The sequence below is a fragment of the Streptomyces sp. NPDC052079 genome, assembly GCF_040680275.1.
GTDB lineage: Bacteria > Actinomycetota > Actinomycetes > Streptomycetales > Streptomycetaceae > Streptomyces.
Genome location: NZ_JBFAWL010000022.1, coordinates 1 through 56,025, shown reverse-complemented (window position 1 = coordinate 56,025; position 56,025 = coordinate 1). Strand labels below are relative to the sequence as shown.

Genomic DNA, 56,025 nt, shown 5'->3' with positions numbered 1-56,025 from the left:
GCACATGTTCCAGCGCCCGCCCCCGCAGCACCGCCCCCTCCCCATCCCCCGTATCGACCAGAATCTCGCCCAACCGCCGCCGACGCAGCACCGCCACCACCCACCACAGACACAGCAGAACCAGCACGGCAAGCGCCGCAATCACCACCGGCCACCACCAGCCCTCGTCCCGCCACCGGGTCCGCTCGGCGTCGGAGAGCAGCACGTCATCCCGTCCGTCATGCAGCCACCAGGACGGCGCAGGCGCCCCGAGCCCGATCGCGAGCACGGACCCCCCGAGGGCGATCAACACCAGCCCCACGATCGCGAGCAACACACGGTTGACAGTCCCCAGCACCGCTATCGCCCCTTTCGGCCGGGCCGCCGCACCTGCAACGACAGCGCGGGCGGCCGGGCCAGCCCCAGCCGCCCGACGGCTTCGTCGAGCACCGCGGTCACGTCCGCCCGTACATCGTCCAGTTCACGAAAGTGCGACACTGCGCGGACATCAGCACGGGTGCGCTTCACCCTGACCCGCGCGGACTGCACGCCGGGCACCTCCATGACCCGGTCCCGCAACACCGTCTCGGCGGCGGCGCGGTGCAGTCCCGCGCGGACGTCTGGATGGGTGCGGCGCATCGGGAGCAGGGCACGCAGGCCGGGCGTCACCGCGAGCACGAGCAGCCAGAGTCCGAGCGCGGCGGCGACACCGGCGCCGGTCAGCACCCAGACGTCGTCCAGGGGCCGCTGGGCCAGTTGCCCGGCGAGCTCACGGCGCCAGCTCATCCCGGCCCGGCCAGCCCGCACCGCGACGATGTCGTACAGGAACATCCCCGCGATCACCAGGAGGACCAGCGCGACGATGCCCGCGGGGACCCGGCGAGCGGACCAGAAACGCCGGTTCCCTTCATCGCTCCCGCCGGCCACGTCCCCCGCGCCGTCGGCGGACGGCGGGTGCTTTTCCAGAACCGTGCCGTGGGGTTCGCTCATGGCGTCCTCCCGTGTTCCGCGCCGGGCGCGGCCGTCAGATGCAGCCGTTCCACATAAACAACAACCTCCGGCACGGCCATGTCCGCCAGGTCGCGCACCCGGTCGACCACTCGGCGCCGTACCTGTGCGCACCGGCCCCCGATGTCGCCGGGGTAGTCGAGTTCGATGTGCACGCGGACGCGGGCGGCGTCGTGGCGTACGACCACGTTCGCGTGCGGCGGTGCGGCCCCCGGGGGCAGGTCGCCGATCGCCTCCCGGGCCGCCTGCGAGGCGATCTTCGCGACCACCCGGTCGGCGATCCTGGTCTCCCCGCGCTCGCCGGGCGCGACGGCGGCCGGGCTCCCGCCGAGTTCGGCGGTCCCCGTGCTCACGGTCGTCACCGCCGCCGTTCGTCACGGGACCGGAAGAAGTCGCCGAGTTCCAGGTCCCCCTCGAGGAACCGGCCGACGACGAACCCGACGGCGCCCAGGGCCGCCACCAGCAGGAAGGCCCCGAAGCCGCCGAAGTATCCGGCGAAGCCCAGCGCCATGCCGGCGATCATGCCGACCACGGCCATGTTCATGGTGCGCTCCTCCGCTCACCGAGCCTCACTGGAGGCGGCTTTCCGGTTCCTCGTCCTCCTCGTCGGGCAGCTTCACGTCGCTCACCGCGATGTTGACCTCGACCACCTCGAGGCCGGTCATCCGCTCGACCGCCGCGATGACGTTCTCCCGCACGGCCCTGGCGACATCGGCGATGGACACGCCGTAGTCGACGACGATCTCCAGGTCGAGCGCGGTCTGCACCTCGCCGACCTCGGCCTTCACCCCGCGCGTCACGGACCTGGAGCCGCCGGGCACACGGTCGCGTACGGCTCCGAACGTCCGCGACAGCCCGCTGCCCATGGCGTGGACGCCGAGCACGTCCCGGGCGGCCAGTCCGGCGATCTTCTCCACGACGCCATCGGCGACGGTGGTACGGCCGCGCGTGGCGGGGTCACCGCCGCCACGCCGGGTTCCCTGGCCCTTGCGCTGGGTGGATTCGGCGAGGTTCTTCTCGGAGTCGGGGGCTCGTACCGAGCCTCCCTCGGTCATGTCGGTCATCGCCGTACGTCCCTTCGGTCGTCCTCCTTTGACAACCGTATGCACGGTTGCCCGGCATCGCGCCAGGAATGGGGCAGGCTGGAGGAGTGACGGCGGACGGATGGGCGCAAGCGGTACGGCAGCAACTGCGGCTGGGCAGGATCGTGCCCCTGGGAGAGGCGCGCGACGGCGCGTGGATGGCGGAGCGGGCGGCGGCCGTGCTGTTGCGGCGGGCGGCGGCGCGGGGTGCGCCCGGCGTGCGCCTGGACGGACTACGGATCGAGCTCGCCGATCCGCAGCATGCGGGTGAGCCGGTCGTGCCGCCTCCGCCGAGCGCACTGCCGCCGGGCCCATTGCGGCTGACGGCCCGGTTCGCGGCCACGGCGGCGCAGCCGCTGCCGGTGACGGCGGCGCTGCTCCGTACGGTGCTGGCCGAGGCGGCGACGGAACGGATCGGACTGGCGGTCACCGAGGTGGATCTGCAGGTGACGGACCTGCTCGACACGGAGCCACCGGTGCCGCCCGACGACGCGAAGCAGGAGCCCACGCCCGAGCCGCCGCGCCCGGGTGACGCGGACGCCGACCGAGTTGCGGCCGCCGCGCTCGCCGTTCCGGGGGTGAGCCGACTGACGGGCACGCTGGGCCGCCCGGTCCACCTGTCCACGTCCGGGGATCCCGGCGGGGCGGCCCTGCCCCGCCGCCACGCGCGCGTGGACCTCGCGGTCCTGATGGACCACCGCCCGCTGGAGGTAGCCAGGGCCGTCCGCGCGGCCGTAACCGCCTCCCTGCCGGACCGGCCCACGGCCGCCGTCCTGGTGACCGCACTCGACTGACGGCCCGCAGCCGGCGCATCATCAGCCGGGCGGCCGGGGGACGCCGGGCGGCGCATGGTCAGCCGGACGGCCGGGCGGCCCCCGGCGGCGGTGGCGGCGGTGGTGGTGCCGCTACTCGCCGAGCCCGGCCAGGTCGCGCAGGCGGCGCGCCCGAGCGGTGCGCTGCTCCTCGTGGGTGCGGGCCTGGGCGCCGCGCAGAGGTGCCGCTACTCGCCGAGCCCCGCCAGGTCGCGTAGGCGGCGGGCCTGGGCGGCTCGTTCGGCGGTGCGCTGCTGCTCGTAGGTGCGGTCCTGGGCGCCGCGGAGCAGGGCCTTCGTCTCGATCACGGCATCTCGGGGAGCCGCGAGGAGCGCCGCGGCGAGGTCCTGGACGGCCGCGTCCAGGTCGGCGGCGGGCACGGCGAGGTTGGCCAGTCCGGTGTTCACGGACTCCTCGGCCGTGACGAAGCGCCCGGTCGCGCAGATCTCCAGCGCGCGGGCGTAACCGACGAGTCCGACCAAGGGGTGCGTGCCGGTCAGATCGGGGACGAGACCGAGGCTGGTCTCGCGCATGGCGAACTGCACATCGTCCGCGACGACGCGCAGATCACAGGCGAGGGCCAGCTGGAAGCCGGCCCCGATGGCGTGTCCCTGCACGGCGGCGATGGAGACGATGTCACTGCGCCGCCACCAGGTGAACGCCTCCTGGAAGACGGCGATGGTGGCGTCCAGTTCGGCGTCGTCACCGCGTGCGAGGTCGATGAACGACGGCTCGCCCTCGATCCCCTCGGGCGTGAACATCTGCCGGTCGAGCCCGGCGGAGAAGGACTTGCCCTCCCCGCGCAGCACCACGACCCGGACGGAGCCGGGCAGCAGCCGACCCGCCTCGGTCAGCGCCCGCCAGAGAGCGGGGCTCTGCGCGTTGCGCTTGGCCGGGTTCGTCAGCGTCACCGTGGCGATCGCATCGTCGACGGTGAGCCGTACGCCGTCCTTGTCGAGTACCGGATCGAGGTCCTGGGCGGACGAAGCCATGGGGCGCCTCCGATGGGTGCGGTCACTAAGTGACTGCACAGTAACCACCCGGCCTGCCGGTGGGCCGACCGGGTGGCCACCATCGGGTCCTGTGGCGCCGGGGGTCAGTCCGAAGGAGCCTTTTTGCCCCGTGTCGCCCCGCCACGCCCTCGGAGCGTGACGCCCGACTCGCTGAGCATGCGGTGCACAAAGCCATACGAGCGGCCGGTCTCCTCGGCCAACGCCCGGATGCTCGCACCGGCGTCGTATTTCTTCTTCAGGTCTGCCGCGAGCTTGTCGCGCGCGGCGCCGGTCACCCGGCTGCCCTTCTTCAGAGTCTCGGCCACCCGTGCCTCCTCATGGGAAGTGCGCTCTGGTCTCCTCATGATCACCCCTCCCGGCGCTCATGGCCACCCATTCGGCAAGGTCGATGAGACAAGGTTGTGACGACAGGAGCGCGTCCGCACATCCGGAAGCAATGATTCCGTCAGGCGCCATCGGTACCCCCAATCGGGTTCTTCCGCGAAGTACCAGGTCAGGAAGACGCGACGACCGAGCCCCGCTCGTCCAGGGGCTCGACCGCGAAATCGGTGTAGGACACACCTCGGGATGAGGAGATCTCACACGAATGATGGATCACCGATGGGCCGAATGATCCATACCCAGTGGATCACGCCTTCGATCAACCGTGGCTGACCGATCCGGCCGGTCAGGCGAGGGCGACCAGGTCCGCGTAGTCGGAGCCCCAGAGATCCTCGACACCGTCCGGCAGCAGGATGATCCGCTCCGGCTGGAGCGCCTCGACGGCGCCCTCGTCGTGGGTGACGAGGACGACCGCGCCCTTGTATGTGCGCAGGGCGCCGAGGATCTCCTCGCGGCTGGCCGGATCGAGGTTGTTGGTCGGCTCGTCGAGGAGCAGCACGTTCGCCGACGACACGACGAGGGTCGCGAGCGCGAGACGGGTCTTCTCGCCGCCGGAGAGGACACCGGCCGGCTTGTCGACGTCGTCGCCGGAGAACAGAAACGAGCCGAGCACCTTGCGGACCTCGACGAGGTCCATGTCGGGCGCGGCGGAGCGCATGTTCTCCAGCACCGTGCGGTCGGGGTCGAGGGTCTCGTGCTCCTGGGCGTAGTAGCCGAGCTTGAGGCCGTGGCCGGGGACGACGGCGCCGGTGTCCGGCTGCTCCACCCCGCCCAGGAGCCTCAGCAGGGTCGTCTTGCCGGCGCCGTTGAGGCCCAGGATGACGACCCGGGAGCCCTTGTCGATGGCCAGGCTGACGTCGGTGAAGATCTCCAGGGAGCCGTAGGACTTCGACAGGCCCTCGGCCATCAGCGGGGTCTTGCCGCAGGGCGAGGGCTCGGGGAAGCGCAGCTTGGCGACCTTGTCGGACTGGCGGACCTCCTCCAGGCCGGACAGCAGGCGCTCCGCGCGGCGGGCCATGTTCTGCGCGGCGACCGTCTTGGTGGCCTTGGCACGCATCTTGTCGGCCTGCGCGTTGAGCGCGGCGGCCTTCTTCTCGGCGTTCTGGCGCTCGCGCCGGCGGCGCTTCTCGTCGGCCTCGCGCTGCTGCTGGTAGAGCTTCCAGCCCATGTTGTAGATGTCGATGGTGGCGCGGTTGGCGTCCAGGTAGAACACCTTGTTGACGACCGTCTCGACCAGGTCCACGTCGTGGGAGATGACGATGAAGCCGCCGCGGTAGGTCTTGAGGTAGTCGCGCAGCCAGACGATCGAGTCGGCGTCGAGGTGGTTGGTCGGCTCGTCGAGCAGCAGGGTGTCCGCGTCGGAGAACAGGATCCGGGCGAGCTCGACGCGCCGGCGCTGACCGCCGGAGAGGGTGTGCAGGGGCTGGCCCAGCACCCGGTCGGGCAGGTTGAGCGCGGCGGCGATGGTGGCGGCCTCGGCCTCGGCGGCGTATCCGCCCTTGGTGAGGAACTCGGTCTCCTGGCGCTCGTACTGCTTGAGCGCCTTCTCCCTGGTGGCGCCCTGGCCGCCTGCGATGCGCTGCTCGTTCTCGCGCATCTTGCGGATCAGTACGTCGAGGCCGCGGGCGGAGAGGATGCGGTCGCGGGCGAGGACGTCGAGGTCGCCGGTGCGGGGGTCCTGGGGCAGGTAGCCGACCTCGCCGGAGCGGGTGACGTTGCCGGCGGCGGGGATGCCCTGGCCGGCGAGGACCTTGGTGAGGGTGGTCTTGCCCGCACCGTTGCGGCCGACGAGGCCGATGCGGTCGCCCTTGGCGATGCGGAAGGTGGCGCTTTCGATGAGGACGCGGGCACCGGCGCGCAGCTCGATGCCGGAGGCGGAGATCACGGACAGACTCCAGGGCAGGTGGGGTGGCGGTGGGCGGCTGAGGACGTTCCCGCCGTCTAATGCGCGAGGAGAATGGCCATGCGAACCATTCTAACGGGGCCGTGCAAGCGCTTTTTCTCCGTGCGGGCGTCCCGGCCGTTGTCGGTGCCCGGTGCCAGACTGGGCGGCGAGTGGACATTCCGGTGTGCGTGAGACACGAGGAAGTGATCGTCATGGCAGGCACGGGCGGCGGGCGTCCGAGCATCGTTCCCACGCTGCTGTACGGGGACGCGAAGGCGGCGATCCGGCAGCTGACGGAGGCCTTCGGCTTCACGGAGCTGTCGGTGTACGAGGGCGAGGACGGCATGGTGATGCACGCCGAGCTGGCGCAGGGCAACGGCGTGGTGATGCTGGGTTCCAAGGGCCGGGGCGGGGTGTTCGACACGGCGATGAAGGGCGCGGGCCCGGCCGGGGTGTACGTCGTGGTGGACGACGTCGACGCACACCATCGGCGCGCGGTGGAGCAGGGCGCGGAGATCCTGATGCCCCCGACGGACCAGGACTACGGCTCGCGGGACTACATGGCCCGGGACCTCGAGGGCAATGTCTGGAGCTTCGGCACCTACGCGCCCGAGACCGGCACCTGAGCCGGGCCCCCTCGGACCGGCACCCGACCGGTCCGGGGGCAGGCGGACGACGGGCCGGCTCAGCCGCCCGTGTGGACCTGGAAGGCGGCGCGGCGGACCGCCTTCGCCAGGGCGGGATCGGGGTGTACGGCGGCGAGGGCCACCAGGACCTGGACGGTGCGCGGGTGACCGACGGCGCGCACCTCGGCGAGCAGGGCGGGGACGGTCGGCTGGACCGCGGACTCCAGATGGCGGACCAGCAGCGGGGCCTCGCCGTGGTCGGCGACGGCGGCGGCGGTGTCCACCCAGAGCCAGGTGGCCTCCTGGCGGGTGAGGACCGCGTGGGCGTCCTCGGGGTCGGCGCCGTCGTGCTCGGCGAGCCACAGCAGGGCGTACGGCCGCAGCGTCGGCTCGTCGAGCACGGTGCGGACCTCGGGTTCGGCGGGGGCTCCGACCACGCGCAGCGCCTCGAAGGCGAGGCCGCGCAGCAGGGCGTCCTCGCCCCGGGCGGCGCCGATCAGCTCGGTGACGGCGCTGCCGACCGGCCGCGCGGCGAGCCAGGCGCGGTATTCGGCGCGGGCCGCGTTGGGGCGCAGCTGGGCGCAGCCGCGCAGCATGTCCTCGGCGCTCTGCTCGATGTTCCCGGCGGGGCTCTGGGCGGCGACGCAGATCTGCTCGAGCTTGACCCATACCGCCCAGCTGCCCAGCGGGGTGAGGGTGGCCTGTCCGGCGCCGTAGGTGAGGGCGCCGACGGAGGCGAGGGCGCGCAGCGCCCAGTCGAGCAGCGGTTCGAGCGGGGCGTCGGCGGCCGGCTCGGCGAGCGCGGGCCGGGGCCGCTGGAGACCGTGCCCGGGCCCGGTTCCGGCCTGGTTCCCGGCAGGTTCGGGCGCCTCGTCGGCCTGCGGCACGTAGTCGATCTCGCAGCGCTCCGTGCGGAGCTCGGTGACGCGCTGCTGCAGGAGGTCGAGGAGCTGCGGCACGGGGACGGGGCCGGCGGACAGCTGGAGGAAGGAGAGCACCTGCGGCATGGCCGTGACGACCTCGGCGACGGCGGCGGGCTCGTACTCCATGGGCTCGGGGTACGCGAGCGACCAGGCGTCGCAGAGGGCGACCCAGCCGCGCAGTACGGCGCTGTCGTCGCGGTCCCAGGCGCGCAGCCGCCAGCCGGGGCGGGCCGTGTCGCCGTGCACCTCGATCAGGCCGGCCAGGCGGGCGGTGTCCCAGTCGGCACGGACCTGAGCGGCGGTCAGGCCCAGGTCGTGGGCCGCGCGTTCGGCGGTCGCGTCGGAGAGGGTGGCCTTGCCGTCGGCGGTGGCACCGTCCCGGCCGGGGCCCAGGGCGGCGTCGGCCCAGCGGGCGACGCGGGCCGCCGCGGCCAGAGAGGAGCGCGCCATTCTGGCCAGTTCCGCAGGTGCGGGGGTGCCCTCCGGGGGGCGCGGCGCGGGGCGGCGCGTGCGCCGCCGGTTGATCGCTGTGGGGGCGGCGGCCAGGGGTCGCGGGCGGACGAGTCGAAGCCTGGAGTCGCGCGGGATACGGGACGTCACAGGTGCAGTCTTGCGGTTGACGGTCCGAAAACCCAAACGGAATGCCGACGGGGCCCGGGGAGGGCCCCCGCGCCGGGCCCGGATGCGGCAGCGGGGATGGAATCAGGCCACTGGTGCGGCGCTAAACGGAATCCCCGGAACCGGCCTCACATCAAGGGGGTGAGGAAGCGTCGCAGGGTCTCCTCGTACGCCTCCTGGTCGGCGTTCCACATGGCAGCGTGGGGGGCGCCCCTGACGGTGTGCAAGGTGATGAAGTTCGGCTGGGCGGCGGCGAGCTCGCGGGAGAACCGCCAGGGCGCCACCGCGTCGTCGGGGCCGTGGATGATCTGCGTGGGGACGCCGACGCGGTCCAGGTGGACGGCGCCGGGCCTGCGGTCGCCGTACAGCCCGGTGCGGCCCTGTGCGGCGCGGACGGCCAGCGGCAGCAGCGGGCGCGGGGTGTGGTGGGCCGCGGCGAGGGCGCGCAGGGTCGCCTCCCAGTTGAGCACCGGGGAGTCGAGGACGAGGCCGGCGACGCGTTCGCGCATCTCGGAGCGGGCGGCGGCGCGCAGGGCCATGGTCGCGCCGGTGGACCAGCCGTAGAGGACCACCTGCCGGGCGCCGGAATCCACCGCGTGCCGGAGCACGGCGTCCAGATCGCGCCACTCGGTCTCCCCGAGGTGGTTGAGGCGGTCCGGTGAGCGCGGTGCGCCGGGGTCGCCCCGGTAGGCGGGGATGAGCACCGGGAAGCGGTGGCGGTGCAGGAGCTCCAGGACGTTCAGCGCGTGTTCCCGGGTGGTTCCCAGGCCGTGGACGGCGATCACCCAGGTGTCCCGGGCGCCCGGCACGAACCAGACGGGCAGGGGCCCCAGTTCGCCGGGGACGTCGAGGCCGGTGTGGTCCAGGCCGAGAGCGGTCCCCGGGTCGCCGACGTGCAGGGCCGGGGTGAACCAGGCGCGGTCGCCGGGTTCGAGGGTGCCGTGCGTGACGCGTTCCAGCCGGCGGACGACGGTGTCGGCGGGGTTCGACGTGCCGGACAGCACGGGGCCGACCACCGCGTGGAAGCCGTCACCGGTGAGACCGTGGCGGCCGGGGCGCAGGGCGGCGAGGTCCCGGGTGAGGGTGACCTGGCCGGCGGCGGTGGCGTGGACGGTGAGTCCGGGTTCGGTGGGCAGGGGTCCGCCCGGCGGGATCCTGAGGGCGGCATTGCTCGCGAGGCGGCCGGCGGCCACTGCGGCGGCGCCGGCGCCTATCACGGCGGTGACGGCAGCGGCCGTCACACTGACAGTGCGCACGCTTTCCAGTGTCATGTCGGGACGGGTACCCGGCCAGTGGGCCGATGCGCGGGGTGGCGGGCGGGGCGGGTTTTCGCCCCCGCCGCCCCTTCCCGTCCCGTCCCCGGGGGCAAGCCCCCGGACCCCCGTCGGCCCTTCGGGCCTCGTCCTCAAACGCCGGACGGGCTGGGTGCCTCCGCCTCAGACGCCGGTGCTTCGTTGGCCGTAGCCGGTCAGGCGTTCGGCCGCCTCCGCCAGTTGCTCAGGGGTCAGGAGGTGTGGGGACAGGCCCGGGAGCGAGGACGCGGTCAGCCAGACGCGGCACATCCACTCCAGCTGGGCCGTGCGGTCGTAGGCCTGGGCGAGGGTCGTGCCGTAGGTGATCGCGCCGTGGTTCTGCAGCAGGCATCCGGTGCGGCCCTCGAGGGCGCGGAGCATGTTCTCGGCCAGCCGGCCGGTGCCGTACGTGGCGTAGCCGGCGACCCGGACGGGGCCGCCCAGGGCCGCTGCCATGTAATGGATCGGCGGAAGTTCGTCGACGAGGGTGGAGACGGCCGTGGCGTGCACGGCGTGCGTGTGCACGACGGCACGCGCGCCGGTGGTGCGGTACACCGCGAGATGCATGGGAAGCTCACTGGTCGGGACCAGCGAGCCGAGCACCTGCCGCCCGGCCAGGTCGACACCGGTCACGTCGTCCGGTGTCAGCCGGTCGTACGGCACCCCCGACGGGGTGACCAGGACCGTCTCGCCGATCCGCACCGACACATTGCCGGAGGTGCCGACGACAAGTCCGTCGGCGACGCTCCGGCGCGCGGTCTCCACGAGCTCCGCCCAGGCACGGGTCTCCTCCTCCTCGGCCGCACGCCTGCGGCTGTCCCCTCGCTGCTGAGTCATGACGCGATCCTGCCAGGCGGGGGCGCCGGAGGGGCGGGACCGCCCATCCGGCGGAGCGGGCGCCCCCTCTTACGGTCACCACGATGCCGATTCGAGTTCATCTTCCGTTCACTCTGGTTACCTACGTTCGATCAGCCAATGACCTCGAACGATTGCCTGGGTAAATGGAAAGCTTCTCGCTGATCCTCGCGATTGTGGTGGTAACCGCACTCGCGTTCGATTTCACGAACGGTTTCCACGACACCGCGAACGCGATGGCAACGACCATTTCGACCGGTGCACTCAAGCCCAAGGTCGCGGTGGCCATGTCCGCCGTGCTGAACCTTGTCGGCGCATTCCTCTCGGTGGAGGTCGCCAACACGATCTCCAAAGGCCTCGTCGACGAGGCCGGCATCCGTCCCGAGGTCATCTTCGCCGCGTTGGTCGGCGCGATCCTCTGGAATCTCCTGACCTGGCTGGTCGGCCTGCCGTCCAGCTCCTCGCACGCCCTCATGGGCGGCCTGATCGGCGCCACTGTCGCCTCCGCCGGCTTCGGCGCGGTGCACGGTGACGTCCTTGTCACCAAGGTCCTGATCCCCGCGATCGCCGCTCCGCTGGTGGCCGGTCTCGCCGCGATGTTGGCGACCCGGCTCACCTACCGCATGGGCAGGAAGGCCGACGGCAAGGCCTCCGAGAAGGGCTACCGCGCCGGGCAGATCGCCTCCGCCGGCCTGGTCTCCCTGGCCCACGGCACCAACGACGCCCAGAAGACGATGGGCATCATCACCCTGGCCCTGGTGGCCGGCGGCACCCTCGCTCCCGACTCCGACCCGCCGCTGTGGGTCATCCTCTCGGCGGGCATCGCCATCGCGCTCGGCACCTACCTCGGCGGCTGGCGCATCATCCGCACCATGGGCAAGGGCCTGACCGACCTCCAGCCGCAGCAGGGCTTCGCCGCCCAGACCAGCGCCGCGACGGTCATCCTGGCCTCCTCGCACCTCGGCTTCTCCCTCTCCACCACGCATTCCGTGTCCGGTTCCGTGATGGGCGCGGGCCTGGGCCGCAAGGGCGGTGTCGTCCGCTGGTCGACCGCCACCCGGATGTTCGTCGCCTGGGGTCTGACGCTGCCGGCGGCGGCCCTCGTCGCCGCGCTCGCCGAGTGGGTCTGTGGCTTCGGCGACTGGGGCACCGCCCTCGTGGCCGTCTTCCTGGTCGGTTCCAGCGCCGCGATCTGGAAGATCTCCCGGCGCGAGGTCATCGACCACACCAACGTCAACGACCACGACGTACCGGGCGAGGAGCCGTCCGGCGTGGTCACGCAGGCGATGGCCGCGGTCACCCCGCCCCCGGCGGGCACCGTGTCCGACGACCTCTCATCCACGATCCCGGCTCCGGCGTCCACCGACCCGGCGGCGCCATCGGCCACGACCACCGTCTGACCGCGACCCGGTACGAAGGAAGTAGAGCACCATGAAGATCGACTGGGCGGCCCTCGGTTCCGTCTTCGGCGTCAGCCTCGTGGTCACCGTGGCCCTGGTGGGCCTGTTCACCCTCGGCATCTCCGGTCTGTCCCGCCGCGAGCGGGCCGCCGCACAGGGCCAGTCCGCGGCCCTGGCGGTCACCGGTGCCTACGCCTGCTTCGCGGCGTGCGCGGCGGCGGTGGGGTACGGGATCTACCTGATCATGGCCTGACCGCTGAGCGCGTCCGTCCGGCGGGCGGTGCGGGAGCCGGGGCTCCCGCACCGCCCGCCGTCGCGTGCGCGCCCGGCCGCGGTTCACCCACGGGCGCCCCTCTGTGGGGCTCAGCACACTTCAGCCCCGCAGGTCAACGGCAAGTTGACGGCCCTTCGGGGGGCGTGGTGGACTGCCTCAGCCAATACGGCGGCAGGAGAGGAAGCCGGTGCGATTCCGGCGCGGTCCCGCCACTGTCACCGGGGTGCACACCCCGGGAGCCAGGAACTCTCACCGCCGGTCTCGTCGAACCAGGGCGTGGACACCCTGAGTGAGGACATATCGCCATGCGCGGCTGCCTGTTGAGGTCGACCAGCGACGTACCACCCCGCTTCGGGGCCGCTCCCTCCGGATCCGTCACCGGCTGAACCATGGGTGCCGACCGCGTGTTCGCGTACGGCGCCGCCGCCGGCCTCCTCGGCGACCTGCTGCTCGGCGATCCCCGCCGAGGGCATCCGGTCGCCGCTTTCGGGCGGGCCGCGGCTGCCGTGGAACGGGTGCTGTGGCGGGACGACCGGGGCCGGGGCGCCGTGCACACCACCGTGTGCGTCGGCGGGACCGTCGCCCTGGGCGCCCTCGCCGCCCGCTGCGTACGCTCCTCCCCCGCCGCCTCCACCGCCCTGACGGCCGCCGCCACCTGGGCCGTCGTCGGCGGCACGTCGCTGGCCCGTGAGGCCCGCGCCATCGGGCGGGCCCTTAAAGCCGGGGACGTCGAGGCGGCCCGGGCCCGGCTGCCCCACCTGTGCGGCAGGGATCCGCAGGCGCTGGACGCCGAGGGGATCGCCCGCGCGGTGGTGGAGTCCGTCGCGGAGAACACCTCCGACGCCGTGGTGGGCGCGCTGGTGTGGGGTGCCGTCGCCGGGGTGCCGGGGCTGCTCGGGTTCCGTGCGGTCAACACACTGGACGCGATGGTCGGCCACAAGTCCCTTCGCCACCGCCGCTACGGCTGGGCCTCCGCCCGCCTCGACGACGTCGCCGGGTGGCCGGGGGCGCGACTGACCGCCGTACTCGCCGCGCTCGCCGGGCCGGATCCGCGCGGGGCCGTACGGGCGTGGCGCGCGGACGCGGCGAAGCACCCGAGCCCCAACGCCGGACCCGTCGAGGCGTCCTTCGCGGGCGCGCTCGGCGTGCGGCTCGGCGGGACCCTGTCCTACGGCGGGCGGGTCGAGCACCGGCCCGTCCTGGGCGGCGGCGGGCGTGCCGTGGCCGTGTCCGACATCGACCGGGCGGTACGGCTCTCGCGGCGGGTCGGCTGGCTCGCGCTGGGGGCCAGTGTCCTCGCACGGAGCGTCATGAAGGGACGTGCATCGTGAGCGCTGGGGGGCTGCTGGTCGCCGGGACCACCTCGGACGCCGGCAAGAGCGTGGTGACCGCCGGGATCTGCCGGTGGCTGGTGCGACAGGGCGTCAAGGTCGCGCCGTTCAAGGCGCAGAACATGTCACTGAACTCGTTCGTGACGCGCGAGGGCGCGGAAATCGGACGGGCGCAGGCCATGCAGGCCCAGGCCTGCCGCGTCGAGCCGACCGCGCTGATGAACCCGGTGCTGCTCAAGCCGGGCGGCGAGCGGTCCAGCCAGGTGGTGCTGCTGGGCAAGCCGGTCGGCGAGATGAGCGCCCGCGGGTACCACGGCGGGCGGCAACAGCGGTTGCTGGGCACGGTGCTGGACTGTCTGGAGCAGTTGCGGAACACGTATGACGCGGTGATCTGCGAGGGGGCCGGCAGCCCGGCCGAGATCAATCTGCGGCGCACCGACATCGTGAACATGGGGATCGCCCGGGGCGCCGGGCTGCCGGTCCTGGTGGTCGGCGACATCGACCGGGGCGGCGTCTTCGCGTCGTTCTTCGGCACCGTCGCGCTGCTCTCCCCTGAGGACCAGGAGCTGGTCGCAGGCTTCTTGGTGAACAAGTTCCGGGGCGATGTGTCGCTCCTGGAACCCGGTCTGGACATGCTGCACGGCCTGACCGGACGGCGGACGTACGGTGTGCTGCCCTTCCGGCACGGGCTCGGCATCGACGAGGAGGACGGGCTCAGGGTGTCGCTGCGCGGCACCGTGCGCGAGTCGGTGGTGGCGGCGCCGGTCGGCGAGGACGTGCTGCGGGTCGCGGTGTGCGCGGTCCCGCTGATGTCCAACTTCACCGACGTGGACGCGCTGGCCGCCGAACCGGGTGTCGTGGTGCGCTTCGTGGACCGGCCCGAGGAACTGGCCGACGCCGACCTGGTGGTGGTGCCGGGGACGCGCGGCACCGTGCGGGCGCTTCAGTGGCTGCGGGAGCGGGGGCTGGCGGACGCGCTGGCACGGCGGGCGGCCGAGGGGCGGCCCGTGCTGGGGATCTGCGGGGGCTTCCAGGTGCTCGGGGAGCACATCGACGACGACGTGGAGAGCCGGCGGGGACGGGTCGACGGGCTCGGCGTGCTGCCGGTGCGGGTACGGTTCGCGCGCGAGAAGACGCTCACCCGGCCGGTCGGCCAAGCCCTCGGGGAGCGGGTCGAGGGGTACGAGATCCATCACGGGGTCGCCGAGGTCCTGGACGGGGAGGCGTTCATCTCCGATGACCATGGACACAGCCTGGACGGCTGCCGGGTCGGACAGACCTGGGGCACGCACTGGCACGGCTCGCTGGAGTCGGACGGTTTCCGGCGGGCCTTCCTGCGCGAGGTGGCGCGGGCCTCGGGACGCCGCTTCGTACCGGCCCCCGGCACCTCCTTCGCCGCGCTGCGCGAGGAGCAGCTCGACCGGCTCGGCGACCTGATCGAACAGCACGCGGACACGGACGCGCTGTGGCGGCTCATCGAGTCCGGCGCGCCACAAGGACTGCCTTTCCTTCCACCGGGAGCGCCCGCATGAGCACTGTGTTGTTGTTGTCGACCGCCGACACGGACCTGCTGGCGGCCAGGGCCGCGACCGGCGTCTCCTACCGGATCGGCAACCCGACCCGCGTGGACGTGGCGGAGGAGCTGCCCGCGCTGCTGGAGGGGGCGCACCTCGCCGTCGTACGGCTGCTGGGCGGCAAGCGGGCCTGGGAGGACGGGCTCGCCGCGCTGAAGGCGTCCGGCATCCCGGCCGTACTGCTCGGCGGGGAGACCGTGCCGGACGCGGAACTCATGGCCGAGTCGACCGTGCCGGCCGGCGTGGTCGCGGAGGCGCTGCGGTACCTCGTCGAGGGCGGCCCGGAGAACCTGACCGAGCTGGCCCGGTTCCTGTCGGACACCGTGCTGCTGACCGGCGAGGGGTTCGAAGAGCCGCGGGTGATGCCGGAGTTCGGGCTGCACGGGGAGCGGGCTCTGGTCGAGGGCCGTCCCACCGTCGGCGTGCTCTTCTACCGCGCGCACGAACTCAGCGGCAACACCGCGTTCGTGGACACGCTGTGCGACGCGATCGAGGCACGAGGCGCCAACGCCCTTCCCGTCTACTGCGGTTCGCTGCGCGGCGCCGACCCGGAGCTGTACGGGCTGCTGGCGCGGGCCGACGCCCTGGTCACCACCGTCCTCGCGGCGGGCGGCACGCACGCCTCGCAGGCGTCGGCGGGCGGAGACGAGGAGGCCTGGGACATCGGGGCGCTCGCCGACCTGAACGTGCCGGTGCTGCAAGGACTGTGCCTGACGTCGTCGCGCGCCGCGTGGGACGAGTCCGACGCGGCCCTGTCCCCCATGGACGCGGCGATGCAGGTCGCCATCCCGGAGTTCGACGGGCGGCTGATCACGGTCCCGTTCTCCTTCAAGGAGCAGGGCCCCGACGACGTCCCGGTGTACGTCGCCGACCCGGAGCGGGCCGCGCGGGTCGCCGGTATCGCCGTACGGCACGCGGCGCTCGGGCACAAGCCGAACGCCGAGAAGAAGCTGGCGCTCGTGTTCACCGCGTACCCGACGAAGCACTCGCGGGTCGGCAACGCGGTGGGGCTCGACACCCCGGCCTCGGCGGTGCGGGTGCTGGACGCGCTCCGGGATGCGGGCTACGCCCTGACCGACTACCCCGACAACGGCGACGAGTTGATCCACCGGCTGATCGAGGCCGGCGGGCACGACGTCGAGTGGCTGACCGAGGAGCAGCTGGCCGCCGCTCCCGCGCGGGTGCCGCCGGCGGACTACCGGGCGTGGTTCGACACGCTCGACGAGGGCCTGCGCGGCGCCATGCTGGAGGCGTGGGGCGAGCCGCCGGGCTCGCTGTACGTGGACGGCGACGACATCGTGCTCGCCTCCCTCCGGTTCGGCAATGTGGTCGTGATGATCCAGCCGCCGCGCGGCTTCGGCGAGAACCCGATCGCGATCTACCACGACCCCGAGATGCCGCCGTCGCACCACTACCTGGCGGCCTACCGCTGGCTGGAGAACAGCTTCGGCGCCGACGCCATCGTGCACATGGGCAAGCACGGCACGCTGGAGTGGCTGCCGGGCAAGGGGCTGGGCCTGGGCGCTGGATGCCCGCCGGATGCGGTGCTCGGCGACCTGCCACTGATCTACCCGTTCATCGTCAACGACCCCGGCGAGGGCACACAGGCCAAGCGGCGCGGGCACGCCACGGTCGTCGATCACCTGGTGCCGCCGATGGCACGGGCCGACACCTACGGCGACCTGGCCAAGTTGGAGCAGCTACTCGACGAGTATGCGCTGGTCTCCGACCTGGACCCGGCGAAGGCACCGGCGGTTCGGGCGCAGATCTGGACGCTGGTCAAGGCCGCCGAACTCCACCACGACCTGCATGTGGACGACCAGCCGGACGACGACGACTTCGACGAGTTCGTCATGCACATCGACGGCTATCTGTGCGAGATCAAGGACGTGCAGATCAGGGACGGTCTGCATATTCTCGGCGGCGGACCGGTAGGCGAATCGCGCGTGAACCTCGTCCTGGCGGTGCTGCGCGCCTCGCAGGTATGGGGCGGGCAGGCGAACGCGCTGCCGGGCTTGCGGGCCGCGCTGGCCGCGCACTTCGGGCTGGTGGAGAAGGAGCTGCTGGCCGAGCCGGGGGCGCCGGTGAAGGTGCCGGTGGAACTGACGGACTTGGTTGACGGCCCTGCGCGCACCGGCGCCGACGCGATCGACCTGCTGGAGCAGCTCTGCCGGCGGATCGCGGAGGGCATGGAGGAGCGGGAGTGGCGGGCCACCGAGGTGCCGGGGCTGGTCCGGGACGTGATCGGCGTTGAACTTCCGGACGCGGTGGCGGTGTTGGAGTTCGCCTGCACCGAGGTCGTACCGCGGCTGGCCCGTACGACGGACGAAATCGGGCACATCCTGCGGGCCCTGGACGGCGGTTACGTGCCGGCCGGACCGTCCGGTTCGCCGACGCGCGGTCTGGTCAACGTGCTGCCGACCGGCCGGAACTTCTACTCCGTCGACCCCAAGGCGATTCCATCGCGGCTGAGTTGGGAGGTCGGGCAGTCGCTGGCGGACTCGCTGGTGCAGCGGTACCTGAACGACACCGGCGAGTACCCGAAGTCCGTGGGCCTCACGGTCTGGGGCACGTCCGCGATGCGCACCCAGGGCGACGACATCGCCGAGATCCTGGCGCTGCTGGGGTGCCGTCCGGTGTGGGACGACGCCTCCCGCCGGGTGACCGGGTTCGAGGTCGTGCCCCCGGAGGAGCTGGGCCGGCCGCGCATCGACGTCACCGTCCGCATCTCCGGCTTCTTCCGGGACGCGTTCCCGCATGTCGTGGGGCTCATCGATGACGCGGTGCGGGCGGTGGCAGAGCTGGACGAACCGGCCGTATCCAACTACGTACGGGCGCATGTGGAGGAGGACACCGCCGAGCACGGCGACTGGCGGCGGGCCACGGCCCGCGTCTTCGGCTCGAAGCCGGGAGCCTATGGGGCGGGGCTGCTGCCGCTGATCGACGCGCGCAACTGGCGGTCGGACGCGGACCTCGCCGAGGTGTACGCGGTGTGGGGCGGCTACGCCTACGGGCGCGGGCTCGATGGACGGGCGGCGCGCGGCGACATGGAGACGGCGTTCCGGCGGATCGTGGTGGCGGCGAAAAATGTCGACACGCGTGAGCATGACATCGCTGATGCGGACGACTACTTCCAGTATCACGGCGGCATGGTCGCCATGGTGCGGCATCTGACGGGCGCGAGCCCGGAGGCGTACGTGGGCGACTCGGCGACTCCTGAGCAGGTGAAGACAAGGACTCTCGGCGAGGAGACCCACCGGGTCTTCCGGGCCCGCGTGGTCAACCCGCGCTGGATGAGCGCGATGAGGCGGCACGGTTACAAGGGTGCTTTCGAAATGGCCGCGACCGTGGACTACCTGTTCGGATACGACGCCACGGCCGGGGTCGTGGACGACTGGATGTACGAGCGGCTCGCGTCTGAGTACGTCTTCGACGCGGAGAACCGGGACTTCATGAAGCAGTCCAACCCATGGGCGCTGCGCGGCATCACCGAACGGCTGCTGGAGGCCGCCGACCGCGGGCTGTGGGCGGAGCCGGACGCGGACACCCTGGAGCGGCTGCGCGCCACCTATCTGGAACTCGAAGGCGATCTGGAGGGCGACGACCAGTGACCACTCCCTATCCGTTCACCGCCGTCGTCGGACAGGACGACCTTCGGTTGGCGCTGATGCTCAACGCGGTGAGCCCGTCAGTCGGCGGCGTTCTCATTCGAGGTGAGAAAGGCACTGCGAAGAGCACGGCCGTACGTGCGCTGTCCGGCTTGCTGCCGCCCGTGGCGGTCGTCTCGGGATGCCGCTTCTCCTGCGATCCAGGCGCGCCCGACCCTGCATGTCCGGACGGGCCTCATGAGCCCGAGGTGTCGGAAACGCGCCCCGCGCGGATCGTTGAGCTACCCGTCGGAGCGTCTGAGGACCGGCTGGTGGGGGCCCTCGACATCGAACGAGCCCTCTCCGAAGGGGTCAAGGCTTTCGAGCCGGGTCTGCTCGCCACGGCGAACCGGGGCATCCTCTACGTCGACGAGGTCAATTTGCTGCATGACCACTTGATCGACGTCCTGCTGGACGCCGCCGCGATGGGCGCTTCGTATGTCGAGCGTGAGGGTGTCTCCGTACGGCACGCGGCGCGGTTCCTGCTCGTCGGGACCATGAATCCCGAAGAAGGCGAATTGCGCCCCCAATTGTTGGACCGCTTTGGATTGACCGTCGAGGTGGCTGCCTCGCGCGAGCCCGACCAGCGGGTGGAGGTGGTGCGGCGACGGCTCGCGTACGACGACGACCCGGGCGCCTTCGCCGCCCGGTGGGCCGAGGAGGAGGCCGCCGTACGGGCGCGGATCGTGGCGGCGCGGGAGCTGTTGCCGTCGGTGCGGCTCGGGGACGGGGCGTTGCGGCAGATTGCGGCGACCTGTGCCGCGTTCGAGGTGGACGGCATGCGGGCCGACATCGTGATGGCGCGTACGGCGACCGCGCTGGCGGCCTGGGCCGGGCGGACGGATGTGCTGGCCGAGGACGTGCGGCAGGCCGCGTTGCTCGCTCTGCCGCATCGACGGCGGCGCAATCCGTTCGATGCGCCGGGCCTGGACGAGGACAAGCTCGATCAGACGCTGGAGGAGTTCTCCGGCGACGACGATCCCGACCCCGGTCCGGACGGCCCGGACGGGGGCGGCGGGCAGCCGCCCGCGGAGGGGCCGGAGGGCGGTGGTGACGCGGGGGCGCCGGCCGAGGCCGAGGAGTCCGGGGAGCCGCGGCCCGCCGGGGCCGGTTCCGGTGAGCGGTCACCCGTGGGGGCCGCCGAGCCGTTCCGCACGAAGGTGCTGAGCGTGCCCGGCATCGGTGAGGGTGCCGCCGGGCGGCGGTCGCGGGCGCGGACCGAGCACGGGCGGACGACGAGCGCGCGGAGGCCCACCGGTGCGCTGACCAAGTTGCATCTGGCCGCCACTGTCGAGGCTGCGGCGCCGCATCAGCGGATGCGGGGGCGCAGTGGGCCTGGGTTGGTGATCCGACGGGACGACCTCAGGCAAGCAGTGCGAGAGGGGCACGAAGCCAATCTCGTGCTGTTCGTCGTGGACGCCTCCGGGTCCATGGCCGCGCGGCAGCGGATGAGTGCCGTGAAGGGTGCCGTGGTGTCGCTGCTGCTCGACGCCTATCAGCGGCGGGACAAGGTGGGTCTGGTGACCTTCCGGGGGTCGTCGGCCGAGGTGGCGCTGCCACCCACGTCGTCGGTGGACGCCGCGGCGGCGCGGCTGGAGTCGCTGCCGACCGGCGGACGGACCCCGCTGGCGGCGGGGCTGCTCAGGGCGCACGACGTGCTGCGGGTGGAGCGGCTGCGGGATCCGGCACGCCGGGCGCTGGTCGTGGTGGTGACCGACGGGCGGGCGACGGGTGGGCCGGAGCCGGTCGCGCTGGCCTCGCGGGCGGCACGGTTGTTCGCCGCCGACGGGGTCGCCTCCGTGGTCGTGGACTGCGAGTCGGGGCCGGTGCGGCTGGGGCTCGCCGGGCGGCTGGCCGGTGAGCTGGGCGGCAGTGCCGTGACGCTGGACGAGCTGCGGGCGGACAGCATCGCCGGGCTGGTGAGGGACGTACAGAGGAGGGCCGCGTAATGCCGAAGGGACAGCCGAGTGTCGTACCGGACGACGGGCTGACGACGCGGCAGCGGCGCAACCGGCCACTGGTCGTCGTGCACACAGGCGTGGGGAAGGGCAAGTCCACCGCCGCCTTCGGGCTGGCGCTGCGGGGCTGGAACCAGGGGTGGCCGATCGGGGTGTTCCAGTTCGTCAAGTCGGCGAAGTGGAAGGTCGGCGAGGAGCGGGCGCTGCGGGTGCTCGGGGACTCCGGTGAGGGCGGGTCCGTCGACTGGCACAAGATGGGCGAGGGCTGGTCGTGGGTGCAGCGCGACGCGCAGATGGACAACGAGGAGAAGGCCCGGGAGGGCTGGGAGCAGGTCAAGCGGGACCTGGCGGCCGAGACGTACAGGCTGTACGTGCTGGATGAGTTCGCGTACCCCATGCACTGGGGGTGGGTGGACACCGATGAGGTGATCTCCGTGCTGCGGGACCGGCCGGGCACCCAGCACGTCGTGATCACCGGGCGGAACGCGCCGGAGAAGCTCGTGGAGTTCGCCGATCTCGTCACCGACATGTCCAAGGTCAAGCACCCCATGGACGTCGGGCAGAAGGGGCAAAGGGGCATCGAGTGGTGAGCTCGGTCCCACGGCTGGTGATCGCCGCGCCCTCGTCGGGCAGCGGCAAGACCACCATCGCTACGGGGCTGATGGCCGCGCTCACCGCGCGGGGGCTCGCCGTGTCTCCGCACAAGGTGGGGCCCGACTACATCGATCCCGGGTATCACTCGCTGGCCACCGGGCGGGTGGGGCGGAACCTCGACGCGTATCTGTGCGGCCCGGAGCTGATCGCTCCGCTGTTCGCGCACGGGGCGGACGGGTGCGACATCGCCGTGGTCGAGGGGGTGATGGGGCTGTACGACGGGGCGGCCGGCGAGGGCGAGTTGGCGTCCACCGCGCAGGTGGCGAAGCTGCTGCGGGCGCCGGTGGTGCTGGTCGTCGACGCGTCGTCGCAGTCCCGGTCCGTGACGGCGTTGGTGCACGGGTTCGTCAGCTGGGATCCGGAGGTTCGGGTCGGGGGCGTGATTTTGAACAAGGTTGCCTCGGATCGGCATGAGGGGTCGTTGCGCGAGGCGCTGGAGTCCGTGGGGGTTCCTGTGCTGGGGGTTCTGCGGCGGGCCGCTCAGGTGGAGATGCCGGCTCGGCATTTGGGGCTGGTGCCGGTGGCTGAGCGGGGTTCCTTGGCTGTCGAGGCGGTTGCGGCGATGGGGGCGCGGGTGGCCGCCGGGTGTGATGTGGAGGCCTTGGTCGCGTTGGCGCGTCGTGCGGGGCCGTTGGCGGGTGCGGGGTGGGACCCGGGTGAGGTCTTGGTTTCTTCGCCCCCGCCGCCCCTTCCCTCCCCCACTCTCGGCTTCGCTCGAGCGGGGGGACCCCCATCGTCCCCGGGGGCAAGCCCCCGGACCCCCTGTCGGCCCTTCGGGCCTCGTCCTCAAGCGCCGGACGGGCTGGGGAGTGCCGGACGGGCTGTCAGGGTTGCTGTGGCGGGTGGCAGCGCGTTCACGTTTTCCTATGCCGAGCACGGCGAGTTGCTGGCCGCTGCCGGGGCCGAGGTTGTCGTATTTGATCCCCTGCGGGACGAGGAGCTGCCCGAGGGCACGGGCGGGCTGGTCATCGGTGGGGGGTTTCCCGAGGTGTATGCCTCCGAGTTGTCCGCCAACGCGTCGCTGCGCAAGGCCGTTGCCGAGCTGGCCGTGAGCGGTGCTCCCGTCGCGGCCGAGTGTGCGGGGCTGCTGTATCTGTGCCGGGAGCTGGACGGGCTGCCCATGTGCGGGGTGCTGGACGCCTCCGCGCGGATGTCGGAGCGGCTGACCCTGGGATACCGGGACGCCGTGGCCGTGAGCGACAGTGCGCTGGCCGGCGCCGGTGCGCGGATGCGGGGGCACGAGTTCCACCGGACCGTCGTGGAGCCAGGGGCCGGAGCGGCTCCCACGTGGGGGATGCGGACGCCCGAGCGGCGTGTGGAGGGATTCGTACAGCGCGGTGTGCACGCGAGCTATCTGCACACGCACTGGGCGTCCGAGCCCGGTGTCGCCCGTCGGTTCGTGGAGAGGTGCCGGACGTCATGAGCGGCAGGCTGATCGGGGTCGGGGTGGGGCCCGGGGATCCGGAGCTGGTGACCGTCAAGGGGGTCAACGCGCTGCGGGACGCCGATGTCGTCGTCGTACCCGTGATGGACACCGGTGAACGCGGGCGGGCCGAGGCGACCGTGCTGCACTACGTGTCCGCCGAGAAGGTGGTCCGGGTGGTGTTCGCGCTAAACGAGCGGACCGACCGCGCGCGGCGCGAGGCGGCCTGGGACGCCGCCGGTGAGCGGGTCGCCGGGCTGCTGCGGGAGTACGGGGTCGTCGCCTTCGCGACCATCGGGGACCCCAACGTGTACTCGACGTTCACGTATCTCGCCCAGACCCTGGTGGAGGCGGTGCCGGACGTCGTCGTCGAGACCGTTCCGGGGATCACCGCCATGCAGGATCTCGCGGCGCGCTCCGGGGCCGTACTCACCGAGGGGACCGAGCCGCTCACGCTCGTGCCGGTCACCGCCGGGGCCGCCGTGCTGAAGGATGCCCTGGCCGGGCCCGGGACCGTCGTCGCGTACAAGTTCGGACGGCAGGCCGGTGAGGTCGCCGAGGCGCTGCGGGAGACGGGGCGGATCGGGGACGCGGTGTGGGGGTCGGCGCTGGGCCTGCCCGAGGAGTCGGTGCGGCCGGCCGCCGAGCTGGACGCGGCGCCGCTGCCGTATCTGTCGACGCTCATCGCGCCGCCCCGGCGTGACGGCGGCCGGGGCGGCAAACTGTGAGGCGGGGCGGATCGTCAGTGCGCGACGCCCACCACCAGCCAGATGAACAGCGCGCCCGCGACCGTGCACAGCAGGGTGGACCGGGCCGGGTGTACGTGGTGGGCCTCGGGCAGGATCTCGGCGGCCGCGAGGTAGAGCAGCGCGCCGCCGAACAGGCCGAGATAGCCGCCGAGCAGGGGCTCGGGGATGGTGAAGAACAGCGTCGACGCGGCTCCGACGACCGGTGCCGCCGCGTCCGCGAACAGCATCATCAGGGCGCGGCGGCGGGCGTTGCCGTAGACGTGGGTGAGCGTGTACGTGTTGAAGCCGTCCGCGAAGTCGTGCGCGATCACGGCCACCGCCACGGCGGCGCCCATGCCCCCGCCGACCTGGAAGGCGGCGCCGATGGCGACCCCGTCCATGGCGCTGTGGCCGACCATCGCGGCGGCGGCCGTGAGGCCCACCTCCGGCGTGCGGCCGTTCCTCTCTTCCGCCCCATGGGCGGCCTGACGGTGGGCCAGCAGGCGTTCCACCAGATGGGCGAGGAGGAAGCCCGTGACGAACAGCAGCAGGGCCGCCGGGACGCCGTGCACCTCGGTGCCCGCCGCTTCCAGGGACTCCGGGAGGAGTTCCAGGCCCACGACGCCCAGCATCAGCCCGCCGGCCAGGCCCAGCACCAGATGGCGGCGGTCGGTCACGCGGTGTGCCGACCAGCCGCCGGCCAGCGTCATCAGGAACGCGCCGAGCGCGACGAGGACCGCCATGTGCTCTTCGTATCCGATCCGCGGCCGGTCGCGCACGCGTGACAGCCGCTCACCACCCACCGACTTCGACCGCTCGCAGGAGAGGAACCGTTTCCATGGCCGACGCCCCCACCGGCAAGGTGACCTTCGTCGGGGCCGGGCCCGGCGCCGCCGATCTGCTGACGTTCCGGGCCGCCCGCGCCATCGCCGATGCCGACGTCGTCATCTGGGCGGCCAGCCTGGTGCAGGAGGAGGTCCTCCAGCATGCGCGTGAGGGCGCGGAGGTCCTCGACTCGGCGACGATGTCCCTGGAGGACGTCGTGACCGTCTACCGCAGGGCCCGCGCGGAAGGGCTGCGGGTCGCCCGCATCCATTCCGGCGACCCCGCCCTGTGGGGCGGGACGCAGGAGCAGATCGACCGGTGCGCGGAGCTCGGCATCGCCACCGAGGTCGTGCCCGGGGTGTCGTCCTTCTCGGCCGTCGCGGCGCTCGCGCGGCGCGAGCTGACCATTCCCGAGGTGGCGCAGTCGGTCGTGCTGACCCGGCTCGGCGGCGGCAAGACGCCGATGCCGCCCGGCGAGGAGGTCCGCGAGTTCGCGCGGCACGGCACCACCATGGCGGTGTTCCTGTCGGCCGCCCGCAGCGGGCAGCTGGTGCGGGAGCTGCTGGAGGGCGGCTATCCCACGAGCACGCCGGTCGTCGTCGCGTATCAGGCGACCTGGCCGGAGGAGCTGGTCGTGAAGTGCACGATCGGCACGCTGGAGGAGACGGTCAAGGAACACAAACTGTGGAAGCACACGCTGTTCCTGGTCGGCCCGGCGCTGGACGCGCACGGCACCCGCTCGCACCTGTACCACCCCGGTCACTTCCACGGTTTCCGCAAGGCCGATCCCCAGGCACGCCGGGAGTTGCGTTCGCGGGGTGCGGGCACGTGATCACCGTCGTCGGGATGGGGGCCGGGGCGCCGGCCGGCGCCGACGTGGCGGCCGGGGCGGAGTTGGTGGTCGGCGGGCGGCGGCATCTGGACGCCGTGCGGCTGCCCGAGGGGGCCGAGCGGGTGGTGCTGGGGCCGCTGGCTCCCGCGCTCGACACCGTGGAGAAGTACGTCGCCGAGGACCGGCCCGTCGTGGTGCTGGCGTCGGGGGACCCCGGGTTCTTCGGGATCGTGCGGGCGCTGGCCGAGCGGTTCGGGCCGGGGCGGCTGGACGTCCGGCCCGGAGTTCCGTCGGTGGCCGCCGCGTTCGCGCGGGTGGGACTGCCGTGGGAGGACGCCGTGGTGGTCAGCGCGCACGGCAGGGATCCGCGTACGGCGGTGCACCTGTGCCGGGCCCACCCGAAGGTGGCCGTGCTGACGGGGCCGGGGGCCGGCCCGGCGGAGCTGGGGGCGGCGCTGCGGAACCACGCGCGGGTGCTGGTCGTCGCCTCCGCGCTCGGCGGCGCGCGGGAACGGGTGGAGCGGGTGACTCCCGCCGAGGCCGCCGCCCGGGACTGGGGCACGGCGGTGAACGTGGTGCTGTGTCTGGACGAGGCCCGGGCGCTGGGGCCGGTGCGTACGGTCGCCGGGGCGCAGGACGGGCCCGCCGGATGGGCGCTGGCGGAGAGCGAGTTCGCATACCGCGACTCCATGATCACCAAGTTCGAGGTGCGGGCGCTGGCGCTGGCGCGGCTCGGGCCGCGCCCGGGTGAGCTGGTGTGGGACGTCGGTGCGGGGTCGGGGTCCGTCGCCGTGGAGTGCGCCCGGCTCGGGGCCGCCGTCACCGCCGTGGAGAAGACCCCGGACGGGGTGGAGCGCGTCCGTGCCAACGCCGTCGCGCACGGCGTCGACGTGCGGGTGGTGCACGGGAGGGCGCCGGAGGCGCTGGACGGGCTCGACGGCGATCCGGACGCGGTGTTCGTCGGCGGGGGCGGGCGGGAGCTGCCGGCCGTGGTCACGGCATGCGCGCTGCGGGCCCGGCGGACGGTGGTGGTCGCGCTGGCCGCCCTGGACCGGGTGCCGGCCGTGCGGGAGGCGCTGACCGGCGCCGGGTTGGACTGCGACGGGGTGCTGTTGCAGTCGTCGCGGCTGTCGCCGCTGCCGGGTGACGTGACCCGGCTCGCGGCGACGAATCCCGTTTTCCTGCTGTGGGGCGTCCGGTCTCACGGCCGTACCGAAGGAGTCGACCAGTGATCGGCCTCATCTCCGCCACCGCGGCGGGAGCGGCAGCGCGGGACCGGCTGGCCGCCGCGTGGCCGGACCGTACGCGGGTGTACGAGGGCCCCGTGCCGGACGCCGTACGGGCCGCGTTCGCCGAGTGCGAGCGGCTGGTGTGCTTCCTGGCCACGGGCGCCGTGGTGCGGCTGGTGGCACCGCTGCTGGCCGGCAAGGCGAGCGACCCGGGCGTGGTCTGTGTCGACGAGGGTGGACGGTTCGCGGTGTCGCTGCTGGGCGGGCACGGCGGCGGGGCGAACGAGCTCGCCCGAGCGGTCGGCGAGGTGCTGGGCGCGGAGCCGGTGGTGACGACGGCGACCGACGCGGCCGGTATGCCGGGTCTGGACACCCTCGGTCTGCCGGTGGAGGGGAACGTCGCCGCCGTGTCGCGGGCCCTGCTGGACGGGGAGGCGGTGGCGCTGCGCTCCGAGGTGACCTGGCCGCTGCCGCCGCTGCCGGTCGCGGACGAGGGGACGTACACGATCCGGGTGACGGACCGGCTGGTCGAGCCGGGCGGGCGGGAGGCCGTGCTGCGGCCGCCCACCCTCGTCGTCGGCGTCGGCGCCTCGAAGGGTGTCCCCGTGGAGGAGGTGCTCGGCCTGGTCGAGGAGGCGCTGCGCGAGGCCGGGCTGTCGGCGGCGTCGCTCGCCGAGCTGGCCACCGTGGACGCCAAGGCCGGCGAGGAGGGCCTCGTGGAGGCGGCCCGGCGGCTCGGGGTGCCCCTGGTGACGTACGGCGCCGAGGAGTTGGCCGGGGTCGAGGTGCCCAACCCGTCCGACGCCCCGCTGGCGGCCGTCGGCACCCCGTCGGTCGCGGAGGCCGCCGCGCTGGTGCGCGGGGGCGAACTCCTCGTACCCAAGCGGAAGTCGGCGGCCCGTCCCGCGATGGCGACCTGTGCGGTGGTACGGCGGCCGGGGCGGGGGCGGCTCGCGGTCGTGGGGCTGGGGCCGGGTGCCCGGGATCTGCTCACCCCGCGGGCCGAGGCGGAACTGCGCCGCGCCTCCGTCCTGGTGGGCCTCGACCAGTATGTCGACCAGATCCGCGATCTGCTGCGGCCCGGCACGCGGGTGCTGGAGTCGGGGCTCGGCGCGGAGGAGGAGCGGGCCCGCACGGCCGTCGCGGAGGCCCGGCGCGGGCAGGCGGTCGCGCTGGTCGGCAGCGGGGACGCGGGCGTGTACGCCATGGCGTCACCGGCGCTCGCGGAGGCGTCGGACGACATCGACGTGGTGGGGGTGCCCGGGGTGACGGCGGCGCTGGCGGCCGGGGCGGTCCTGGGGGCGCCGCTGGGCCACGACCATGTGTCGATCAGCCTGTCCGACCTGCACACGCCGTGGAAGGTCATCGAGCGGCGGGTGCGGGCGGCGGCCGAGGCGGACCTCGTGGTGACGTTCTACAACCCGCGCAGCCGGGGCCGGGACTGGCAGTTGCCGAAGGCCCTCGGCATCCTCGCCGGGCACCGGGCGCCGGCCACGCCGGTCGGGGTCGTGCGCAACGCGTCCCGCGCGGACGAGTCGAGCGTACTGACCACACTGGCCGCGCTCGATCCGGCGACGGTCGACATGATGACGGTCGTGACCGTGGGCAACACGGCGACCCGGGAGATCGCGGGACGCATGGTCACCCCGCGTGGCTACCGCTGGCAGGAGGAGACCCGGTGAACCGCGTGGTGCACCCCATCGAGCAGGAGTCCTTCCGGCGGCTGCGCGCCCGGCTGGACACCTCCCGCTTCCCGCCGCTGACCCGGGCGGTGGTGGAACGGGTCATCCACTCCGCCGCCGACCTGGAGTACGCCTCCGACCTTGTGCTGGACGAGGGCGAGCTGGTCGGGGCCCATGCCGCGCTGCACGCGGGGGCGCCGGTCGTGGTGGACGTGGAGATGGTCGCGGCCGGGATCACCCGCCGGGAGACCGTGTGCCGGCTCAGGGACGCCGTCGCCGGTCCCGGGCTGACGCGTTCGGCGCACGCCGTGCGGCTGGCATACGAGGAGGTCGGTCCGGGCGCCCTGTGGGTGATCGGCTGTGCGCCGACCGCCCTGGAGGAGCTGCTGACCCTGGACGCCTCCCCCGCCCTCGTCGTCGGTCTGCCCGTCGGCTTCGTCGGCGCCGCCGAGTCCAAGGCCGCGCTGCGGGAGAGCGGACTGCCCGCCGTGAGCAACGTGTCCGAGAAGGGCGGGTCCGCGGTCGCCGCGGCCGCGCTCAACGCCTTGCTGTATCACCCGATCCCGACCGAGGAGACCCTGTGACCACCCCGCCCGCCCTGCTCATCGCCGGACACGGCACCCGGGACGACGCCGGAGCGGAGGCGTTCCGCGACTTCGTGCGGGAGCTGGGGCGCCGCCTTCCCGGACTGCCCGTCGCCGGAGGCTTCATCGAGCTCTCCCCGCCGCCGCTGGGCGAGGCCGTCGGCGAGCTGGTCGAGCGGGGGGTACGGCGGTTCGCCGCCGTACCGCTGATGCTGGTGTCCGCCGGGCACGCCAAGGGGGACATCCCGGCGGCGCTGGCCCGGGAGAAGGAACGCCACCCGGGGATCTCGTACACATACGGCCGTCCGCTCGGCCCCCATCCCGCGCTGCTGAGCGTGCTGGAGCGGCGGCTGGCGGAGGCGGTCGACCCGTCCTGGGTTCCCGCCGAGGTGACCGTGCTGCTGGTGGGGCGCGGGTCCACGGACCCGGACGCCAACGCCGAGGTGTTCAAGGCGGCGCGGCTGCTGTGGGAGGGGCGCGGCTACGCGGGCGTGGAGACAGCGTTCGTGTCGCTGGCCGCGCCGGACGTGCCGGGCGGGCTGGACCGCTGCGCACGGCTGGGGGCGCGCCGGGTCGTGGTCCTGCCGTACTTCCTGTTCACGGGGATTCTGCCGGACCGGGTGCGGCGGCAGACCGAGGAGTGGGCGGCGGCGCATCCGGAGACGTGGGTGCGGTCGGCGGACGTGATCGGTCCGGAGCCGGAGCTGCTGGATCTGGTGAGGGAGCGGTACGAGGAGGCCGTGAAGGGTGATCTCCGGATGAACTGCGACTCGTGCGTGTACCGGGTCGCGCTGCCGGGCTTCGAGGAGAAGGTGGGGCTGCCGCAGCAGCCGCATTTCCATCCCGACGACGACGGGCACCATCACGCACACTCCCATGCGCACTGAGCCTCGGGGTGCCGTCGGGCACGATCTGCGGCACCACGGGGACGCGGAGGTGCGCGACGACGGGTCCGCGCTGGTCGACCTGGCTGTGAACGTCCGCGCGGACACGCCGCCGGCGTGGCTGCGGGAGCACATCGCCGCGTCGCTGACCTCGCTGGCCGCGTATCCGGACGGCCGGGCCGCGCGGGCGGCGGTGGCGGCGCGGCACGGGCTGCCGGTGGAACGGGTGCTACTGACGGCGGGGGCGGCGGAGGCGTTCGTGCTGGTGGCGCGGGCGCTGAAGGTGCGCCGGCCGGTGGTGGTGCATCCGCAGTTCACCGAACCGGAGGCGGCGTTGCGGGACGCCGGGCACACGGTTGACCGGGTGCTGCTGCGGGAGGCGGACGGTTTCCGGTTGGACCCGGCGGTGGTGCCGGAGGACGCGGACCTGGTGGTGATCGGTAATCCGACGAACCCGACGTCGGTGCTGCACCCGGCCACGGATGTGGCCCGGCTGGCCCGGCCCGGGCGGACGCTGGTGGTGGACGAGGCGTTCATGGACGCGGTGCCGGAGGAGCGGGAGGCGCTGGCCGGGCGTACGGACGTCCCCGGTCTTGTCGTCCTGCGGAGCCTGACCAAGACGTGGGGGCTGGCGGGGTTGCGGATCGGCTATGTCCTGGGCGGCCCGGAGACCGTCGCGGAACTGGAGCGTGCCCAGCCGTTGTGGCCGGTGTCCACGCCGGCGCTGGCGGCGGCGGAGGCGTGCGTGGGGGCGCGGGGGCTGGCGGAGGCGGCGGACGCGGCGGGGCGTGTCGCGGCGGACCGGGCGTATCTGGTGGCGGGGCTGCGGGAGTTCGGCGCGCGGGGGCTTTGGGTGGCGGAGCCCGCCGAGGGGCCGTTCGTGCTGGTCCGGCTGCCCGGCGGGGCGGTGGTGCGGGAACGGTTGCGTGCTGCCGGCTACGCGGTGCGGCGCGGGGACACGTTTCCGGGGCTGGGCGAGGACTGGCTGCGCCTGGCAGTACGGGACCGTCGCACGACGGACGCTTTCCTGGCCGCGCTGGACCGGGTACTGGCCGCTTGATTTCGCCCCCGCCGCCCCTTCCCGTTCCCGACCCCGGGGGCGCTGCCCCCGGACCCCCGCTCCTCAAACGCCGGAGGGGCTGAACTTTTCAGCGGAGGGGCTGAATTTTTCAGCCCGTCCGGCGTTTGAGGACGAGGCCCGAAGGGCCGAAAGGGGGTCTGGGGCGCAGCCCCAGGTCGGGACGGGAAGGGGCGGCGGGGGCGAGGACAGCCTTAGTGCGATCACAGGCGCTTCTAGGCGATGACGCGGCCGTTCAGGACCACCCGGCGTGGAGCCGTCAGTACGCGGACGTCCGCGCGCGGGTCCGCGTCGTAGACCACCAGGTCCGCCGGGGCGCTCTCCTCCAGACCGGGGCGGCCGAGCCACTTCCGGGCCGCCCACGTGCCTGCGGCCAAAGCCTCGACCGGAGGGATGCCGGCCTTGGCCAGCTCCGCGACCTCCTCGCCCGCCAGACCGTGCGGAAGCGACCCCCCGGCGTCCGTGCCGACAAAGACGGGGATGCCGGCGTCGTAGGCGGACCGCACGGTGTCGTAGCGGCGTTCATGAAGCCGGCGCATATGGGCCGACCAGCGCGGGAACTTCGACTCGCCCCCGTCCGCGAGCGCGGGGAAGGTGGCGATATTGACGAGGGTGGGCACGATCGCCACGCCCCGTTCCGCGAACAGCGGGATCGTGTCGTCCGTCAGCCCCGTCGCATGCTCGACGCAGTCGATCCCGGCCTCGACCAGATCCCGCAGGGAGTCCTCGGCGAAGCAGTGCGCGGTGACACGGGCACCCAGCCGGTGCGCCTCGCCGATCGCCGCCTCGACAGCGCCGCGCGGCCAGCACGCGGACAGGTCGCCCAGGTCACGGTCGATCCAGTCGCCGACCAGCTTCACCCAGCCGTCGCCGCGCCGGGCCTCCTGGGCGACGTACGCGACGAGGTCGTCGGGCTCGACCTCCCAGGCGTAGTTCCGGATGTAGCGGCGCGTGCGGGCGATGTGCCGGCCGGCCCGGATGATCTTCGGCAGGTCGTCGCGGTCATCGATCCACCGGGTGTCGGAGGGCGAGCCCGCGTCGCGCAGCAGCAGGGCGCCGGCGTCGCGGTCGGTGAGTGCCTGCTTCTCGGCGACGTCCTCGGGGACCGCGCCGTGCCGGTCGAGGCCCACGTGGCAGTGGGCGTCGACCAGCCCGGGAAGCACCCAGCCGTCGACGGTGCGTATGTCGCGGGCGCCGGCCGGACGGTCGTAGGAGATCCGCCCGCCGACGACCCACAACTCGTCGCGGACCTCGTCCGGGCCGACGAGGATCCGCCCCTTCACGTGCAGCACCGCGCGTTCAGTCATACCCGGCACCCTAGTAAGGCCCTACTCCGGCTTGCCCACCTGGTCCGAGGTCTCCTCCTCCACGTCCGCCATGACGGGGTCCAGGAGACGGGAGAGGAAGTGGCGGGTGCGTTCGTGCCGCGGGTCGTCGATGACCCGGCCCGGGGTGCCGTCCTCGACGATCACTCCGCCGTCCATGAAGACGACCCGGTCGGCGACCTCGCGGGCGAAGGTCATCTCGTGGGTGACGACCATCATCGTCATGCCCTCGTCGGCGAGCATCCGCATCACCGCGAGGACGTCGCCGACCAGCTCGGGGTCGAGCGCCGAGGTCGGCTCGTCGAAGAGCATCACCTCGGGGATCCCCAAACCAAACCGATGGCAGCGGGGCGGTACGGCCTGAGAACCCTCCGTTCCGCTTCCCCGCGGGTGACGGTTTACGCTCGACTCCGTCGTACCCGCGCAGTCGCGAAGCAGAGAGAGCCCCGCCGTGACCCACCTTCTCCTCGGTCTGCCCCCGCTGAGCGCCGCGCACTTCGCCTCGATCGAGGACCGGGTGGCACGACTGCTGAACACCCGGCAGGACGTCGTGATCATGCAGGGCGAGGCGCTGCTGCCGCTGGAGGGCGCGATCCGCGCGACCGCCGGTCCGGGAACCACCGCGCTGAACGTCATCACCGGCCCCTACGGGCAGACCTTCGGCGACTGGCTGCGGGACTGCGGCGCCACCGTGGTCGATCTGAGGGTGCCCTTCCACACGGCGGTGACGGCCGAACAGGTCCGGGCCGCGTTCACGGAGCACCCGGAGATCGACTTCGTCTCCCTGGTACACGCGGAGGCGGCCACCGGGAACACCAACCCGGTTGCGGCGGTCGGCGAGGTGGTGCGGGAGCACGGGGCGCTGTTCTACCTGGACGCGGTGGCCTCGATCGGCGCGGAGCCGGTGCTGCCGGACGCGTGGGGCGTGGACCTGTGCGTGATCGGCGCCCAGAAGGCGATGGGCGGCCCGGCCGGGGTGTCGGCGGTCTCGGTGAGCGAGCGCGCATGGGCGCGGATGGCGGCGAACCCGCGGGCACCGCGCCGCTCCTATCTCTCCCTGCTGGACTGGAAGGAGCGCTGGATCGACGGCGGCCGCAAGGCGCTGCTGCACGCGCCGGCCCAGCTGGAGATGCTCGCCCTGGAGGCGTGCGTGGAGCGCATCGAGGCGGTGGGCCCGGACGTGGTGATGGCGCGGCACGCGTCGGCCGCGGCGGCGACGCGTGCGGGCGCCCTGGCGCTGGGCGGGGGCCTCGCGCCGTACGTCCATGACGCGGCGGAGGCGGCGCCCGTCGCCACGACGCTGCGGGCACCGGCCGGCACGGTGGCCGCAGATCTGGTGGCCCGCGCGCTGGCCGCCGACCCTTCCGTTCCGCTGGCCGCGGGCGGGGGTGCGCTCGCCAAGGAGATGATCCGCGTCAACCACTACGGCCCCGGGGCGACGCCCGGCGTGGTGCGGTCGAGCCTGGCGGCGCTGGGGACGGCGCTCGGCGATCAGGGGCTCGGCGTCGATGTGGAAGGTGCCCTGCGGGCCGCGGAAGCGGCCTGGGGCTGATCGTCCCTCCTGGAATTCCGGGAGATTATCGGAATCCTTCCCACACATTCTCCTGCGTCATTCTCCGGCTTACTTTTCGATTACCTTGCGGAGCAGCTTCCCGTCTTCTTCTGCCCGCTTTCCCCGGCCCTAAACGCCACGATTCCGAGAAGGGGAAGCGAGGCGTCACGGGAGTGACAACGGTGTGACCGATTCCACATCGCGCCCGTTTTGCACCATAAATACCGGTAGAAATAGGGCATCTCGCCGAGCTCTCGCGCGAACCCGCCCACCCGCGCGATAACACAGATCAAGCTCGTACGTAACCCCGCCAGACGATGCAATTTTGAATTTGCCTCGGTAAGTTCAATTCGCATGACTGCCGCACAAGCAGACCTGCAAATCGACCGCCCCACCGTGGCGGACGGAGCCGTGCTGTGGCGGATAGCCAGGGACTCGAAGGTCCTCGACCTGAACTCGTCGTACAGCTATCTGCTGTGGTGCCGCGACTTCGCCGGCACCTCGGCCGTCGCTCGCGACGAGCGCGGAGAGCCGATCGGCTTCGTCAGCGGATATCTGCGGCCGGACAGCCCGCGCACCCTGCTCGTCTGGCAGGTCGCGGTCGACGCGAGGTACCGCGGCCGCGGCCTCGCCGCCGCCCTGCTCGACGGTCTGGCCGCCCGGACCGCCGCCGAGCACGGCGTGGACACCGTGGAGACCACCATCACGCCGGGCAACACCGCGTCCGAGCGCCTGTTCACCGCGTTCGCGGAGCGCCACGGCGCCCTGCTGGAGCGCGAGGTGCTGTTCGATGCCGGACAGTTCCCCGACGGGCCGCACGACCCGGAAGTCCTGTACCGCATCGGACCGTTCGCGCTCTGACCGGCCGGCCGCACGCGCCGTATCCCCTGATCTTCCGACTCCCTCTGACCTCCCACGCCACCGAGGAGCGATTCGTCGTGACCATCACCCAGCCCGACCTCAGCGTCTTCGAGACCCTCGAGTCCGAGGTGCGAAGCTACTGCCGCGGCTGGCCCGCCGTCTTCGACCGTGCACACGGCAGCCGCATGTACGACGAGGACGGCCACGAGTACCTCGACTTCTTCGCCGGAGCCGGCTCACTCAACTACGGGCACAACAATCCCGTACTGAAACGTGCGCTCATCGACTATCTGGAGCGCGACGGCGTCACCCACGGCCTCGACATGTCGACGACCGCCAAACGCGCCTTCCTGGAGTCCTTCCAGAACTGGATCCTGCGCCCGCGCGACCTGCCGTACAAGGTCATGTTCCCGGGCCCGACGGGCACCAACGCCGTGGAGTCCGCGCTGAAGCTGGCGCGGAAGGTGAAGGGCCGCGAGTCCGTCGTGTCGTTCACCAACGCCTTCCACGGCATGTCGCTGGGCTCGCTGGCCGTCACGGGTAACGCCTTCAAGCGGGCCGGCGCCGGCATCCCGCTGGTGCACGGCACGCCCATGCCGTTCGACAACTACTTCGACGGCAAGGTCCCGGACTTCCTGTGGTTCGAGCGGCTCCTGGAGGACCAGGGCTCCGGCCTCAACAAGCCCGCCGCCGTGATCGTCGAGACCGTGCAGGGCGAGGGCGGCATCAACGTCGCCCGGCCCGAGTGGCTGCGCGCCCTGGCCGAGCTGTGCGAACGCCAGGACATGCTGCTCATCGTCGACGACATCCAGATGGGCTGCGGCCGCACCGGCGCCTTCTTCTCCTTCGAGGAGGCCGGCGTCACGCCCGACATCGTCACCGTGTCCAAGTCGATCAGCGGCTACGGACTGCCGATGGCCCTGACGCTGTTCAAGCCCGAACTGGACGTCTGGGAGCCGGGCGAGCACAACGGCACCTTCCGCGGCAACAACCCGGCCTTCGTCACCGCCACCGCCGCCCTGGAGGCCTACTGGGCCGACGGGTCCGCGATGGAGAAGCAGACCCGCTCGCGCGGTGAGCAGGTCGAGCAGGCGCTGACCGCCATCACCGAGGAGAACCGCGCCGACGTCAAGGAGTACCGCGGCCGGGGCCTGGTGTGGGGCATGGAGTTCCACGACAAGGACCGCGCCGGCCGCGTCGCCGGGCGCGCCTTCGAACTCGGGCTGCTGATCGAGACGTCCGGCCCCGAGAGCGAGGTCGTGAAGCTGCTCCCCGCGCTGACCATCACCCCGGACGAGCTGGACGAGGGGCTGAGGATCCTCGCCCGCGCCGTCCGCGAAACCGCCTGACACACGCATCAAGCCGAGGAGGCACGCAACACCGTGATCGTCCGTTCGTTCAAGGAGCTCGAAGGCACCGACCGGCACGTGAAATCGGCGTCCGGCACATGGGAGAGCAAGCGCATCGTCCTCGCCAAGGAGAAGGTCGGCTTCTCCCTGCACGAGACGATTCTTTACGCGGGTACGGAGACATCGATGTGGTACGCGAACCACATCGAGGCCGTCGTCTGCACCAAGGGCGAGGCCGAACTGACCGACCGCGAGACCGGGAAGACGTACACCATCACGCCCGGCACCATGTACCTCCTCAACGGCCATGAGCGGCACACGCTCAAGGTCAAGGAGGACTTCCACTGCATCTGTGTCTTCAACCCGCCCATCACCGGACGGGAGGACCACGACGAGAACGGCGTTTATCCGCTGCTCACCGAGGAGGTGTGAGTCCCGTGACCATGACCACGAACGTCACCGATCTCTATCCCACCCGCGGTGCCACCGAGGTGGCCACTCCCCGGCAGGACCCGGTGGTCTGGGGCTCCCCGGACACCCCCGGCCCCGTCTCGGCCGCCGACCTGCAGGCCCTGGACCGCGATGGCTTCCTCGCCATCGACCAGCTCCTCGCGCCGGACGAGGTGGGCGAGTACCAGCGCGAGCTCCAGCGGCTGACCACCGACCCGGAGATCCGTGCGGACGAGCGCTCGATCGTGGAGCCGAAGTCCCAGGAGATCCGGTCCGTCTTCGAAGTGCACAAGATCAGCGAGGTCTTCGCCAAGCTGGTGCGCGACGAGCGGGTCGTCGGGCGGGCCCGGCAGATCCTCGGCTCGGACGTCTACGTCCACCAGTCACGGATCAACGTCAAGCCGGGCTTCGGTGCCAGCGGCTTCTACTGGCACTCGGACTTCGAGACCTGGCACGCCGAGGACGGCCTGCCGAACATGCGCACCATCTCGGTCTCGATCGCGCTCACCGAGAACTACGACACCAACGGCGGTCTCATGATCATGCCGGGGTCGCACAAGACGTTCCTCGGGTGCGCGGGGGCCACCCCGAAGGACAACTACAAGAAGTCCCTGCAGATGCAGGACGCGGGGACGCCGTCCGACGAGGCGCTGACGAAGATGGCGTCCGAGTACGGCATCAGGCTGTTCACCGGCAAGGCCGGCTCGGCGACCTGGTTCGACTGCAACGCCATGCACGGCTCCGGGGACAACATCACGCCGTTCCCGCGCAGCAACGTGTTCATCGTCTTCAACAGTGTCGAGAACGCGGCGGTCGAGCCGTTCGCGGCGCCGATCCGGCGACCGGAGTTCATCGGGGCACGGGACTTCACGCCCGTGCGGTGAGCCCGCCCCGGCCCGGGGTCCGGGGGTTGTCCCCCGGGACCCCGGCACAGCATCGGGGCACGGGATTTCACGCCCGTGCGGTGAGCCCGCCCCGGCCGGGGGTCCGGGGGTTGTCCCCCGGGACGGCACAGCATCGGGGCACGGGACTTCACCCCGGTGCGGTAGGCGCATCACAGACTGCGGGCCGGGCCTCCTCGTGTGGGACAAGGAGGCACCGGCCCGCTGCCATGCCCGGCGGCCGGTCAGCCGGACAGTGCGTCCAGCAGCCGGTCCACATCGTCGGCCGTGTTGTACACGTGGAAGGACGCCCGGAGATTGCCCGCGCGGTTCGACACCTGGATCCCGGCCTCGGCGAGCTGCGGCTGGAGCCGGCCGAGGCCGGGCACGGACACGATCGGTGAACCTGGTGCGGGCACCGGCCGGTGGCCCAGGGACCCGAGCCCCGCGCGGAACCGGTCGGCGAGGGCGAGGTCATGGGCGCGGATGGCGTCCACGCCCAGCTCCTCGACCAGTCCGAGGGAGGCCCGCAGCCCCACGTAGTCGAACAGGGCGGGGCTGGTGTCGAACCGCCGTGCGGAGCGGGCGAGTTCGGTGACGGGGCCGTAGCAGCTGTCCCACGGGTTCTCCCCGGCGACCCAGCCCGCCTGCACCGGCGTCAGATCGCCGAAGTCCTCGGGCACGACGAGGAAGGCCGCCCCATGCGGGCCGAGCAGCCACTTGAAGGTGATGGTGACGCTGTAGTCGTACGCGTCGGCCGTCACCGGGAGCCAGCCGGCTGCCTGGGAGAAGTCGACGTAGGTGCGCGCCCCGTGGACGCGTGCCGCCTCCCGCAGCGCGGCCAGGTCGGCGATCCGGCCGTCGGCGGACTGCGCGGCGCTGACCGCGACCAGCGCGGTGCCGGGCCGCACGGAGTCGGCGAGCCGCTCCAGCGGCACGGCCCGCACCTTGAGGTCGCCACGGGCGTGGAAGGGGTTCAGTACGGAGGTGAAGTCACCCTCCGCGGTGAGGACTTCGGCGCCCGGCGGCAGCGAGGCCGCGATCAGCGCGGTGTGCAGGGCGACCGTCGCCCCGGCCGCCACCCGCCCGGCCGGGACACCGGCCAGCCGGGCGTAGGCGGCACGGCAGGCCTCGACATCGGCGAACAGCGGGTCCAGCGAACGGCCCTCCGCGCGGATCCGCACGGCGCCCTGGAGCGCGGCCACGGTACGGGCCGGCAGGAGGGCGTTGCTCGCGGTGTTCAGGTAGGTGTTCTTCGGGGTGAACTCGGCACGAACGAGGCTCTCGAAGGTCTCCATGGGACCACTCTGCGGCCCCAGGACCTCCTCGTCCATGCCGCATTCTGCGCGATATCGCAAAGGAAGACTTATGCATACGCGCCGACCTGCCCCTTCTGCTGCTGCGGGACGCTGCCTACTGCTGGGGCACCGCGCATCCGTCCGGGCCACACGCCTCGGCGTCACCGCCGGCCATCCGCAGCGGCGGACGGTCGCCCCAGGCCTGGTTCAGTGCCTGGGCGAAGACCTCGGCGGGCTGGGCGCCGGAGACGCCGTACGTGCGGTCGAGCACGAAGAAGGGCACCCCCCGGGCCCCGAGCTGCGCGGCCTCGCGCTCGTCCGCGCGGACCTCGTCGGCGTACGCCTCCGGGTCGGCGAGGACCTTGCGCACGGCGTCGGTGTCGAGACCGGCCTCGACGGCCAGCCCGACGAGCCGCTCGTCGTCGTTGAAGACGGAGCGTTCCTCGGCGAAGTTCGCCTTGTACAGCAGGTCGAGCAGCTCCGTCTGGCGGCCCTGCTCGCGGGCGAAGTGCAGCAGGCGGTGCATGTCGAAGGTGTTGCCGCTGTCACGGCCCTGAGCGCTGAACGCCAGGCCCTCGGCAGCGGCCTGGGCGCTCAGGTTGTCCTGGGCGGCCTCGGCCTGCGCCTCGCTCATCCCGTACTTCTTGACGAGCATGGGGATCACCGGCTGGACGTCGTCCTTCGCCCGCCCCGGGTCCAGCTCGAAGGAACGGTGCACCACCTCGACCTGCTCACGGTGCGGAAAGGAGGCCAGCGCCTTCTCGAAACGGGCCTTTCCGACATAGCACCAGGGGCAGGCGATGTCGCTCCAGATCTCGACGCGCATGGGTCGGCTCTCTCCAGGGTCGTGCGGGTGCGGAGGCTCCCTCCGTGACCGAGTGAACCTTCAAGCAGCTGCCTTCATTCCCTCAGCTGCCGTCCCGCAGATCATGCAGCCAGTGGAACCGGTACTCGATGTGGTCGAAGGTCACCACACAGCCCTCCCCCATCGGGGACTGGGTCATGAAGCCGACCAGTGCGGCTCCGGTCTCCTTCTCGTCACCGAGGGTGAAAAGCCGTACGAAGGTCCAGCGCTCGCCGTCGCGCGAGGCGTGGAAGGCGAAGGCGCGGCCGGTGCGGCTCACCCGGAGCCAGAGGGAACTGCCGTCCACGGTGAAGGAGTTGGCGTCGTCGGAGTGTCCCCGGGTGACCACCGTGCACAGCGTGGGCACGTCCGGCGAGTACTCCAGGCAGAGCTTGGCCCAGCCCCGCTCACCGACGTGGACGTAGAGCACGCCCGCGTCGAAGGAGGCGGCGAAGCCGACGGTGACCCGGGCGATCAGCTGGAAGTCGCCCTCGGGCGCACCGAGGAGACGCGGCGCGTCGGCCGCGGGGTCGAGGGCCTCGCCGGTGGGCGGCACGAAGCGGTCCTGCCGGGGCCCCGCCCATCCGGTGAGGACGCCGTCCTCGTAGGACCAGGAGCCGTTGGGGCCGTATGTGCGCAGCGGAAAAGGGAGTTCGGGGATGTCCAGGTCCATGGCCGAATTGTTCCAGGCGTCGCCCCCGGCCCGGGACGCGGGCCTGGAACCGAGCGCGGGCTGAGCAGGCTCAGCGCTCCAGCCTGCCGTTGAACCTGCGGGGCAGGCCGAGCGGGTTGTCGTCCCTCAGTTCCTCCGGCAGCAGGGCCTCCGGCGTCCCCTGGTAGACGACCGGCCGCAGCCACCGCTCGATGGCCGTGCCTCCCACCGACGTGGACGTGGAGGTGGTCGCCGGGTACGGGCCGCCGTGGTGCTGGGCCGGGGCGACCGCGACGCCCGTGGGCCAGCCGTTGACCAGGACCCGCCCGGCCAGCGGGGTCAGTTCCCGCACCAGTTCCGCCCCGCGGCCCTTCCCGGCCGCCTCCTCGGCGGACAGCTGCACGGTCGCCGTGAGGGTGCCCGGCAGCCGCGACAGCACACCCCGCACCTCGCTGTCGTCCTCGTAGCGGGCCACCACGGTGACCGGCCCGAAGCACTCCTCCAGGAGCAGGTCGTGCTCCCCCTCCCGGGCCAGCCGGCTCGCCGGGACGGTGAGGAAGCCCGCGCTGACGCTGTGCTCGCCGCCGGCGCCCGGGGTCACCGGGGACTCCACATCGGGCAGTTGAGCGCGTTCGGCGACCCCGGCGACGAAGGTGTCGCGCATGCGGTGGTCGAGCAGGACGCCCGCGTCGGTGTCGCTGACGGCGTCGGTCAGGGACTTCAGCAGCGCGTCACCGGCCGGGCCGGCCGGGGCCAGGACGAGGCCGGGCTTCACACAGAACTGGCCGACGCCCAGCGTCATGGAACCGGCCAGCCCGGCACCGATCGCCTCGCCGCGCTCGGCCGCCGCGGCCTCGGTGACGACGACCGGGTTCAGAGAGCCCAGCTCGCCGTGGAAGGGGATGGGGACGGGCCGGGCGGCGGCCGCGTCGAACAGGGCACGGCCGCCGCGGACCGAGCCGGTGAAACCGGCCGCCGAGACCAGCGGGTGCCTGATCAGCTCCAGTCCGGCGTCGAAGCCGTGCACCAGGCCCAGCACCCCGTCGGGGATGTCGTGCCGGGCGGCGGCCCGGTGCAGCACCATGGCGACCAGCTCGGACAGCCCGGGGTGGTCGGGGTGGGCCTTGACGACGACGGGGCAGCCGGCCGCGAGCGCGCTCGCGGTGTCGCCGCCGGCCACGGAGAAGGCGAAGGGGAAGTTGGACGCGGAGTAGACGGCGACGACGCCCAGCGGAATCTTGTAGCGGCGCAGGTCAGGGACGGGCGGGGTCGCGGTGTCGTCGGGGTGGTCGATGACGACGCCGAGGAAGGCTCCCTCGTCGACGATTCCGGCGAAGGCCCGCAGCTGGTAGCAGGTACGGGCGAGCTCGCCGGTGAGCCGGACCGGGCCGAGCGCGGTCTCCGCGTCGGCGACTTCGACGAGCTGGTCCCTGACCGCCTCGAGCTCGTCGGCGGCCGTGCGCAGGAAGGCCGCGCGGACGGCGCGGTCCGTCAGCGCCCCGCGCGCGTCGTGCGCGGCGCGGACGGCGGCATCCACCTCCTGGGCCGTGGCCTCCACCGCAACCTGTTCCCGCTGCTTCCCGGTTCGGGGGTCGACACTCCAGACTGGTGCTGCTGCCACCGGCGGTCCCTTCATCTGCTTGCCGCATGCAAAGCCGCAGTATGTACGTCATCCACCAGCGGTGTTCGGTATGTTGAACACTGTCTCCATGGATGAACCTGCTGTGGAGACTATTTCGCGGCCAATGAGGGGGTCAAGGGCGATGTCGGCTGGCGGGACAGGCGGCGGGGCGCAGGTCAAGTCCGCGGTGCGGACCGTTGAACTGCTCGAATACTTCGCCGGGCGCCCCGGCCTGCATTCCCTGGCGGCGGTTCAGGAGGCCGTCGGCTATCCCAAGTCGAGCCTGTACATGCTGCTGCGCACGCTCGTGGAGCTCGGGTGGGTGGAGACGGACGCGACGGGCACGCGGTACGGCATCGGCGTCCGGGCGCTGCTGGTGGGCACGTCCTACATCGACGGCGACGAGGTCGTCGCGGCCGTCCGGCCCACGCTGGACCGGCTGTCGGACGACACCACCGAGACCATCCACCTCGCCCGGCTCGACGGCACCAACGTCGTCTATCTGGCCACCCGCCAGTCGCAGCACTACCTGCGCCCCTTCACCCGGGTCGGCCGCCGGCTGCCCGCCCACTCGACCTCGCTGGGCAAGGCGCTGCTGAGCACGTACTCCGACGAGCAGGTGCGCACGATGCTCCCGGAGACGCTGCCCGCCCTGACCGAGAACACCCTCACCGACCGGGAGAAGCTCATCGAGGAGCTGCATCTGGTGCGGGAGCAGGGCTTCGCCGTGGACCGCGAGGAGAACACGCTGGGGCTGCGCTGCTTCGGTGTGGCGATCCCGTACCGCACCCCCGCGCGGGACGCGATCAGCTGCTCGGTGCCGGTGGCCCGGCTCACCCCCGCACACGAGCAGATGGTCAAGGACGCTCTGCTCGACGCCCGGGACCGACTGACCCTGGCCACCCGGAGGCTGTGACCCCGTGGACACCGCCCTGCGCCCGGTGCACGACAGCGATCTGGTGCTCACGCTGCACGGCTGACCCGGCCCTCCCCCGCGCGGCGGAGGCGGATCGTCGCCGCGCGGGACGCGCCGGCCAGTGACCGCGCGGGAGTGTGAGCCCATGTCGCAGACACTGGCCGCCGGCGGCGGCACGCTCCCCCGCTCCCCCTCTCGAGGAGCCCTCATGACCGGCGCCGCCCCGATCCGTGTCGTCCTGGCGGACGACGAGCGCTTGGTGCGCACCGTGCTGCGGGCCATCCTGTCCGCCGAGCCGGATCTGGACGTGGTCGGTGAGGCGGCCACGGGGGCGGAGGCGGTGGCCGTGGTCCGGGAGCGGTGGCCGGACGTCGTGCTGATGGACGTACGCCTGCCGGAGATCGACGGCATCCGCGCCACCGAACAGATCCTCGCCGGTGCCGACGGGCCGCCGCGGATCATCGTCGTCACCACCTTTGAGAACGACTCCTACGTGTACGACGCCCTGCGCGTCGGAGCCGCCGGCTTCCTCCTCAAGCGGGCGGACGCCGACGCCTGGTCGGGGCGGTGCGGCTGGTCTCCCGCAGCGACACCCTGCTGTTTCCGGCGGCCGTGCGCGCCGTGGCCGCCGAGCACGCGCGGGCCCGCCCCGCGCCTCCCGCCTGTGTGGCGCGGCTGACCGGACGCGAGAGCGAGGTGCTGCGGCACATGGCGGGCGGGCTGACCAACGCGGAGATCGCCCGGCGGATGGAGGTCGGCGCCGCCACCGTGAAGACGCACGTGGCGTCGGTGCCGGCCAAGACGGGCGCCCGGGACCGCACCCAGGCCGTCATCGCGGCCTACGAGGCGGGCTTCCTGCGCCGCACCCGACCGCTCCCGCGCGCGGCGCTTCATGAACACCCGATGAGAAACCGGGCGCAAGGGAACGATGTGCCCCCTTCCGTTCGTCTGTCCGAACGCGATGAACAAGACGATCAGACGTGCCGCGGTCCTCACGCTGCTGCTGGTGTTCGCCCTGCTGATCAGGGCGACCTGGGTGCAGTTCTACGACGGCCGGGCACTGGCGGACGACAACGGCAACCGGCGCAACGCGATCGAGACGTACGCGGAGCCGCTCGGGAACATCATCGTGGCCGGGGAGTCGGTCACCGGCTCGGCGCGGACGAAGGGAGGCGATCTCGCGTACAAGCGCACCTACCAGAACGGCCCGCTGTACGCGGCCGTGACAGGCTACGCCTCGCAGGCCTACGCACCGACGCACCTGGAGGGCATCTACGCGGATCTGCTCAACGGCACGGACCCCCGGCTGAAGACGGTGATGGACACGGTCACCAACCGGCGGGCCGATCCGGGCAACGTGGTGACGACCATCGACCCCGCGGTGCAGAAGGCGGCCTACGAGGCGCTGGGTGACAAGAAGGGCGCGGCCGTCGCGATCGAACCGGGGACGGGCCGGATCCTCGCGGTGGTGTCGACCCCGTCGTACGATCCGGAGTCGCTGACCGACGCCAACACCGCGGGGGAGGCCTGGAAGAAGCTCACGGCGGACCCGGAGAAGCCGCTCACCAACCGGGCGCTGCGCCAGCCGCTCCCGCCGGGCTCGACGTTCAAGCTGGTCGTCGCGGCAGCCGCGCTGGAGAGCGGCCTGTACACGTCGGTGGACGAGAAGACCGACAGCCCCGACCCGTACACACTGCCGGGCACGGCCACGGACCTCACCAACGAGAACCCGGACGCGCCCTGTGAGAACGCCTCGCTCCGGGTCGCGCTCCAGTACTCCTGCAACAACGTCTTCGCGAAGACGGCCGTCACCCTGGGGCAGGACAAGGTGCGGGCGATGGCCGAGAAGTTCGGTTTCAACGACGAGACGCAGGACGTGCCGGTGCGCGCCCACACCAGCGTGTACCCCTCGGACATGGAGCCGTCGCAGACCGCGCTCACCGGGATCGGCCAGTTCGATGTGACCGCCACCCCACTGCAGATGGCGATGGTGTCGGCGGCCATAGCGAACGGCGGGGAGATGGTGTCGCCCCATATGGTCAGCCGGGTCACCGACCGGGGCGGCGATGTGCTGACCGACTACGACGAGGAGGCCGGCACGGAGCGGATCGTCAGCTCCTCGACCGCCGAGCAGCTCCGGTCGGCGATGCGGACGGTCGTCGAGAAGGGCACGGGGTCCAACGCGCGGATCTCCGGCGCCACCGTCGGCGGCAAGACGGGCACCGCGCAGCACGGCGAGAACAACAGCAAGATCCCGTACGCGTGGTTCACCTCGTACGCCGAGTCGGACTCCTCGGACCGGGACGTCGCCGTGGCGGTCGTGGTGGAGCAGTCGAACGCGGCCCGCTCGGAGGTCAGCGGCAACGGTCTGGCGGCCCCGGTCGCCAAGGCGGCCATGGAGGCGGCCCTGCGGGACTGAACCTTCCGGGCCGTCAGGCCGTCTGTACGGACGGGCCGCCCCCTCCCCCCGGGGGCGGCCCGTCTCTGTGCGCGCCCGGGACTACTTGACGCCGAGGAGCTGCTCGATCGGGTCGATCGCGAAGTACACCAGGAACAGCGCGGAGGCAGCCCACAGCAGCCAGTGGACCTCCCTCGCCCGTCCCAGCACCGTCTTGATGACGACGTAGGCGACGAAGCCGGCGCCGATGCCGTTGGTGATGGAGTAGGTGAACGGCATCACGGCGATGGTGAGGAACGCCGGGATGGCGATGTCGTAGCGGTCCCACTCGATGTGTTTTACCTGGGTCATCATCAGGAAGCCGACGGCGACCAGCGCGGGGGCCGCCGCCTGGAGCGGGACGATGGTCAGCAGCGGGGTCAGGAACAGTGCCAGGCCGAACAGTCCGCCGGTGACCAGGTTGGCGAAGCCGGTACGGGCCCCCTCGCCGACACCGGCCGCCGACTCGATGTACGAGGTCGCCGACGAGGCGGAGGAGGCGCCGCCCGCGACGGCCGCGGCACCGTCGATGAGCAGCACCCGGCCGAGGCCCGGCACCTTGCCCTGCTCGTCGAGCAGTCCGGCCTCGGCGCTGACGCCGACGACGGTGCCCATGGTGTCGAAGAAGTCGGACAGAACCAGCGTGAACACCAGCAGGACCACGGTGACGGCGCCGGCCTGTCCGAACGCGCCGAACAGACTGAACTCACCGATGAGGCCGAAGTCGGGGGCGTCGACCAGCTGGTCGGGCCACTCGGGTGTGGTCAGTCCCCAGGTGCTCACGTCCGCGAGCGAGTTGATGACGATCGCCACCAGCGTCATGGTGACGATGCTGATGAGGATGGCGCCGCGCACCTTGCGGGCGAGCAGACCGACGGTGAGCAGTACGCCGAGGCAGAACACCAGCATCGGCCAGCCGGTGAGGGTGCCGGTGCTGCCCAGCTGGACCGGCACCGTGGTGCCCGCGGCGTCCGGGATGCGGCTGACGAAGCCGGCGTCGACGAAGCCGATCAGGGCGATGAACAGGCCGATGCCGACGCTGATCGCCTGTTTCAGCGGTTGCGGGATGGCGTGCATGACCGCCTCGCGCAGCCCGGTCACCACCAGGACGCAGATCAGCAGGCCCTCCAGCACGATCAGGCCCATCGCGTCGTCCCAGCTCATCAGGGGGGCGATCTGGAAGGCGACGACGGCGTTCAGGCCCAGTCCGGCGGCGAGGGCGAGCGGCAGATTGCCCCCGACGCCCATGATGACGGTCATCACGGCGGCCACCAGAGCGGTGGCGGTGGTGAGCTGGACGGCGTCGAGCTGCTCGCCGAACTTGTCCTTCGCGCTGCCCAGGATGAGGGGATTGAGGACAAGAATGTAGGCCATGGTGAAGAACGTGGCGAAGCCGCCGCGTATCTCCCGGCCGAACGTGGAGCCGCGCTCGGATATCCGGAAGAACCGGTCGATGCCGTTCACCGCGGGTGGTCCGGCTGCCGGCCGGTCGGCCTTCTGCTGTGCCTCGGACATGCGACTGCTCCTCGATGGCTGGAAGATCGGTGGGCGGATGCCGGCTGATTGTGCCCGCGCCGAACCTCGATCAGGTGTGGTTCGTATTACGGATTGGCATGCCGACGGGTCAGGCGCCGTTCGATCTTCCTCATCTGTGCACGCAGCTGCCGACTGGACCGGGGGCGGGGGCGCAGCCCCGGAGCGTGGGTCAGCGTCCTTCCGGGGCCCAGTGCGGGTTCCTTCCGCTCAGGCCGATCGTCCGGTCGAGCAGCGGTGCGCCGGACGGGACCGGCACCACGGGGCCGAAGATCTCGTCCCGGCCGGGTTGATCCACGGCGGCGAGGAGGAAGTCGTGGGACGCCCGCAGCGCGTGGGGGTCGGGGGTGTACTCCTGGCCGGTCGCGCGGGCCAGGTCCCAGCCGTGGATCACCAGTTCGTCCACGGCGACGGCGGCCGCGACCTCGCCCGGCAGGTCCACGCCGCCCGCGCGGGTCATCCCGCTGCGGGCGCCGGGCTCCCGCCACGCCTCGGCCAGCTCGTCCAGCACCTTGGGCAGCTCCTCGCGCCACCCCGGCCCGAGGTCCGGTACGGCCGCGTCGGGGCTGGTGTCGGTCGTGGCACCGAGGTCCTTGCGCGCGGCATCGCGGAAGGCCACGCTCAGTCCGAGCAGGTGTCCGAGCAGATTCCGCACCGCCATCTCCGGACAGGGCGTCGGGCCGGACAGCTGGTCGTCGGACACCCCCTCGGCGAGATGTGCGATAACACGCGTCTGCGGTCCGAGGTCAAGGGTGCTCGTGTCGGTCATGTCCGGCTCCTCACAACTCAGGTCAGGTCAGGTCCTGAAGGGTGGACCGGAACCGCCGTTGGAACTCATCGGTGGCCGCGCGGTGTGCGTCAGCGCTCGGCGAGCGGGCTCGGCGCCTCCTGGACCACCCAGCCGTTGCCGTCCGGGTCCTCGAAGAAGAGGAAGGAGTTCCAGATCTCGGTGCCCCTGCCCTCCTCCCAGCCGTCCGGCCCCACGTGCCGCACCGGGCCGACGTCGAGCCCGCGGTCCGCGAGCTCGTCCCTGGCCGCCTCGATGTCCGTGACGCAGAGCTGCAGGTCCTGGAGCGAACCGGGCGCCGTCCTCCGCCGTCCGGGCGGCGTCGGCAGGCCTGCCTCCAGGACGATGGAGCACCGCGAGCCGGGCGGGGTGAGCTGCACGAAGCGGGCGCCCTCGAAGGGCGAGACGTCGATGTCGCAGTGGAAGCCGCACCGGTCGGTGTAGAACTCCTTGGCCCGGTCCACGTCGGACACCGGCACCATGATCACTTCGAGCGTCCATTCCATCGGAACCCCTCTTCTCCGTCCGCACGGATGCTCCGTCCGCTTCACATGGTCCGGGTGACGTACCGCGCGCGCCCGTCGGCCGCCACCCCGGGCTCCCTCCTGAGGCATCTGCCCGATGCCCGTCGCCCCGCCTTGGAACCACGATGAGCAGGCATGACGACGACATGGACGGCGGTCCGCGTGGTGCGGGACCGCAATGCCGGGCTCTACCTGGCCGGGGTGGTGATCTCCGGGTTCGGCACCTCCGCTCTGTGGCTGGCCTCGGGGGTGTGGGTCAAGGACCTTACCGGCTCGGACGGTCTCGCGGCCCTGTGCATGCTGGCGATGTGGGCGCCGACCCTGGCCGGGCCGCTGCTGGGGACGCTCGCCGACCGGGTGCGCCGACGGCCGCTGCTGATCGGCACGAGCCTGCTCATGGCGGCGCTATTGCTCACCCTGTGCACCGTCGACTCACCGCACGGCCTGTGGCTGCTGTACGCGGTGCTGTTCGTGTACGGCGCGGCAGGCGCCGTCCAGGACGCGGCCGAGTCCGCACTGATCGCCACCGCCGTGGACCGCTCCCTGCTCGACGACTTCAACGGGCTGCGCATGACCGCCAACGAGGGCATGAAGCTGCTGGCCCCGCTGGCCGGCGCGGGTCTTTACGCGGCGTACGGCGGGGCGGGCGTCGCCGCCTTGGACGCGGTCACCTTCCTGCTGGCCGCGGTGGTGTACGCGTTCCTGCGCGTACGGCAGGACCGGCCGGTACCGCCGGCGGGCAGCCGCCGGGAGCAGACCGCCGAGGGGGTCCGCCACCTGTGGTCGCACCCGGTGCTGCGCCCGCTCGTGTCGGCGGGCGGCGCCACGATGCTGTGCGCGGGCATCAGCGGCGCACTGGTCTACGCCGTGGTGGAGGACCTCGGCCACTCCCCCGCCTACGCCGGTGTGCTGTACGCCGTCCAGGGCGCGGGCTCGGTGGCGGTCGGCCTGCTTTCGGGCCCGGCCCTGCGCCGCTTCGGCGCCCGGCACTTCGCGGCGCACGGCATCGCGGTGCTGGCGGTCGCGGTGGCGCTGCGCGCGGTGCCGAACGACCCTCTGGCGTGGGTGTGCAGCGCGGGGATCGGCGTGGGTCTGCCGGCGGTGCTGATCGCCACACTGACCGCGGTGCAGCACGAGACGCCGGCGCCGCTGCTGGGCCGGGTGACCGCCACGGCCAACACCCTGGTGTTCACCCCGAACGTCCTCGGTCTGGCCGCGGGCGCGGCCCTGGTCGAACTGGCCGACCACCGCCTGCTGCTGGCCGCACTGGGCGCCACCCTGACGGCAACGGCATTCCTCCTCCGAAGCCCCGCGTGATCGGTGACTTCATGGTGAGGTGGGCCACATCTCGCCCGTCGAGTTACGAAGCCAACCGCTATCGAGTAGCGCCATAAACGCAGTTCGTAGCACCTGACTGAGAAGTCCTGCGGGCCCGTAATGGTCCACACGTAAAGTACCCGGGGCATGTGGCACCCTACCAACTCCCATATTGCTTGCAGTAAATTGAGTTCCCGTCACCACGAACCGGCATATGCGGTCGGTAGCGTGGGAAATCAGCCAAACGAGGGGAAAACCAAGAATGTTACGCAGGAAACCATTCAATGTCCGCCTCGCCACGGCCGCAGCAGTATTCGCCACTGCTGCGGGCATGGGAATCGTCAACGCGCCATCGGCCGCGGCATCACCCGATCAGTGTCAAGCTGGGTACTTCTGTGTGTGGCAGAACAGCAGCTACACCGGCCGGTTCTACGCAGCGTCACAGAGTGTGCCCAACATCGGTGATTTCATGAACGACAGGACGACGTCGTACTGGAATCGCACCACGTCCTGGGTCACTTTGTACGGCGACTCGAACTATCGGGGCTGCATGTTCTCGGTGCCGCCCTGGGGGTCGTCCCCGGCCATCTCGCCGAGTCTGAACGACGAGATGACCTCCTTCAGGATCGCCCCTCGCCCCACCTGCTAAAGGGTTCGAGCGGCTGCTGAAGGCGGTCCGTGACCGCGGCGGCGAATTCGCGAGAACCACAGGCACGCTGGGGATGCGCCCGGGATACTTGACGACCGCGCCCCACCTCCCCAGCGCGTCCGCGCAAGGCCACGGCCGCCGCCGTAAGGAGACCCGAGGATGCCCGCTCCCCGTACCGTTCTGCTCACCGGCGCCGCCGGCGGACTCGGCACCCTGATGCGGGGATTGCTCCCGGAGTACGGCCACACACTGCGCCTGCTCGATCTGCGCCCCGTCGACGGCGAACCCGACGCGATCGTCGCGGACCTGGCCGACAGGGACGCCGTGCGCGAGGCGGTCCGCGGCGTCGACGCGATCGTCCATCTCGCGGGGATCTCCCTCGAAGCCTCGTTCGACAAGATCCTCAAGGCCAATATCGAGGGCACGTACAACCTGTACGAGGCGGCCCGCGAGGAAGGCGTCGGACGCATCGTCTACGCCTCCTCCAACCACGCCGTCGGCTACACCCCCCGCCCCCGGGGCGACGACCCCCTGATCCCGATCGACACCCCGCGCCGTCCGGACACCTTCTACGGCCTGTCCAAGTGCTTCGGCGAGGACCTGGCCCAGCTCTACTGGGACAAGCACGGCCTGGAGACCGTCTCCGTGCGCATCGGCGCCTGCTTCCCCGAGCCGACCAGCGTGCGCATGCTCTCGGTGTGGATGAGCCCCGCCGACGGCGCCCGTCTCTTCCACGCGGCCCTGACCGCCGAGAACGTCGGCCACACCGTCATCTACGGCTCCTCCGCCAACACCCGCCTGTGGTGGGACCTCAGCTCCGCCCGGGCGCTCGGCTACGAGCCACAGGACGACTCGGAGCCGTACGCCGAGAAGCTGATCGTCGAGCAGGGCGAGCCGACCCCCGACGACCCGGCGCACGCCTGCCTGGGTGGCGACTTCGTCACCGACCCGCCCATCTGGCCCCACTGACCGGCCGGTACCGGCGGATTCACCCCCTTCACAGGAGCGGACGGGCACCGAACGGGCCCGTCCGCTCCGGCATTCGGGCATCCGTACTGCCCGAACTCACGTCCAGGGCCTGCGGGCACGCAGGTCGAAGACGGGCAGCCATCGCGCCAAACGGGCACAAGCGGGCAGCATCGGATCCGTAACAGGCCTGTTCAGCGGGCGAACACCGCTGTACAACTTGCCCCATGGACGCCACCGGGCCCGAACGGGCAGCTCCGCTCGGCCGGCCGGAGGCGATCAGGCAAGGAAGAACGTACGGAAGCGGGTGTCGGCGATGACGACGGCCAGAGCGGCGAAGACCGCCGAGGAGCGCCGGCGGGAGATCGTCCGCGCGGCACGGGCCACCGGCTCCATCGAGGTCACCGCGCTCGCCACCGATCTGGGCGTGGCCCGGGAAACCGTCCGCAGGGACCTGCGGGTCCTGGAGGACCACGGCCTGCTCCGCCGCACCCATGGCGGCGCCTGCCCCGTGGAAAGCGCCGGCTTCGAGACGACGCTCGCCTTCCGTGCCACCAGCCACGTCCCCGAGAAGCGCAGGATCGCGGCCGCCGCGGCCGAACTGCTCGGCGACGCCGAGACGGTCTTCATCGACGAGGGCTTCACCCCGCAGCTCATCGCCGAGGCCCTGCCCCGTGACCGGTCGCTGACCGTGGTCACCGCGAGCCTGCCGACCGCGGGTGCCCTGGCCGAGGCCGAGAACTTCTCCGTTCTGCTGCTCGGCGGCCGGGTGCGCTCCGGCACGCTGGCGACCGTCGACCACTGGACCACGAAGATGCTGGCCGGATTCGTCATCGACCTGGCGTTCATCGGCGCCAACGGCATCTCCCGCGAACACGGGCTGACCACGCCCGACCCGGCGGTCAGCGAGGTGAAGGCGCAGGCCATTCGGTCGGCGCGGCGGACCGTCTTCGCGGGGGTGCACACCAAGTTCGGAGCGGTCAGCTTCTGCCGCTTCGCCGAGATCGGCGCACTGGAAGCGATCGTCACCAGCACCCTGCTCCCCGCCTCCGAGGCCCACCGCCACTCCCTGCTCGGCCCGCAGGTCATCCGCGTCTGACGGCCGAGCCGCCGCGTCACACGTCCCCGCTGCCACGCCCACTTGCGGGCCCGCACCACCCCACAGCTGCCGTTTTGTCCAGATACAGCCAGGAGTACCGCATGCGAACCGAGAGCCGACGCATACCCCGCAGCCTCTTCGCCATGGCCGCATCAGCGGCGCTGATCACTCCACTCGCCGCCTGTGCGGGCGCCGGCGGGTCCGCATCGTCCGACGGCCGGTCCATCAACGTCCTGATGGTGAACAACCCGCAGATGGTCGAGCTGCAGAAGCTCACCGCCGACCACTTCACCAAGGACACCGGCATCAAGGTGAACTTCACGGTGCTGCCGGAGAACGATGTCAGAGACAAGATCAGTCAGGACTTCGCCAACCAGGCCGGCCAGTACGACGTCGCCACACTCAGCAACTACGAGATCCCCATCTACGCCGAGAACGGCTGGCTCCACGACCTGGACTCCCACGTCAAGGGCGACAGCGCCTTCGACCAGGACGACATCCTGCCGCCGATGACCAAGGCCCTCACCGGGGAGGACGGCAAGCTCTACGGCGAGCCGTTCTACGGCGAGTCCTCCTTCCTGATGTACCGCAAGGACGTCCTCGAGAAGGAAGGGCTGACCATGCCCGAGAAGCCCACCTGGAAGGAGGTCGCCGAACTCGCCGGGAAGGTGGACGGCGCCGAGCCCGGGATGAAAGGCATCTGCCTGCGCGGCCTGCCCGGCTGGGGTGAGGTCATCGCCCCGCTGACCACCGTGGTGAACACCTTCGGCGGCACCTGGTTCGAGGAGGACTGGACCCCCCGCCTGGACTCCAAGGAGTTCAAGGAGGCCACGCGGTTCTACGTCGACCTGGTCCGCGAGCACGGCGAGGCCGGCGCGGCCCAGGCCGGCTACGCCGAGTGCCTGAACAACATGACCCAGGGCAAGACCGCCATGTGGTACGACGCCACGGCCGGCGCCGGCTCCCTGGAGGCCGACGGCTCCCCGGTCAAGGGCAAGATCGGCTACGTCCCCGCACCGGTGGAGAAGACCGAGAGCTCCGGCTGGCTCTACACCTGGGCCTGGGGCATCCAGAAGGCGTCCGACAACGCCGATGACGCCTGGAAGTTCATCTCCTGGGCGTCCGGCAAGGAGTACGAGAAGCTCGTCGGCGAGAAGATCGGCTGGTCCAACGTGCCCGCCGGCAAGCGCGCCTCGACCTACGACATCCCGGAGTATCGCGAGCAGGCGGCTGCCTTCGCCGATGTGACCCGTGACGCGATCGCGAGCGCCAGGCCCGAGGACCCGGGTGTGCAGCCCCGGCCCGCGCCCGGCATCCAGTTCGTCGGCATCCCCGAGTTCACCGACCTCGGCACCAAGGTCTCCCAGGAGATCAGCTCCGCCATCGCCGGACGCCAGTCGGTGGACAGCGCCCTCGCCAAGGCCCAGAAGCTCGCCGAGGCCGTCGCCGAGAAGTACGAGGCATCGTGACCCTGACGAAGACGGCCCGGCCCGCCGCCGCTCCTCCGCGCGCGGCGGCGCCGCCGCCGAACCGCATACGCGCCTGGGCCACCCGGGCCCCGCTGCTGCCCGCGCTGATCTTCATGATCGTCGTGACGCAGCTGCCCTTCGTGGCCACGCTGGTGATCTCGTTCCTCGACTGGAACGCCCTCTACCCGGACGACCGCCGCTTCGCCGGCTTCGCCAACTACGGCGAGGTGCTGAGCGACCCCGCCCTGCGGAAGTCGATCTGGACCACCATCCTGCTCACCGTCACCGTGGTGCTGGTGAGCCTGCTCCTCGGGCTGCTGCTCGCGCTGCTCCTCGACCGGCGCTTCCGCGGCCGGGCCGCGGTGCGCACGATGCTCATCGCCCCGTTTCTGCTGGTGCCGGTCGCCGCCGCACTGCTGTGGAAGCACGTGCTGTTCAACCCGGAGTACGGCCTGTTCAACGGCATCCTGCACGCGATCGGCGGGGACGGAGCCGCACAGCCGGACTGGATCTCCGAGATGCCGCTGACGGCGGTCGAGGCCTCGCTGGTATGGCAGTGGACGCCCTTCATGATGCTGATCCTGCTCGCCGGACTGCAGAGCCGCGACCCCCAGCTGATCGAGGCCGCCCGGATGGACGGCGCGAGCGACTGGCAGGTGTTCGTCCACATCACGCTGCCGCATCTGCGCCGCTATCTCGAACTGGGCGTCCTGCTCGGCTCGATCTACATCGTGCAGAACTTCGACGCGGTGTTCACGATCACTTCCGGCGGACTGGGCACCGCCAATCTGCCGTACACGATCTACCAGACCTTCTACCAGGCACACGAGAACGGCCTCGCCTCCGCGGCCGGCGTCATCGTCGTGATCGGCTCGATCATCCTGGCGACCTTCGCGCTGCGCGTCGTGTCGTCGCTGTTCCGCGAGGAGGTGTCCCGCTGATGGCCACCGTCACCGGCACCACTGCCGGCCCCACTCCCACCGCCCCGGCCCGGCCGTCCCGGCCCGGCGGCCGGCTCCGGGCGAGCGCCCTGGGCATCGTCGCCTGGCTGGCCGGTCTCGTCTTCGTGGCGCCCCTGCTGTGGATGGTCCTCACGTCCTTCCACTCCGAGGCCGACGCGGCGACCAACCCGCCCTCGGTTACCGCCCCGCTGACCCTGGACGGCTACCGCGAGTTCTTCGGGCTGACCGGCGGCGCCAGTCCCTGGCCCGCGATGATCAACTCCATGACCGCGTCGGTGGTCTCCACGCTGCTGACGCTGCTCCTGGCCGTGCCCTCCGCGTACGCGCTGTCCATCCGGCCGGTGAAGAAGTGGACCGATGTCCTGTTCTTCTTCCTCTCCACCAAGATGCTGCCGCTGGTGGCCGGTCTGCTGCCCATCTACCTCTTCGCCAAGAACACGGGCCTGCTCGACAACATCTGGGCGCTGGTCATCCTGTACACGGCGATGAACCTGCCGATCGCGGTGTGGATGATGCAGTCCTTCCTCGCCGAGGTACCGGTGGCGATCATCGAGGCGGCCCAGATCGACGGGGCGAAACTCCCCACGGTCCTGGGCCGCGTGGTGGCGCCGATCGCCCTGCCCGGCATCGCGGCGACGGCGCTGATCTGCTTCATCTTCAGCTGGAACGAGCTGCTGTTCGCCCGTGTCCTGACGGGCGTGGTCGCCGAGACCGCCCCCGTCTTCCTGACCGGCTTCATCACCAGCCAGGGCCTTTTCCTGGCCAAGGTGTGCGCCGCGTCGCTCGTCATCTCCCTGCCGGTGCTCGCCGCGGGGTTCGCCGCCCAGGACAAACTCGTCCAGGGCCTGTCGTTGGGAGCCGTGAAATGAAGGCCGCCGTCATCGAGTCCGTGGGCAAGGCCGTCGTCGCCGAGGTTCCGGACCCGACGCCAGGACCGCGCGATGTGGTCGTCGAGGTCGCGGCCTGCGGACTGTGCGGCACGGACCTGCACATCCTGCAGGGCGAGTTCGCCCCCAAGCTCCCGATCGTGCCGGGACACGAGTTCGCCGGCGCGGTGGTGGGCGTCGGTTCCCAGGTCACGGAGGTGTCCGTCGGCGACCAGGTGGCGGTGGACCCCTCCCTGTACTGCTACGAGTGCCGCTACTGCCGTACCGGCCACAACAACCTCTGCGAGCGCTGGGCGGCGATCGGCGTCACCACGGCGGGCGGCGCGGCCCAGTACGCCGTGGCGCCCGTGGCGAACTGCGTCAAGCTCCCCGAGCACGTCCGCACCCAGGACGCGGCGCTGATCGAGCCCCTCTCCTGCGCGGTGCGCGGCTACGACGTGCTCCAGTCGCGGCTCGGCGCCCATGTGCTGATCTACGGGTCCGGGACCATGGGGCTGATGATGCTGGAGCTCGCCAAGCGCACCGGGGCGGCGAGCGTGGACATGGTGGACCTGAACCCGGCGCGGCTCGAGACGGCGCGGCAGTTGGGGGTTTCCGCGGCGGCGGCGACCCCGGAGGAGCTGGACCGGCCGCAGGGGTGGGACCTCGTCATCGATGCCACGGGGAACGCGGCGGCGATCCAGGACGGGCTGGAGCGGGTCGCCAAGGCGGGCACGTTTCTGCAGTTCGGGGTCGCCGACTATGCGACGCGGGTGCAGATCGATCCGTACCGGATCTACAACCAGGAGATCACGATCACCGGGTCGATGGCCGTGCTGCACAGTTACGAGCGCGCGGCGGAGCTGTTCGCGGGCGGCGTGCTGAACCCGGACGTCTTCATCAGCGACCGCCTCCCCCTGGACCGGTACCCCCAGGCCCTGGACCAGTTCGCGGCAGGCGTCGGCCGGAAGATCGTGGTGGTTCCCTAGGTGTTCTTCGCCCCCGCCGCCCCTTCCCGTCCCGTCCCTGGGGGCTGCGCCCCCAGACCCCCCTTTCGGCCCTTCGGGCCTCGTCCTCAAACGCCGGACGG

At 72.0% G+C, this 56,025-nt stretch carries 51 protein-coding genes, 3 pseudogenes and 1 riboswitch (1 of these 55 only partly in view); of the genes and pseudogenes, 33 read left to right on the top strand and 21 right to left on the bottom strand.

The window, feature by feature from the left end; all coding sequences use genetic code 11:
• The 5 genes in view from amaP to AB0L56_RS25960 are tightly spaced (at most 25 nt apart) and all read right to left on the bottom strand, a layout consistent with a single transcriptional unit that may run on beyond the window.
• On the bottom strand, window positions 1–343 hold the 5' portion of the coding sequence (gene amaP / locus AB0L56_RS25980) for an alkaline shock response membrane anchor protein AmaP (protein ID WP_361035360.1). 242 nt of this gene lie to the left of the window's left edge; 343 of the gene's 585 nt are visible here — the first part of the coding sequence; it begins with the start codon at window positions 341–343; its stop codon lies off the left edge, out of view.
• Entirely contained in the window at window positions 340–969 is a 630-nt protein-coding gene (locus AB0L56_RS25975; protein WP_365427069.1) for a DUF6286 domain-containing protein, read from the bottom strand. Before AB0L56_RS25975 ends, amaP begins: the two co-directional genes overlap by 4 nt.
• Window positions 966–1,349, bottom strand: a complete 384-nt coding sequence (locus AB0L56_RS25970) for a hypothetical protein (RefSeq protein WP_361035216.1) — start codon at window positions 1,347–1,349, stop codon at window positions 966–968. The genes AB0L56_RS25975 and AB0L56_RS25970 overlap by 4 nt, the downstream gene beginning before the upstream one ends.
• Window positions 1,346–1,531: a hypothetical protein gene (locus AB0L56_RS25965; protein ID WP_073937463.1), complete on the bottom strand. Its 186-nt coding sequence runs from the start codon at window positions 1,529–1,531 to the stop codon at window positions 1,346–1,348. Before AB0L56_RS25965 ends, AB0L56_RS25970 begins: the two co-directional genes overlap by 4 nt.
• A 25-nt stretch (window positions 1,532–1,556) precedes the next feature.
• Complete coding sequence (locus AB0L56_RS25960; RefSeq protein ID WP_361035213.1) at window positions 1,557–2,051, bottom strand: Asp23/Gls24 family envelope stress response protein; 495 nt, start codon at window positions 2,049–2,051, stop codon at window positions 1,557–1,559.
• 86 nt (window positions 2,052–2,137) lie between these two features.
• On the opposite strand from AB0L56_RS25960, the gene AB0L56_RS25955 reads away from it, so the two are divergent.
• On the top strand, window positions 2,138–2,863 hold the full coding sequence (locus AB0L56_RS25955) for a nucleopolyhedrovirus P10 family protein (protein WP_365427065.1): 726 nt from the start codon (window positions 2,138–2,140) through the stop codon (window positions 2,861–2,863).
• A gap of 206 nt (window positions 2,864–3,069) precedes the next feature.
• Here AB0L56_RS25955 and AB0L56_RS25950 read toward each other — a convergent pair whose 3' ends face one another.
• The 3 genes from AB0L56_RS25950 to AB0L56_RS25940 form a co-directional block, all read right to left on the bottom strand.
• Window positions 3,070–3,873 (bottom strand): enoyl-CoA hydratase/isomerase family protein, encoded by an 804-nt coding sequence (locus AB0L56_RS25950; RefSeq protein WP_361035207.1) that lies wholly within the window; start codon window positions 3,871–3,873, stop codon window positions 3,070–3,072.
• Between the two features lie 104 nt (window positions 3,874–3,977).
• Window positions 3,978–4,199 carry a helix-turn-helix domain-containing protein gene (locus tag AB0L56_RS25945; RefSeq protein ID WP_361035204.1) on the bottom strand — a complete coding sequence of 74 codons (222 nt, stop codon included), beginning with the start codon at window positions 4,197–4,199 and terminating at the stop codon, window positions 3,978–3,980.
• Between the two features lie 362 nt (window positions 4,200–4,561).
• Window positions 4,562–6,160: an ABC-F family ATP-binding cassette domain-containing protein gene (locus AB0L56_RS25940; protein WP_361035201.1), complete on the bottom strand. Its 1,599-nt coding sequence runs from the start codon at window positions 6,158–6,160 to the stop codon at window positions 4,562–4,564.
• A gap of 212 nt (window positions 6,161–6,372) precedes the next feature.
• Here AB0L56_RS25940 and AB0L56_RS25935 point away from each other — a divergent pair, with 212 nt between their 5' ends.
• Window positions 6,373–6,786: a VOC family protein gene (locus AB0L56_RS25935; protein ID WP_361035198.1), complete on the top strand. Its 414-nt coding sequence runs from the start codon at window positions 6,373–6,375 to the stop codon at window positions 6,784–6,786.
• 59 nt (window positions 6,787–6,845) lie between these two features.
• Here the strand turns inward: AB0L56_RS25935 and AB0L56_RS25930 are convergent, their stop codons facing one another.
• The 3 genes from AB0L56_RS25930 to AB0L56_RS25920 form a co-directional block, all read right to left on the bottom strand.
• On the bottom strand, window positions 6,846–8,159 hold the full coding sequence (locus AB0L56_RS25930) for a hypothetical protein (RefSeq protein WP_361035195.1): 1,314 nt from the start codon (window positions 8,157–8,159) through the stop codon (window positions 6,846–6,848).
• Between the two features lie 296 nt (window positions 8,160–8,455).
• Window positions 8,456–9,583 (bottom strand): alpha/beta fold hydrolase, encoded by a 1,128-nt coding sequence (locus AB0L56_RS25925; protein ID WP_365427059.1) that lies wholly within the window; start codon window positions 9,581–9,583, stop codon window positions 8,456–8,458.
• 180 nt (window positions 9,584–9,763) lie between these two features.
• Complete coding sequence (locus AB0L56_RS25920; RefSeq protein ID WP_365427056.1) at window positions 9,764–10,456, bottom strand: class II aldolase/adducin family protein; 693 nt, start codon at window positions 10,454–10,456, stop codon at window positions 9,764–9,766.
• A gap of 164 nt (window positions 10,457–10,620) precedes the next feature.
• Here AB0L56_RS25920 and AB0L56_RS25915 point away from each other — a divergent pair, with 164 nt between their 5' ends.
• From AB0L56_RS25915 to cobI, 9 genes are all read left to right on the top strand, one after another.
• A complete protein-coding gene (locus tag AB0L56_RS25915; protein WP_365427053.1) occupies window positions 10,621–11,874 on the top strand; it encodes an inorganic phosphate transporter in 1,254 nt (417 codons plus the stop codon).
• Window positions 11,875–11,905: 31 nt separating this feature from the next.
• Entirely contained in the window at window positions 11,906–12,127 is a 222-nt protein-coding gene (locus AB0L56_RS25910) for a hypothetical protein (RefSeq protein WP_361035183.1), read from the top strand.
• A gap of 150 nt (window positions 12,128–12,277) precedes the next feature.
• A riboswitch (cobalamin riboswitch) is annotated at window positions 12,278–12,418 on the top strand.
• Between the two features lie 119 nt (window positions 12,419–12,537).
• The gene (locus tag AB0L56_RS25905; protein WP_365427048.1) at window positions 12,538–13,479 is read left to right on the top strand and encodes a cobalamin biosynthesis protein; all 942 of its coding nucleotides are present in this window, start codon (window positions 12,538–12,540) and stop codon (window positions 13,477–13,479) included.
• Complete coding sequence (locus tag AB0L56_RS25900) at window positions 13,476–15,011, top strand: cobyric acid synthase (protein ID WP_365427045.1); 1,536 nt, start codon at window positions 13,476–13,478, stop codon at window positions 15,009–15,011. The genes AB0L56_RS25905 and AB0L56_RS25900 overlap by 4 nt, the downstream gene beginning before the upstream one ends.
• On the top strand, window positions 15,008–18,664 hold the full coding sequence (gene cobN / locus AB0L56_RS25895; protein ID WP_365427042.1) for a cobaltochelatase subunit CobN: 3,657 nt from the start codon (window positions 15,008–15,010) through the stop codon (window positions 18,662–18,664). The genes AB0L56_RS25900 and cobN overlap by 4 nt, the downstream gene beginning before the upstream one ends.
• Window positions 18,661–20,649: a putative cobaltochelatase gene (locus tag AB0L56_RS25890; RefSeq protein WP_365427039.1), complete on the top strand. Its 1,989-nt coding sequence runs from the start codon at window positions 18,661–18,663 to the stop codon at window positions 20,647–20,649. The genes cobN and AB0L56_RS25890 overlap by 4 nt, the downstream gene beginning before the upstream one ends.
• A complete protein-coding gene (cobO, locus tag AB0L56_RS25885) occupies window positions 20,649–21,248 on the top strand; it encodes a cob(I)yrinic acid a,c-diamide adenosyltransferase (RefSeq protein WP_365427036.1) in 600 nt (199 codons plus the stop codon). Before AB0L56_RS25890 ends, cobO begins: the two co-directional genes overlap by 1 nt.
• A complete protein-coding gene (locus AB0L56_RS25880) occupies window positions 21,242–22,735 on the top strand; it encodes a cobyrinate a,c-diamide synthase (protein WP_365427033.1) in 1,494 nt (497 codons plus the stop codon). Before cobO ends, AB0L56_RS25880 begins: the two co-directional genes overlap by 7 nt.
• Window positions 22,732–23,463: a precorrin-2 C(20)-methyltransferase gene (gene cobI / locus AB0L56_RS25875; protein ID WP_365427030.1), complete on the top strand. Its 732-nt coding sequence runs from the start codon at window positions 22,732–22,734 to the stop codon at window positions 23,461–23,463. The genes AB0L56_RS25880 and cobI overlap by 4 nt, the downstream gene beginning before the upstream one ends.
• 14 nt (window positions 23,464–23,477) lie before the next feature.
• On the opposite strand, the gene AB0L56_RS25870 is transcribed toward cobI, so the two are convergent.
• Complete coding sequence (locus tag AB0L56_RS25870; RefSeq protein WP_365427027.1) at window positions 23,478–24,206, bottom strand: permease; 729 nt, start codon at window positions 24,204–24,206, stop codon at window positions 23,478–23,480.
• 95 nt (window positions 24,207–24,301) lie between these two features.
• Here AB0L56_RS25870 and cobM point away from each other — a divergent pair, with 95 nt between their 5' ends.
• The 6 genes from cobM to cobC are packed head-to-tail and all read left to right on the top strand — an operon-like array spanning window position 24,302 to window position 30,559.
• Window positions 24,302–25,120, top strand: a complete 819-nt coding sequence (gene cobM / locus AB0L56_RS25865; protein ID WP_365427024.1) for a precorrin-4 C(11)-methyltransferase — start codon at window positions 24,302–24,304, stop codon at window positions 25,118–25,120.
• A complete protein-coding gene (gene cbiE, locus AB0L56_RS25860) occupies window positions 25,117–26,352 on the top strand; it encodes a precorrin-6y C5,15-methyltransferase (decarboxylating) subunit CbiE (protein WP_365427021.1) in 1,236 nt (411 codons plus the stop codon). The genes cobM and cbiE overlap by 4 nt, the downstream gene beginning before the upstream one ends.
• On the top strand, window positions 26,349–28,031 hold the full coding sequence (gene cobJ / locus AB0L56_RS25855) for a precorrin-3B C(17)-methyltransferase (protein ID WP_365427018.1): 1,683 nt from the start codon (window positions 26,349–26,351) through the stop codon (window positions 28,029–28,031). The genes cbiE and cobJ overlap by 4 nt, the downstream gene beginning before the upstream one ends.
• Complete coding sequence (locus tag AB0L56_RS25850; protein WP_361035147.1) at window positions 28,028–28,615, top strand: precorrin-8X methylmutase; 588 nt, start codon at window positions 28,028–28,030, stop codon at window positions 28,613–28,615. The genes cobJ and AB0L56_RS25850 overlap by 4 nt, the downstream gene beginning before the upstream one ends.
• Window positions 28,612–29,502 carry a sirohydrochlorin chelatase gene (locus AB0L56_RS25845; protein ID WP_365427015.1) on the top strand — a complete coding sequence of 297 codons (891 nt, stop codon included), beginning with the start codon at window positions 28,612–28,614 and terminating at the stop codon, window positions 29,500–29,502. Before AB0L56_RS25850 ends, AB0L56_RS25845 begins: the two co-directional genes overlap by 4 nt.
• Window positions 29,492–30,559: an Rv2231c family pyridoxal phosphate-dependent protein CobC gene (gene cobC / locus AB0L56_RS25840; RefSeq protein ID WP_365427012.1), complete on the top strand. Its 1,068-nt coding sequence runs from the start codon at window positions 29,492–29,494 to the stop codon at window positions 30,557–30,559. The genes AB0L56_RS25845 and cobC overlap by 11 nt, the downstream gene beginning before the upstream one ends.
• A 233-nt stretch (window positions 30,560–30,792) precedes the next feature.
• On the opposite strand, the gene AB0L56_RS25835 is transcribed toward cobC, so the two are convergent.
• Complete coding sequence (locus AB0L56_RS25835) at window positions 30,793–31,884, bottom strand: amidohydrolase family protein (RefSeq protein WP_365427009.1); 1,092 nt, start codon at window positions 31,882–31,884, stop codon at window positions 30,793–30,795.
• A 21-nt stretch (window positions 31,885–31,905) separates the two neighbouring features.
• Window positions 31,906–32,223: pseudogene (locus AB0L56_RS25830) on the bottom strand (amino acid ABC transporter ATP-binding protein); the annotation flags it as partial.
• 130 nt (window positions 32,224–32,353) lie between these two features.
• On the opposite strand from AB0L56_RS25830, the gene AB0L56_RS25825 reads away from it, so the two are divergent.
• The 5 genes from AB0L56_RS25825 to thpD all read left to right on the top strand — a co-directional run bounded on the left by AB0L56_RS25825 (window position 32,354) and on the right by thpD (window position 36,998).
• Window positions 32,354–33,454, top strand: a complete 1,101-nt coding sequence (locus AB0L56_RS25825; RefSeq protein ID WP_365427006.1) for an aminotransferase class V-fold PLP-dependent enzyme — start codon at window positions 32,354–32,356, stop codon at window positions 33,452–33,454.
• 354 nt (window positions 33,455–33,808) lie between these two features.
• Window positions 33,809–34,315 (top strand): diaminobutyrate acetyltransferase, encoded by a 507-nt coding sequence (gene ectA, locus AB0L56_RS25820; RefSeq protein ID WP_361035131.1) that lies wholly within the window; start codon window positions 33,809–33,811, stop codon window positions 34,313–34,315.
• 77 nt (window positions 34,316–34,392) lie between these two features.
• On the top strand, window positions 34,393–35,664 hold the full coding sequence (gene ectB / locus AB0L56_RS25815) for a diaminobutyrate--2-oxoglutarate transaminase (RefSeq protein WP_361035128.1): 1,272 nt from the start codon (window positions 34,393–34,395) through the stop codon (window positions 35,662–35,664).
• A 33-nt stretch (window positions 35,665–35,697) separates the two neighbouring features.
• Window positions 35,698–36,096, top strand: coding sequence for an ectoine synthase (locus AB0L56_RS25810; protein ID WP_365427002.1), 399 nt, complete (start codon window positions 35,698–35,700; stop codon window positions 36,094–36,096).
• A gap of 11 nt (window positions 36,097–36,107) precedes the next feature.
• Complete coding sequence (gene thpD / locus AB0L56_RS25805) at window positions 36,108–36,998, top strand: ectoine hydroxylase (RefSeq protein ID WP_365427163.1); 891 nt, start codon at window positions 36,108–36,110, stop codon at window positions 36,996–36,998.
• Between the two features lie 242 nt (window positions 36,999–37,240).
• On the opposite strand, the gene AB0L56_RS25800 is transcribed toward thpD, so the two are convergent.
• The 4 genes from AB0L56_RS25800 to AB0L56_RS25785 all read right to left on the bottom strand — a co-directional run bounded on the left by AB0L56_RS25800 (window position 37,241) and on the right by AB0L56_RS25785 (window position 41,410).
• Window positions 37,241–38,329, bottom strand: coding sequence for an aminotransferase class V-fold PLP-dependent enzyme (locus AB0L56_RS25800; protein WP_365426999.1), 1,089 nt, complete (start codon window positions 38,327–38,329; stop codon window positions 37,241–37,243).
• A gap of 79 nt (window positions 38,330–38,408) precedes the next feature.
• Window positions 38,409–39,119: a DsbA family oxidoreductase gene (locus tag AB0L56_RS25795; RefSeq protein ID WP_365426996.1), complete on the bottom strand. Its 711-nt coding sequence runs from the start codon at window positions 39,117–39,119 to the stop codon at window positions 38,409–38,411.
• An 82-nt stretch (window positions 39,120–39,201) separates the two neighbouring features.
• Entirely contained in the window at window positions 39,202–39,810 is a 609-nt protein-coding gene (locus tag AB0L56_RS25790) for a DUF1349 domain-containing protein (RefSeq protein WP_365426993.1), read from the bottom strand.
• Between the two features lie 70 nt (window positions 39,811–39,880).
• On the bottom strand, window positions 39,881–41,410 hold the full coding sequence (locus tag AB0L56_RS25785; RefSeq protein WP_365426991.1) for an aldehyde dehydrogenase (NADP(+)): 1,530 nt from the start codon (window positions 41,408–41,410) through the stop codon (window positions 39,881–39,883).
• Window positions 41,411–41,552: 142 nt separating this feature from the next.
• Between AB0L56_RS25785 and AB0L56_RS25780 the strand changes: the two genes are divergently transcribed.
• The 3 genes and pseudogenes from AB0L56_RS25780 (at window position 41,553) to AB0L56_RS25770 (ending at window position 44,745) form a co-directional block, all read left to right on the top strand.
• On the top strand, window positions 41,553–42,326 hold the full coding sequence (locus AB0L56_RS25780; RefSeq protein WP_365426988.1) for an IclR family transcriptional regulator: 774 nt from the start codon (window positions 41,553–41,555) through the stop codon (window positions 42,324–42,326).
• 208 nt (window positions 42,327–42,534) lie between these two features.
• Window positions 42,535–43,184: pseudogene (locus AB0L56_RS25775) on the top strand (response regulator transcription factor); the annotation flags it as partial.
• Window positions 43,185–43,287: 103 nt separating this feature from the next.
• Window positions 43,288–44,745 (top strand): penicillin-binding protein 2, encoded by a 1,458-nt coding sequence (locus AB0L56_RS25770; RefSeq protein WP_365426985.1) that lies wholly within the window; start codon window positions 43,288–43,290, stop codon window positions 44,743–44,745.
• A gap of 81 nt (window positions 44,746–44,826) precedes the next feature.
• On the opposite strand, the gene AB0L56_RS25765 is transcribed toward AB0L56_RS25770, so the two are convergent.
• The 3 genes from AB0L56_RS25765 to AB0L56_RS25755 all read right to left on the bottom strand — a co-directional run bounded on the left by AB0L56_RS25765 (window position 44,827) and on the right by AB0L56_RS25755 (window position 47,589).
• Entirely contained in the window at window positions 44,827–46,278 is a 1,452-nt protein-coding gene (locus AB0L56_RS25765) for an NCS2 family permease (protein WP_365426982.1), read from the bottom strand.
• Between the two features lie 190 nt (window positions 46,279–46,468).
• On the bottom strand, window positions 46,469–47,065 hold the full coding sequence (locus AB0L56_RS25760; protein ID WP_365426979.1) for a TIGR03086 family metal-binding protein: 597 nt from the start codon (window positions 47,063–47,065) through the stop codon (window positions 46,469–46,471).
• Window positions 47,066–47,154: 89 nt separating this feature from the next.
• Window positions 47,155–47,589, bottom strand: coding sequence for a VOC family protein (locus tag AB0L56_RS25755; protein WP_361035098.1), 435 nt, complete (start codon window positions 47,587–47,589; stop codon window positions 47,155–47,157).
• A 153-nt stretch (window positions 47,590–47,742) separates the two neighbouring features.
• Between AB0L56_RS25755 and AB0L56_RS25750 the strand changes: the two genes are divergently transcribed.
• The 8 genes and pseudogenes from AB0L56_RS25750 to AB0L56_RS25715 all read left to right on the top strand — a co-directional run bounded on the left by AB0L56_RS25750 (window position 47,743) and on the right by AB0L56_RS25715 (window position 55,924).
• Complete coding sequence (locus AB0L56_RS25750) at window positions 47,743–48,924, top strand: MFS transporter (protein WP_365426975.1); 1,182 nt, start codon at window positions 47,743–47,745, stop codon at window positions 48,922–48,924.
• A gap of 214 nt (window positions 48,925–49,138) precedes the next feature.
• Window positions 49,139–49,423, top strand: a pseudogene (locus AB0L56_RS25745) (peptidase inhibitor family I36 protein); the annotation flags it as partial.
• Window positions 49,424–49,732: 309 nt separating this feature from the next.
• Entirely contained in the window at window positions 49,733–50,542 is an 810-nt protein-coding gene (locus tag AB0L56_RS25740) for an NAD(P)-dependent oxidoreductase (RefSeq protein ID WP_365426972.1), read from the top strand.
• A gap of 313 nt (window positions 50,543–50,855) precedes the next feature.
• On the top strand, window positions 50,856–51,638 hold the full coding sequence (locus AB0L56_RS25735) for a DeoR/GlpR family DNA-binding transcription regulator (protein WP_365426969.1): 783 nt from the start codon (window positions 50,856–50,858) through the stop codon (window positions 51,636–51,638).
• Between the two features lie 101 nt (window positions 51,639–51,739).
• Window positions 51,740–53,107 carry a sugar ABC transporter substrate-binding protein gene (locus tag AB0L56_RS25730; RefSeq protein ID WP_365426966.1) on the top strand — a complete coding sequence of 456 codons (1,368 nt, stop codon included), beginning with the start codon at window positions 51,740–51,742 and terminating at the stop codon, window positions 53,105–53,107.
• A complete protein-coding gene (locus AB0L56_RS25725) occupies window positions 53,104–54,048 on the top strand; it encodes a sugar ABC transporter permease (RefSeq protein WP_365426963.1) in 945 nt (314 codons plus the stop codon). The genes AB0L56_RS25730 and AB0L56_RS25725 overlap by 4 nt, the downstream gene beginning before the upstream one ends.
• Window positions 54,048–54,938: a carbohydrate ABC transporter permease gene (locus tag AB0L56_RS25720; RefSeq protein ID WP_365426960.1), complete on the top strand. Its 891-nt coding sequence runs from the start codon at window positions 54,048–54,050 to the stop codon at window positions 54,936–54,938. The genes AB0L56_RS25725 and AB0L56_RS25720 overlap by 1 nt, the downstream gene beginning before the upstream one ends.
• The gene (locus AB0L56_RS25715; RefSeq protein WP_365426957.1) at window positions 54,935–55,924 is read left to right on the top strand and encodes a zinc-dependent alcohol dehydrogenase family protein; all 990 of its coding nucleotides are present in this window, start codon (window positions 54,935–54,937) and stop codon (window positions 55,922–55,924) included. The genes AB0L56_RS25720 and AB0L56_RS25715 overlap by 4 nt, the downstream gene beginning before the upstream one ends.
• Window positions 55,925–56,025: the final 101 nt, after the last annotated feature.

Coding starts and splice junctions, on each gene's coding strand:
- AB0L56_RS25735 (WP_365426969.1), top strand. CDS start 50,856: ATGACGACGGCCAGAGCGGCGAAGACCGCCGAGGAGCGCCGGCGGGAG.
- AB0L56_RS25780 (WP_365426988.1), top strand. CDS start 41,553: ATGTCGGCTGGCGGGACAGGCGGCGGGGCGCAGGTCAAGTCCGCGGTG.
- AB0L56_RS25935 (WP_361035198.1), top strand. CDS start 6,373: ATGGCAGGCACGGGCGGCGGGCGTCCGAGCATCGTTCCCACGCTGCTG.
- thpD (WP_365427163.1), top strand. CDS start 36,108: ATGACCACGAACGTCACCGATCTCTATCCCACCCGCGGTGCCACCGAG.
- cobI (WP_365427030.1), top strand. CDS start 22,732: ATGAGCGGCAGGCTGATCGGGGTCGGGGTGGGGCCCGGGGATCCGGAG.
- AB0L56_RS25920 (WP_365427056.1), bottom strand. CDS start 10,456: ATGACTCAGCAGCGAGGGGACAGCCGCAGGCGTGCGGCCGAGGAGGAG.
- AB0L56_RS25915 (WP_365427053.1), top strand. CDS start 10,621: ATGGAAAGCTTCTCGCTGATCCTCGCGATTGTGGTGGTAACCGCACTC.
- AB0L56_RS25770 (WP_365426985.1), top strand. CDS start 43,288: ATGAACAAGACGATCAGACGTGCCGCGGTCCTCACGCTGCTGCTGGTG.
- AB0L56_RS25835 (WP_365427009.1), bottom strand. CDS start 31,884: ATGACTGAACGCGCGGTGCTGCACGTGAAGGGGCGGATCCTCGTCGGC.
- AB0L56_RS25765 (WP_365426982.1), bottom strand. CDS start 46,278: ATGTCCGAGGCACAGCAGAAGGCCGACCGGCCGGCAGCCGGACCACCC.
- AB0L56_RS25905 (WP_365427048.1), top strand. CDS start 12,538: ATGGGTGCCGACCGCGTGTTCGCGTACGGCGCCGCCGCCGGCCTCCTC.
- cobM (WP_365427024.1), top strand. CDS start 24,302: ATGGCCGACGCCCCCACCGGCAAGGTGACCTTCGTCGGGGCCGGGCCC.
- AB0L56_RS25910 (WP_361035183.1), top strand. CDS start 11,906: ATGAAGATCGACTGGGCGGCCCTCGGTTCCGTCTTCGGCGTCAGCCTC.
- AB0L56_RS25760 (WP_365426979.1), bottom strand. CDS start 47,065: ATGACCGACACGAGCACCCTTGACCTCGGACCGCAGACGCGTGTTATC.
- AB0L56_RS25755 (WP_361035098.1), bottom strand. CDS start 47,589: ATGGAATGGACGCTCGAAGTGATCATGGTGCCGGTGTCCGACGTGGAC.
- AB0L56_RS25720 (WP_365426960.1), top strand. CDS start 54,048: ATGGCCACCGTCACCGGCACCACTGCCGGCCCCACTCCCACCGCCCCG.
- AB0L56_RS25930 (WP_361035195.1), bottom strand. CDS start 8,159: ATGGCGCGCTCCTCTCTGGCCGCGGCGGCCCGCGTCGCCCGCTGGGCC.
- AB0L56_RS25740 (WP_365426972.1), top strand. CDS start 49,733: ATGCCCGCTCCCCGTACCGTTCTGCTCACCGGCGCCGCCGGCGGACTC.
- AB0L56_RS25960 (WP_361035213.1), bottom strand. CDS start 2,051: ATGACCGACATGACCGAGGGAGGCTCGGTACGAGCCCCCGACTCCGAG.
- cobO (WP_365427036.1), top strand. CDS start 20,649: ATGCCGAAGGGACAGCCGAGTGTCGTACCGGACGACGGGCTGACGACG.
- AB0L56_RS25975 (WP_365427069.1), bottom strand. CDS start 969: ATGAGCGAACCCCACGGCACGGTTCTGGAAAAGCACCCGCCGTCCGCC.
- AB0L56_RS25715 (WP_365426957.1), top strand. CDS start 54,935: ATGAAGGCCGCCGTCATCGAGTCCGTGGGCAAGGCCGTCGTCGCCGAG.
- AB0L56_RS25800 (WP_365426999.1), bottom strand. CDS start 38,329: ATGGACGAGGAGGTCCTGGGGCCGCAGAGTGGTCCCATGGAGACCTTC.
- AB0L56_RS25790 (WP_365426993.1), bottom strand. CDS start 39,810: ATGGACCTGGACATCCCCGAACTCCCTTTTCCGCTGCGCACATACGGC.
- AB0L56_RS25795 (WP_365426996.1), bottom strand. CDS start 39,119: ATGCGCGTCGAGATCTGGAGCGACATCGCCTGCCCCTGGTGCTATGTC.
- AB0L56_RS25750 (WP_365426975.1), top strand. CDS start 47,743: ATGACGACGACATGGACGGCGGTCCGCGTGGTGCGGGACCGCAATGCC.
- AB0L56_RS25870 (WP_365427027.1), bottom strand. CDS start 24,206: ATGGCGGTCCTCGTCGCGCTCGGCGCGTTCCTGATGACGCTGGCCGGC.
- cobC (WP_365427012.1), top strand. CDS start 29,492: ATGCGCACTGAGCCTCGGGGTGCCGTCGGGCACGATCTGCGGCACCAC.
- AB0L56_RS25965 (WP_073937463.1), bottom strand. CDS start 1,531: ATGAACATGGCCGTGGTCGGCATGATCGCCGGCATGGCGCTGGGCTTC.
- AB0L56_RS25730 (WP_365426966.1), top strand. CDS start 51,740: ATGCGAACCGAGAGCCGACGCATACCCCGCAGCCTCTTCGCCATGGCC.
- ectA (WP_361035131.1), top strand. CDS start 33,809: ATGACTGCCGCACAAGCAGACCTGCAAATCGACCGCCCCACCGTGGCG.
- cobN (WP_365427042.1), top strand. CDS start 15,008: ATGAGCACTGTGTTGTTGTTGTCGACCGCCGACACGGACCTGCTGGCG.
- AB0L56_RS25950 (WP_361035207.1), bottom strand. CDS start 3,873: ATGGCTTCGTCCGCCCAGGACCTCGATCCGGTACTCGACAAGGACGGC.